This window comes from Pandoraea pneumonica (genome assembly GCF_049918595.1).
In the GTDB taxonomy this organism is placed as follows: Bacteria; Pseudomonadota; Gammaproteobacteria; order Burkholderiales; family Burkholderiaceae; genus Pandoraea; species Pandoraea pneumonica_A.
In genome coordinates this window covers 634,230-691,900 of the sequence record NZ_JBNCRZ010000002.1, presented here as the reverse complement: position 1 = coordinate 691,900, position 57,671 = coordinate 634,230, and the positions used below count along the sequence as shown (strand labels likewise).

The 57,671-nt window shown below is 63.5% G+C and carries 41 protein-coding genes (2 of these 41 cut by a window edge); 15 read left to right on the top strand and 26 right to left on the bottom strand.

Annotated features, from left to right (window positions below):
- Positions 1-537, bottom strand: partial view of an acetoacetyl-CoA reductase gene (gene phbB / locus ACPWR9_RS09610; RefSeq protein ID WP_426297165.1) — the 5' portion only. The gene continues 207 nt to the left of window position 1, outside the view; 537 of the gene's 744 nt are visible here — the first part of the coding sequence; its start codon is at positions 535-537; its stop codon lies beyond the left edge, outside the window.
- 553 nt (positions 538-1,090) lie between these two features.
- Between phbB and ACPWR9_RS09605 the strand changes: the two genes are divergently transcribed.
- The 5 genes from ACPWR9_RS09605 to ACPWR9_RS09585 all read left to right on the top strand — a co-directional run bounded on the left by ACPWR9_RS09605 (position 1,091) and on the right by ACPWR9_RS09585 (position 8,973).
- Entirely contained in the window at positions 1,091-2,377 is a 1,287-nt protein-coding gene (locus ACPWR9_RS09605; protein ID WP_426297166.1) for an efflux RND transporter periplasmic adaptor subunit, read from the top strand.
- A complete protein-coding gene (locus ACPWR9_RS09600; protein ID WP_426297167.1) occupies positions 2,374-5,619 on the top strand; it encodes an efflux RND transporter permease subunit in 3,246 nt (1,081 codons plus the stop codon). The genes ACPWR9_RS09605 and ACPWR9_RS09600 overlap by 4 nt, the downstream gene beginning before the upstream one ends.
- Entirely contained in the window at positions 5,616-7,226 is a 1,611-nt protein-coding gene (locus tag ACPWR9_RS09595; RefSeq protein ID WP_426297168.1) for an efflux transporter outer membrane subunit, read from the top strand. Before ACPWR9_RS09600 ends, ACPWR9_RS09595 begins: the two co-directional genes overlap by 4 nt.
- Positions 7,223-7,870, top strand: coding sequence for a TetR/AcrR family transcriptional regulator (locus tag ACPWR9_RS09590; protein WP_426297169.1), 648 nt, complete (start codon positions 7,223-7,225; stop codon positions 7,868-7,870). Before ACPWR9_RS09595 ends, ACPWR9_RS09590 begins: the two co-directional genes overlap by 4 nt.
- A 179-nt stretch (positions 7,871-8,049) precedes the next feature.
- Complete coding sequence (locus ACPWR9_RS09585; RefSeq protein ID WP_426297170.1) at positions 8,050-8,973, top strand: hypothetical protein; 924 nt, start codon at positions 8,050-8,052, stop codon at positions 8,971-8,973.
- Between the two features lie 102 nt (positions 8,974-9,075).
- Here the strand turns inward: ACPWR9_RS09585 and ACPWR9_RS09580 are convergent, their stop codons facing one another.
- The gene (locus tag ACPWR9_RS09580) at positions 9,076-10,326 is read right to left on the bottom strand and encodes an MFS transporter (RefSeq protein WP_150677865.1); all 1,251 of its coding nucleotides are present in this window, start codon (positions 10,324-10,326) and stop codon (positions 9,076-9,078) included.
- A 193-nt stretch (positions 10,327-10,519) separates the two neighbouring features.
- Positions 10,520-12,046 (bottom strand): MFS transporter, encoded by a 1,527-nt coding sequence (locus ACPWR9_RS09575; RefSeq protein ID WP_426297171.1) that lies wholly within the window; start codon positions 12,044-12,046, stop codon positions 10,520-10,522.
- A 116-nt stretch (positions 12,047-12,162) separates the two neighbouring features.
- On the opposite strand from ACPWR9_RS09575, the gene ACPWR9_RS09570 reads away from it, so the two are divergent.
- Positions 12,163-13,422 (top strand): NAD(P)/FAD-dependent oxidoreductase, encoded by a 1,260-nt coding sequence (locus ACPWR9_RS09570; protein WP_426297172.1) that lies wholly within the window; start codon positions 12,163-12,165, stop codon positions 13,420-13,422.
- Between the two features lie 54 nt (positions 13,423-13,476).
- Here the strand turns inward: ACPWR9_RS09570 and ACPWR9_RS09565 are convergent, their stop codons facing one another.
- From ACPWR9_RS09565 to bcsB, 8 genes are all read right to left on the bottom strand, one after another.
- Positions 13,477-14,415, bottom strand: coding sequence for a universal stress protein (locus tag ACPWR9_RS09565; protein WP_426297173.1), 939 nt, complete (start codon positions 14,413-14,415; stop codon positions 13,477-13,479).
- A gap of 124 nt (positions 14,416-14,539) precedes the next feature.
- A complete protein-coding gene (locus ACPWR9_RS09560) occupies positions 14,540-15,535 on the bottom strand; it encodes an aldo/keto reductase (RefSeq protein ID WP_426297174.1) in 996 nt (331 codons plus the stop codon).
- A gap of 130 nt (positions 15,536-15,665) precedes the next feature.
- The gene (bcsG, locus tag ACPWR9_RS09555; protein ID WP_426297175.1) at positions 15,666-17,312 is read right to left on the bottom strand and encodes a cellulose biosynthesis protein BcsG; all 1,647 of its coding nucleotides are present in this window, start codon (positions 17,310-17,312) and stop codon (positions 15,666-15,668) included.
- A 36-nt stretch (positions 17,313-17,348) separates the two neighbouring features.
- Positions 17,349-20,030, bottom strand: a complete 2,682-nt coding sequence (gene bcsA, locus ACPWR9_RS09550; RefSeq protein WP_426297176.1) for a UDP-forming cellulose synthase catalytic subunit — start codon at positions 20,028-20,030, stop codon at positions 17,349-17,351.
- A complete protein-coding gene (locus tag ACPWR9_RS09545) occupies positions 20,027-20,830 on the bottom strand; it encodes a cellulose synthase operon protein YhjQ/BcsQ (RefSeq protein ID WP_426297177.1) in 804 nt (267 codons plus the stop codon). Before ACPWR9_RS09545 ends, bcsA begins: the two co-directional genes overlap by 4 nt.
- Before the next feature lie 68 nt (positions 20,831-20,898).
- Entirely contained in the window at positions 20,899-24,768 is a 3,870-nt protein-coding gene (locus tag ACPWR9_RS09540) for a cellulose synthase subunit BcsC-related outer membrane protein (protein ID WP_426311979.1), read from the bottom strand.
- Entirely contained in the window at positions 24,741-25,940 is a 1,200-nt protein-coding gene (gene bcsZ / locus ACPWR9_RS09535; RefSeq protein WP_426297179.1) for a cellulose synthase complex periplasmic endoglucanase BcsZ, read from the bottom strand. The genes ACPWR9_RS09540 and bcsZ overlap by 28 nt, the downstream gene beginning before the upstream one ends.
- Positions 25,941-28,241 carry a cellulose biosynthesis cyclic di-GMP-binding regulatory protein BcsB gene (bcsB, locus tag ACPWR9_RS09530; RefSeq protein WP_426297180.1) on the bottom strand — a complete coding sequence of 767 codons (2,301 nt, stop codon included), beginning with the start codon at positions 28,239-28,241 and terminating at the stop codon, positions 25,941-25,943.
- A gap of 374 nt (positions 28,242-28,615) precedes the next feature.
- On the opposite strand from bcsB, the gene ACPWR9_RS09525 reads away from it, so the two are divergent.
- From ACPWR9_RS09525 to ACPWR9_RS09510, 4 genes are all read left to right on the top strand, one after another.
- Complete coding sequence (locus tag ACPWR9_RS09525) at positions 28,616-28,933, top strand: hypothetical protein (RefSeq protein ID WP_426297181.1); 318 nt, start codon at positions 28,616-28,618, stop codon at positions 28,931-28,933.
- A 6-nt stretch (positions 28,934-28,939) separates the two neighbouring features.
- Positions 28,940-29,587: an HAD-IB family hydrolase gene (locus tag ACPWR9_RS09520; protein ID WP_426297182.1), complete on the top strand. Its 648-nt coding sequence runs from the start codon at positions 28,940-28,942 to the stop codon at positions 29,585-29,587.
- Between the two features lie 30 nt (positions 29,588-29,617).
- A complete protein-coding gene (locus ACPWR9_RS09515; RefSeq protein ID WP_426297183.1) occupies positions 29,618-31,576 on the top strand; it encodes an FUSC family protein in 1,959 nt (652 codons plus the stop codon).
- A gap of 194 nt (positions 31,577-31,770) precedes the next feature.
- Entirely contained in the window at positions 31,771-32,931 is a 1,161-nt protein-coding gene (locus ACPWR9_RS09510; RefSeq protein WP_426297184.1) for a methyltransferase, read from the top strand.
- A 45-nt stretch (positions 32,932-32,976) separates the two neighbouring features.
- Here ACPWR9_RS09510 and ACPWR9_RS09505 read toward each other — a convergent pair whose 3' ends face one another.
- Complete coding sequence (locus ACPWR9_RS09505) at positions 32,977-34,332, bottom strand: TIGR03862 family flavoprotein (protein ID WP_426297185.1); 1,356 nt, start codon at positions 34,330-34,332, stop codon at positions 32,977-32,979.
- 107 nt (positions 34,333-34,439) lie between these two features.
- On the opposite strand from ACPWR9_RS09505, the gene ACPWR9_RS09500 reads away from it, so the two are divergent.
- Positions 34,440-35,180 (top strand): class I SAM-dependent methyltransferase, encoded by a 741-nt coding sequence (locus tag ACPWR9_RS09500; RefSeq protein ID WP_426297186.1) that lies wholly within the window; start codon positions 34,440-34,442, stop codon positions 35,178-35,180.
- 8 nt (positions 35,181-35,188) lie between these two features.
- Here the strand turns inward: ACPWR9_RS09500 and ACPWR9_RS09495 are convergent, their stop codons facing one another.
- From ACPWR9_RS09495 to astD, 6 genes are all read right to left on the bottom strand, one after another.
- Positions 35,189-35,392 carry a DUF2964 family protein gene (locus ACPWR9_RS09495; RefSeq protein ID WP_426297187.1) on the bottom strand — a complete coding sequence of 68 codons (204 nt, stop codon included), beginning with the start codon at positions 35,390-35,392 and terminating at the stop codon, positions 35,189-35,191.
- Positions 35,393-35,596: 204 nt separating this feature from the next.
- Positions 35,597-35,800, bottom strand: coding sequence for a DUF2964 family protein (locus ACPWR9_RS09490; RefSeq protein WP_150677849.1), 204 nt, complete (start codon positions 35,798-35,800; stop codon positions 35,597-35,599).
- A 190-nt stretch (positions 35,801-35,990) separates the two neighbouring features.
- The gene (locus tag ACPWR9_RS09485; protein WP_426297188.1) at positions 35,991-36,293 is read right to left on the bottom strand and encodes a DUF1488 domain-containing protein; all 303 of its coding nucleotides are present in this window, start codon (positions 36,291-36,293) and stop codon (positions 35,991-35,993) included.
- 209 nt (positions 36,294-36,502) lie between these two features.
- Positions 36,503-37,069: an NADPH-dependent FMN reductase gene (locus ACPWR9_RS09480; RefSeq protein ID WP_426297189.1), complete on the bottom strand. Its 567-nt coding sequence runs from the start codon at positions 37,067-37,069 to the stop codon at positions 36,503-36,505.
- A 72-nt stretch (positions 37,070-37,141) separates the two neighbouring features.
- Positions 37,142-38,503 (bottom strand): N-succinylarginine dihydrolase, encoded by a 1,362-nt coding sequence (gene astB / locus ACPWR9_RS09475; RefSeq protein WP_426297190.1) that lies wholly within the window; start codon positions 38,501-38,503, stop codon positions 37,142-37,144.
- An 82-nt stretch (positions 38,504-38,585) separates the two neighbouring features.
- A complete protein-coding gene (gene astD, locus ACPWR9_RS09470; protein ID WP_426297191.1) occupies positions 38,586-40,076 on the bottom strand; it encodes a succinylglutamate-semialdehyde dehydrogenase in 1,491 nt (496 codons plus the stop codon).
- Positions 40,077-40,343: 267 nt separating this feature from the next.
- Between astD and astE the strand changes: the two genes are divergently transcribed.
- The 3 genes from astE (at position 40,344) to ydiK (ending at position 44,401) form a co-directional block, all read left to right on the top strand.
- On the top strand, positions 40,344-41,387 hold the full coding sequence (gene astE / locus ACPWR9_RS09465; RefSeq protein ID WP_426297192.1) for a succinylglutamate desuccinylase: 1,044 nt from the start codon (positions 40,344-40,346) through the stop codon (positions 41,385-41,387).
- Between the two features lie 87 nt (positions 41,388-41,474).
- Positions 41,475-43,046: a hypothetical protein gene (locus ACPWR9_RS09460; RefSeq protein WP_426297193.1), complete on the top strand. Its 1,572-nt coding sequence runs from the start codon at positions 41,475-41,477 to the stop codon at positions 43,044-43,046.
- Positions 43,047-43,228: 182 nt separating this feature from the next.
- A complete protein-coding gene (ydiK, locus tag ACPWR9_RS09455; RefSeq protein ID WP_426332393.1) occupies positions 43,229-44,401 on the top strand; it encodes an AI-2E family transporter YdiK in 1,173 nt (390 codons plus the stop codon).
- A 454-nt stretch (positions 44,402-44,855) separates the two neighbouring features.
- On the opposite strand, the gene fahA is transcribed toward ydiK, so the two are convergent.
- On the bottom strand, positions 44,856-46,133 hold the full coding sequence (gene fahA / locus ACPWR9_RS09450) for a fumarylacetoacetase (RefSeq protein ID WP_426297196.1): 1,278 nt from the start codon (positions 46,131-46,133) through the stop codon (positions 44,856-44,858).
- Positions 46,134-46,233: 100 nt separating this feature from the next.
- Positions 46,234-47,571 (bottom strand): homogentisate 1,2-dioxygenase, encoded by a 1,338-nt coding sequence (gene hmgA / locus ACPWR9_RS09445; protein ID WP_426297197.1) that lies wholly within the window; start codon positions 47,569-47,571, stop codon positions 46,234-46,236.
- Positions 47,572-47,684: 113 nt separating this feature from the next.
- Between hmgA and ACPWR9_RS09440 the strand changes: the two genes are divergently transcribed.
- Positions 47,685-48,590 carry a LysR family transcriptional regulator gene (locus ACPWR9_RS09440; RefSeq protein WP_426297198.1) on the top strand — a complete coding sequence of 302 codons (906 nt, stop codon included), beginning with the start codon at positions 47,685-47,687 and terminating at the stop codon, positions 48,588-48,590.
- 24 nt (positions 48,591-48,614) lie between these two features.
- On the opposite strand, the gene ACPWR9_RS09435 is transcribed toward ACPWR9_RS09440, so the two are convergent.
- From ACPWR9_RS09435 to ACPWR9_RS09410, 6 genes are all read right to left on the bottom strand, one after another.
- On the bottom strand, positions 48,615-51,995 hold the full coding sequence (locus tag ACPWR9_RS09435; protein ID WP_426297199.1) for an ATP-binding response regulator: 3,381 nt from the start codon (positions 51,993-51,995) through the stop codon (positions 48,615-48,617).
- Positions 51,996-52,023: 28 nt separating this feature from the next.
- A complete protein-coding gene (locus tag ACPWR9_RS09430; protein ID WP_426297200.1) occupies positions 52,024-52,698 on the bottom strand; it encodes a response regulator in 675 nt (224 codons plus the stop codon).
- 199 nt (positions 52,699-52,897) lie between these two features.
- Positions 52,898-53,461 carry a hypothetical protein gene (locus ACPWR9_RS09425; RefSeq protein WP_426297201.1) on the bottom strand — a complete coding sequence of 188 codons (564 nt, stop codon included), beginning with the start codon at positions 53,459-53,461 and terminating at the stop codon, positions 52,898-52,900.
- Between the two features lie 422 nt (positions 53,462-53,883).
- The gene (locus ACPWR9_RS09420) at positions 53,884-54,708 is read right to left on the bottom strand and encodes a sulfite exporter TauE/SafE family protein (protein ID WP_426297202.1); all 825 of its coding nucleotides are present in this window, start codon (positions 54,706-54,708) and stop codon (positions 53,884-53,886) included.
- 223 nt (positions 54,709-54,931) lie between these two features.
- On the bottom strand, positions 54,932-55,714 hold the full coding sequence (locus tag ACPWR9_RS09415; protein WP_426297203.1) for a tetratricopeptide repeat protein: 783 nt from the start codon (positions 55,712-55,714) through the stop codon (positions 54,932-54,934).
- 3 nt (positions 55,715-55,717) lie between these two features.
- On the bottom strand, positions 55,718-57,671 hold the 3' portion of the coding sequence (locus tag ACPWR9_RS09410; RefSeq protein ID WP_426297204.1) for a TonB-dependent receptor. 293 nt of this gene lie beyond the right edge of the window; the window shows 1,954 of its 2,247 coding nt (coding positions 294-2,247); its start codon lies beyond the right edge, outside the window; it ends in the stop codon at positions 55,718-55,720.

Sequence of the window (57,671 nt, the reverse complement as noted above, 5' to 3'; positions counted from 1 at the left end):
GTTGACTGTCACGCCCGATTTCGCCACTTCGAGCGCCAGCGACTTCGTAAAGCCATGCATGCCCGCTTTGGCCGCCGCGTAGTTCGCCTGACCAAACGCGCCGCGACTGCCATTGACCGATGAAATATTGACGATGCGGCCCCAGCCGCGCGCGACCATGCCGCTAAAGAGCGGTCGCGTCATGTTGAACACGCTGTCCAAATCGGTGCGTAATACCGATTGCCAGTCTTCGGGTGTCATCTTGCGCATCGTGCTGTCGCGCGTGATCCCCGCGTTATTGATAAGAATGTCGACCGGCCCGGTATCGGACTCCACCGCTTTCACACAAGCCTCGCACGACGCGTAATCGGCAACGTCGACGCGATAGGCCTCGAACTCGCGGCCGATCTCTCGCATGCGGGAAACCCAGCCTTCGCAATCGTGATTCTGGGGAGAACAGGTCACTGCCACGCGGTATCCGGCATCTGCCAGACGCAGGCTGATGGCTTCACCCAATCCGCCCATGCCGCCTGTGACCAATGCAATTCGTGTTGTCATAGCTATCCGTCTCTCGTTAACGTCGTAGATCGTTAAACTTCGGATACATTCAGCATAGTCGGAAAGCCCGACCCGCTGGCGCATTCGACGCCTGTGCGTGCCCTGTGCTTGACCTCGCTCAAATTCGCGGACTACCGCGATCGAGCTAAGTTGCCGGCCTCTTGGCGTGCCGGTCTTTCGAATTCGCCGGACCGTCGCTGCTCGTGACGTCACCAGTCGTTGCAACTGGCTCGAGTGCGACTCATCGTGTGTGACAACGTTCCTCGATTGTGACAATTTGTCCCCAACCGAGGGCCCTCTTGGGGGCATGGCGGCGGCTCGCCATCGTGCGAATTTTTGCATACGATGAGTGACCGCGCCCTAGTGATCGTACTCCAAAATAATTCGCCGGTAAGGCATTCAACGACCCCGGTCAACATTCCCAATGGGTACTCCCTATCGATAGTCACAGGGGGTATCGACGCCCGTTGCGGCGCATGCGCAATCCATATATCATCGCCCGTAGATTTAATTCGGATCCTCCCGGATTCCCCATCTTGTGAGTCTCGCGCGCATGTTGCCCTCCTTGCCTGCCAACGCTTCACGTCGCCGCCGGTTATCCCTGGCGCTCACCACCACGGCCATCGCCGTCGCTGCCCTGGCGGCGTGTTCGCGCAAGGCACCGCCTGAGCCGCCGCCCCGTCCGGTGGTTGCCATGGCGGCGAAAACCGCCGAACAGACGCCAATCGCGTCGCTCCCCGCCCAGATCGAAGCGCGCTACGCCACGCCGCTGTCGTTCCGCGTGGCCGGCAAGATCATTGACCGCTCGGTACGGCTGGGCGATGCGGTGAAGGCCGGTCAGGTGGTTGCAAGGCTCGATCCGGCCGATTTGTCGAAGAACGCCGCCAGTGCGCGCGCCCAACTCGACGCCGCCCAGCATCAATTGGATTACGCGACGCAGACCGTCACGCGTGACCGGGCGCAGGCAAAGGAAAACCTCATCGCCCCGGCACAGTTGGAGCAGTCGGAGAACGCCTACGCCAGCGCGCTCGCGCAGCGCAATCAGGCCACGCAACAAGCCGCGTTGGCCGGTGATCAGTTGAGCTACGGCAGTCTGAAGGCCGACCGCGATGGGGTGATTACCGCCGAGCAGGCCGATACCGGTCAGAACGTGAGCGCCGGCCAGCCGGTGTATCAACTGGCGTGGACGGGTGACGTCGACGTGATCGCCGATGTGCCCGAAGTAGCGCTCGGGGCGTTCCGCATCGGCCAGACCGCCACCGTCTCGTTGCCCGCCGTGCCCGGCAAGACGTGGCAGGCGAAGGTGCGCGAAGTCGCCCCGGCTGCCGATCCGCAAAGCCGCACCTATCGCGCGAAACTCTCGCTGCTCTCGCCCGGCCCCGACGTGAAGCTGGGCATGACGGCTAACGTTGCGTTTGCCCAGCCGCTGCCGGGCAGCGTCGCGGCACCCACGGCGGCACCCACGGCGGCACCTACTGCGGCACCTACTGCCGCGTCCGTACCGGTTGCTGCCGCACCAGCCTCGACCAGCGCTGCCGGGGCATCCGCCGCGAACGACGCAGGTAACGCCAACGCCGCGATCGCTGCTGGCCCCGCCATCACCCTGCCCTCGACCGCCCTCTTCCACGATGGCAATCAACCGGCCGTCTGGGTGGTCAAGCAAGACGACACCCTCGTACTGCGCCGCGTGAAGATCGCCCGTTATGGCGAGCGCACGGTGACGGTAGCCGGTGGCATTCAACCGGGCGAGCGTATCGTCTGCCAAGGCGTGCACACGGTGACCGCCGGTGAAAAAGTCCGCGTCATCGCCCCGCTTCACCCTGAGGACTTCGCGTCATGAGCGCGCAGGACGGGAAGCCGCCCGTGCCCCAGACGCCAGACGCCGCACCACCCACCGAGCCACAGGATTACCGCCACGAGGAAGGCAGCTTCAACCTCTCCGCGTGGGCGTTGCGTCACCGCGCGCTGGTAGTGTTCCTCATCGCGATGGCGACGATCTTCGGCATTCTTGCCTACTCGCGCCTCGCCCAGTCCGAAGACCCGCCGTTCACGTTCCGCGTGATGGTGATCCGCACCTTCTGGCCCGGCGCGACCGCCAAGCAGGTGCAGGAGCAAGTGACCGACCGCATCGCGCGCAAATTGCAGGAGATGCCGTCCATCGACTTCCAGCGCAGCTATTCGCGCCCCGGTGAGTCGCTGCTGTTCTTCTCGATGAAGGACTCCGCGCCCGCGAGCGAAGTGCCTGAAGAGTGGTATCAGGTGCGCAAGAAGGTCGGCGACATTGCCTACACGCTGCCTTCCGGCGTGCAAGGGCCGTTCTTCAACGACGAGTTCGGCGACGTCTACACCCACATCTTCACGCTCGAAGGCGACGGCTTCGGCCCTGCCCAATTGCGCGACTACGCCGACGCGCTGCGCACTGTGCTGCTGCGCGTGCCCGGTGTGTCCAAAGTCGATTACTTCGGCGATCAAGACCAGCGCATTTACGTCGAAATCAGCAACACACAGCTCACACGGCTGGGCATTTCACCGAATCAGATCGCTGAAGCCGTCAACGGCCAGAATGCGGTCTCGCCTGCCGGCACCATCGAAGCGCCCAACGACCGCGTGGTCGTGCGCCCGAGTGGTCAGTTCCGCAATGTGAACGAGCTGGCGGACACGCTCATTCGCGTGAACAACCGCACGTTCCGGCTTGGCGACATCGCCACGATCAAACGCGGTTATGTCGACCCGCCCGTCACGGAAATGCGCTTCGCAGGCAAACCCGTGCTGGGTATCGGCATCACCATGCAGAAGGGGCAAGACGTCGTCCACCTTGGCAAAGCGCTGGCGAACACGATGGGCGAGTTGCGCGCGCAACTGCCCGCAGGCCTCAAGCTCACCGAAGTGGCGAGCATGTCGCAGTCGGTATCGCACTCGGTCGACGACTTTCTCGAAGCCGTCGCTGAAGCCGTGGCCATCGTGCTGATCGTGAGTCTGGTGTCGCTGGGATTCCGCACCGGCATGGTGGTGGTGATTTCGATTCCGGTCGTGCTCGCCGTCACGTCGCTGTTCATGTACATCTTCGACATCGGCCTGCACAAGGTGTCGCTCGGTACGCTGATTTTGGCGTTAGGTCTGCTGGTGGACGATGCCATCATCGCCGTCGAAATGATGGCGGTGAAACTCGCGCAAGGCTGGAATCGCAAGCGCGCTGCGGCATTCGCCTACACCAGCACAGCCTTCCCGATGCTGACCGGCACGCTCGTCACGGTCTCCGGCTTCCTGCCGATTGCGCTGGCGAAATCGAGCACCGGCGAATACACGCGCTCGATCTTCGAAGTGTCGGCCATCGCCCTGCTGGCGTCGTGGCTCGCGGCAGTGGTGCTCATTCCGCTGCTCGGTTACAAGATGCTGCCCGAGCGCAAGCGTGAAGCCCACCACGGCGACGATCACGAGCACGAGGTCTACGACACGAAGTTCTACAACCGCCTGCGCGGCTGGCTGACGTGGTGTATCGAGCGCAAGATCGTCGTGCTTGTCATCACCGTCGTGCTGTTCCTGATTGCGATGGCAGGCTTTTCGCTGATTCCGCAGCAATTCTTCCCGAGTTCCGACCGGCCTGAGCTGATGGTCGATCTGCGCTTGCAGGAAGGCGCGTCATATCAGGCCACGCTGCGCGAAACCGAGCGCCTCGAGAAGATTCTCGAAGGCCGCAAGGAGATCGACCATACGGTGAGCTTTGTCGGCACGGGCGCGCCCCGCTTCTATCTGCCGCTCGATCAGCAATTGCCGACGCCGAACTTCGCGCAGCTGGTCGTGACGGCGAAATCGGTGGAAGACCGCGAGGCACTGGCGCAGTGGCTCGAACCGAAGCTGCGTGAAGCCATGCCCGGTGTGCGCACACGCCTGTCGCGTCTGGAAAACGGGCCGCCGGTCGGCTTTCCTGTGCAGTTCCGCGTGAGTGGCGACGATATCGGCACGGTGCGCAAGATCTCAGAGCAAGTCGCCGATGTGATGCGTGCCAACGGCGACACGGTCGATGTGCAGTTCGACTGGGACGAGCCGTCGCAACGCTCGGTTCGCTTCGAAGTCGATCAGCAAAAGGCGCGTGCACTGGGCGTGAGCTCGGCAGACATCGCGAACTTCATCGCGATGACGCTCACCGGCTATGACATGAGCCAGTACCGCGAGCGCGACAAGTTGATTTCGATCACGCTGCGCGCGCCGAAGCACGAACGCGTCGACCCGGCCAAGCTCGCGACGATGGCGATGCCGACACCCAACGGGCCGGTGCCGCTCGCCACCCTCGGCCATGTAGTCGACGATCTGGAATACGGCGTGATCTGGGAGCGCGACCGTCAGCCGACGATCACCGTGCGCTCGGATGTGCGGGCTGGCAAGCAGGGTATCGACGTGACGGAAGCGGTCTACAAGAAGCTGGCCGACATTCGTAAAGCGCTGCCGGTGGGTTACCGCATCGAGATCGGCGGTTCGGTGGAAGAGTCGGGCAAAGGCCAGTCGTCGATCATGGCGCAGATGCCGATCATGATCATCGCCGTGCTCACGCTGCTGATGATTCAGCTTCAGAGCTTTGCACGCACGATGCTGGTGGTGCTCACCGCCCCGCTTGGCATGATCGGCGTGGTGGCGACGCTGCTGCTCTTCGGCAAACCGTTCGGGTTTGTGGCCATGCTGGGCGTGATTGCGATGTTCGGGATCATCATGCGTAACTCGGTGATTCTGGTCGATCAGATCGAGCAGGACGTGGCCTCCGGTCACCCGCGCTTCGACGCGATCGTCAGCGCGACGGTGCGACGATTCCGGCCGATTACGCTCACCGCCGCGGCTGCCGTGCTCGCCCTCATCCCGCTGCTGCGCAGCAACTTCTTCGGCCCGATGGCGACTGCCCTGATGGGCGGCATTACCAGCGCCACCGTGCTGACCGTGTTTTTCCTGCCGGCGTTGTATGCCACGGCGTTCCGCGTGCGACATGACGAGCGTGCCTCGCATGCGCCGAAGGGCACCGATGGATCGAGTGGCCCGTCCGCGCCATCCGACGGTGAGCACGACAACGGCATTCCGCAAGGAGACCGCCCATGACCCCGCGCATTCACTCGCGCCCGCTTGTGCGCCCACCTGCGCGCTCATTGCTGCGCCGCGCACTGCGTCGCCATGCGCCCCTCGCCGCGTTGCTGCCGCTGTGGCTCGGTGCCTGCTCATTCGCGCCGAGCGACAAGCCGCCCGCGATGCCCTCGCCTGCGCATTACGGCACCAACGCGTTGCCGGAGCGCACGGTCGTCGCGCAAGGCGCGTCGCAACAGTTCGACGTGGGTGCCGCGCCGGTCAAAGCTTGGTGGCACGCCTACCGTTCGGACAAGCTCGACGCGCTGGTGGACGAAGGTTTGCGCAACAGCCCGAATCTGTCGGCCGCCGATCATGCGTTGCAAGCGGCCCGCGAGCAGTTGAAGGCCCAGATCGGCTCGTCGCTCTTCCCATCGATCGATATCGGCGGACAAGCAGCGCGCGAGCGCAATCTCGGCATTCCGACATTCGGTCCGCCCACGGCGCTCTACAACATGTTCGTGGGACAGATTCAAGCGCGCTACACGTTCGACTTCTTCGGTGCGTCGCGCTTCGCTAACGCGTCGCTGGCGGCACAAGTCGATCAGCAAGCATTCCAGCTCGAAGCGTCGCGGCAGGCGTTGGCGGCCAACATCGTGGCGGGGGCCATCAGTGCATCGGTCCTCGGCGCACAGGTCAAGGCCACCGAACGTCTGGTCGATCTCGCCCAAGCGGACGCCAATGAAATGGCACGCCGTGAAGCACTTGGCGCCGTATCGCGTTCGGACGCGCTCTCCTCCGCCCAAAATGCGGAGTCGCTCGCGGCGTCGTTGCCGGGTCTGCGGGCGCAGTGGCAATCAACACGTCACGCGCTCGCGGTGCTGCTTGGCCGCACGCCCGATCAAGCACCGGACGATCTGCCGTTAGGCGAGTTGCGCGTACCGCAAACGCTCCCGGTGGCGGTGCCGTCGACGTTGCTGCAAACGCGGCCCGACATTCAGGCCGCCGAGATGGCGCTTAAAGCGGCGTCGGCCGAAGTGGGCGTCGCCACGGCACAGATGTTCCCGAGCCTGTCGCTCACGGCATCGATGGGCAAAGGCGGCTTCAATTGGCCGACAGTGCTGTCCAACGCCGGGTCGCTGTGGAGTATCGCCGGGTCGATCACCCAGCCGCTCTTCCACGGCGGCGCCCTGCTTGCCCAGCGGCGCGCGGCACAAGCCACGTACGAGGCGGCGGTCGATCAGTACAAGCAGACGGTGCTCACGGCGTTCAAGAATGTGGCCGATACGCTTGCGTCGCTCGAAGCGGACAATACGTCGCTGCTGCATGCCGACAATGCGAACGCTGCGGCCGAGCAGGTATACCGCGACACGGCGGCCCGGGTGCGTCTGGGGGCGTTGCCCACGTCCGCCGCACGGGCACGGGAGCAGCAGTACTGGAACGCCTATATGACGACAGTGCGTGCAACCGGCGCGCGTTTGTCGGATACTGCGCTCCTGTTTTATGCGATGGGTGTGCCCCCCGAGCCAACGGCCGACACTGCCAAAGCCCCTGCCTCACCGGCCACGGTGGACGGGGCGAAGGCGGGTACGGTGGACGAAGCCAAGGGTTCGGCACGCACGTCGCAAGACGTTGCGAGACGATGACTGCCACACCCATTACGCGGGGCCGACGCCCCAAACACCTGCCCGATGGCCGCGCGGCGCTGCTTACCGCCGCCATCGAGGCGTTCTCGCAGCTTGGCTACGACGGCGCGAACTTGCGCGGCATCGCGCGGGCCGCGAAGGTCGACGCCAGCCTCGTGCGCGTGCATTTCGGTTCGAAAGAACAGTTATGGCGCGCGTGCGTGGATACGCTCGAAGCCGCCCTCGCGGAACCTGCCGAGCGCATGCGCGCCCTCTCGCTCGATACGTCGCGCCCGGTGACCGACCGGCTGAAGGATGCGATTGCCATCATCGGCGCGCACGCGCTCCATCACCCCGAGCACAAGCAGTTCATTGCGCAGCACGCGGCGGAAACCGGCGACCGGGGTGCCACGCTGCACCGCCACCTGGTGATGCCCGTCTACGACTGCATGGAACCGCTGATCGTGCAAGGGATGGAAGCGGGCGTGGTGCGTGCCGAGCATCCGGCCATGTACTTCTGCCTGCTCGTGCACGCGTTGCATCCGCCGCCCGGCTCGCCCGTCCTGATGCAGTTGATCGCGCCGCAAGTCGGCGGCGACGCTTTTGGTCCGGCGTTGATCAATCAGGTGGAGATGCTGTTTTTTGCGCCACCCGCCAAGCAATAAAAGTACGCACTCGGTGCCAGCGTCCCCTGGACGCGGCAAAAAATACCGTACAGATGATTTTGACGTTGACGTTACACGGTGCATTAGAACAGCCTCTGATCATGCCCCGGCGCATCTTGACGTTAGTTAGCTAGCCCACGTGTCATGTATTCGAAATCAACCAACTACGGAGCTACGGAATGATCGACCTATCGTTCGCAGAATGCTTGTCGCTTGCTGCATTAGTGGCATCGGGAGCGTCTGCGGTCTACGCGAAAAGGCAGAGTGAGTCCGCAAGAGCATCATATGTGAATGATTATCGAAGTAAGCTAGCCGAGCGTCACTCGCGATTTCAAGACGAATTGAGGAAGGTAAAGAAAGAAAACAAAGACTCGCTATCCAAACTCAGCGATGTTGCGGGTGCGGCGCTAGACGCGATTACTAAAAGCGCAGATATATATTGCCTGAAAGACCACGGCGAGCGTCCGCTCCGACACCTGCTGCACGAATCTTCCGAAATGGTGTATTACGCGTTCAAGGGGCAACTTGGCTGGCAAACTGGGTTGAACATTTCGATGCGTTTTCATTACATCTCATACATCCAAGACAAACTCTCTCCCGATTCGGACTGGACCGGCGGAAGCAATTTTCGGCGCACCATTGAGGTTCAGTACTGGAAAGACCCAAACTCCATGCTCGAATCAAAATTGACGAGTGATCGCTACTTCTGCGGACTTATTCGACAGCTTGAATCTCACATGGATATAGAACGGCGCAGTGAATTTATTAACGGAATTCAGGATGCTTTGGCGCCGTTCTACGCAGAACTCGATGTTCAACAGAGTGCATTCAGAAATTACAATACGCGTCTCACCGAATTGATTGAGGAAGGTTGCGCCGAGCACTTCCCTCTGTCTGAGTCCGGCCGACTCTATGGCGAGATGCGCCGCTATCGAGCCACACTAGACACCTTGGCCCATCTTTCAATCCCGAAAATCAAGCGCGAAGACGCTCACCACTACGCCAACTTCGTCTCGTTAGCCATTCAAGCATGTGCGGTACTTCACGCAATACAAGGCGTCGAAATTTGGGGTTGGGAGAGATCGAACTCGCTAAGCATGTAGTACGGGACGGCAAAACACGCCGCCATCCCGCCCTCCCCAAATCTGATGTAGCACTAGGTTCTATCGGGAATGCACCTAGCGCGAAATTTGGATTTCCGTGTATTACCGAACCGCCGCCCCCGGTGGCAACGTATCGGCCGGTGGTGTCGCGGTCGTGGTCAACACCTCGCCGCGTCGCTCTCGACCGAAGGTAATCATCACCGCGATGACCACCGCCACGGTGCCCGCGACGATCGCCATCGCCAGACCGAAATTGCCGTCGTGGGCCTTCGCTATCGTTGTCTGCAAGTTGGCATTGACCGACGCGAACAAGTTACCCAGTTGATAGACCAGCCCCGGGAACGTCGCGCGAATCTCGTCCGGCGAGAGTTCGTTCAAGTGCGCAGGAATTACGCCCCAAGCGCCTTGCACCGAAATCTGCATCAGGAACGCGCCGATCGCGAGCATCACCGCACCGCTGGAGAACGCCCACAACGGCAGCACCGGCAACGCGATGAGCGCCGCGATCACAATGGCACGCCGCCGACCGATCTTCTCCGAAATCGCCCCGAAGAACAGCCCGCCGATAATGGCCCCGATGTTGTACGTGATGGCAATCCAGCTCACGGTGTGCGGCGCGAACTTGTGCTGCACTTGCAAGAAGGTCGGGTAAAGATCCTGCGTGCCGTGCGAGAAGAAGTTGAACGCCGTCATCAGCACGATGGCGTATAGCGCCAGTTTCCAATCGCGCCCCAACACCTGAAGCAAGTTGGCACGCGGCGCCGCGGCTTGTGTGGTGCCCTTCTGCCACGCGGGCGACTCGGGCACATGACGGCGGATGTAGAACACCAGCAACGCCGGCAGCACGCCCACAAAGAACATCCCACGCCAGCCGATGCTCTCGTAGAACAAGCCGTACACGACAGACGCGAGCAGATAACCGCTCGGGTACCCCGCCTGCAACAGCCCCGACACAATACCGCGCGAATGCGTCGGCACGCTCTCCATCGTGAGCGCCGCGCCCACGCCCCATTCACCGCCCATCGCAATACCGAAGAGCGCTCGCAGGATCAGCAGCACCGTGAGACTCGGCGCGAAGCCCGATGCCAGCTCCAGTAAGGCATACAGCAACACGCTCGCCATCATCGCCGGGCGTCGGCCAAACCGGTCACCCAGCCGCCCAAAAATAAGCGCCCCAACGGGGCGCATCGCCAATGTCAGCAGCAGCGCGAACGCCACACTGCCAAGTTCGGTGTTGAACTCCTTCGCGATGTCCTTCAACACGAACACCATCAAAAAGAAATCGAACGCGTCGAGCGTCCACCCCAGGTAGCTTGCCGTTACCACATGCTTCTGTTGACTTGTCCAGGCCATGGTGTCTCCTTCGTCGGCGGCAATGTGTGCGACGAGGTCACTCTACTCCTCAATTTGCGGACGTGCGGAAGGGGCCCGGCATCGCTTCGAAACCCGCATAAATGCTGATTTCCGCCTTCGTTGACGGGGGTTTCATCTGTTGTAACGTTGGATGAACCGACTTAGTGTGCGGCGCAGCAATTCGTCTCGCTTTTTATCGCAACGCACGCTGCACGACGGCGATGATCGCCACCGCTGCACAGACAAACGAAAGCAGCGCGAACAAGTTGCTCGCAGCAAGCAGAAGTGCCTGCTGATCGATGACTTGAGAGAGTCTTGCGAGGGATGCCGCATCGGTGTCGGGCGGCACGGAAAACGGCGTGACGTTAGCGACGAGTTGCGTACGTGCCATCGCCTCGCCGTATTGCAGCCAGAGACTCGCCACGCCGGTGCCGCCAGCGGTCACGATCTGCCGCACGATGTTCTTGAACTGATAGGCGTGGGCGAAATCGTCGACGGTGAATTCGCGATACGTCAGACCGGCGACGAGGGCCAGAATGAATGGCGTGGTCATCTGCTGCAACACCATCGCTTCGAGCACGAGCGGTAGCGATACGCCCGGCATCAATCGCTGCGACACCAGCCATGCGGCCAGCGCGAACATCACATAGCCCAGCGCGATCCACCGCCGTTGCCCAACCAGATGCTGATTGCCGTACGTGAACGCCGTCATGGCGGCGAAGCCGATCAGCCCCGCCACGGTGGTGGCAGTGCCGGTCGCCTGAAAGGTGAATCCGAGGCCAGTCTGCAACGTGGTCGGCATCACGTAGCTCCATAGCCCGTTCAAAAAGTAGTAGAGCGCGTAGAACCCCAGCCCGACCAGATAGCGCTGCCCGATAAGCCGCTTGGGATCGAGCCACGGATCGGGATGGCGATGTTGGTGCAAAAACACACACCCGATGAGCGCCACGCCGATGATCGGCGTGAGTGCCACCGAAGGCGAACTGCGAATCTCGTAGAAACGCAGATCGCCAAGGCCGTGCAACAGCACGAGCGCACCCGCACCGAGGAAGACGACCGTCACCCAGTCCATGCCGCCCACGTCGAGTTGCCACGGCGCGAGCGACGCTTCCAGACGTCTCGGATAGGTGAGCGCCACGAGTACCAGCGTGGCGAGCGCCAGCACCACCTGCACCACGAAGATCACGCGCCAGCTGACGTCCTGCATCAGCATCGACGTGACCCAAGGCGCGAGCGCCGATAACCCGATGCCGCCCGTGTTGAACCCCATGAAGAGCGGTTTGCGTTCTTCGCGTTCGGCCGCCAGTTGGATGATGATGCGCGACGCAGAAAACAAGCCGCCAGCGCCGAGGCCCTGCACGGCCTTGGCAAGCGCGAGTTCAGTGGGGGTATTGCTGACGGCGCACAGGCCCGCGCCGATGGCGGCGATGACCAGCCCGAGCAGCGTAAAGCCGCGATAACTCAGGTCGCGCGAGATACGTCCGAGCACCAGATTGGCGACCGTAGCCGCCGCCGCGTAGGAGGTCAGGCTCCAGAGAAAGTCTTCCGGCGACGCGTGGACGCCACCGCGAATATGCGTGCCGCCGATGCCCATCATCGACGAGGCGACGAAGTCGACACCGGTCGAACACCCCAGCGCAAACGCGAACAGGTACACCTGCGGCGCAGTGAGCTCGGGGTGCTTCGACAACAGCGGGCGGCCGGCACGGTCACTTGTCATCGCGGCTCCTGAGGCCTGTTCCGAAAAGTGATGCAACGCCATCTTACCGGCTTCGCGCGGCCCGGCGGCGATGCAATGCATTACACTGGCGGCCGAACTCCAAACGCTACTTCTACATGTCCGAAGCAATGACTCCCACCACTGTCATCCTCGGCGCCGGTCAGGCCGGCGGCGAAACCGCGCTCGCGCTGCGTGCGCTTGGCTACACCGGCCGCATCGTGCTCGCCGGCAGCGAGACGCATCTGCCCTACCGCCGCCCGCCGCTCTCGAAAGCCTTTCTGGCCGGTCAGGCCGACGAAGCCAGCCTGCTCATTCGCCCGGCCGACGCCTACGAGAAGGCCGAGATCGACGTGCGCCTCGGCGTGACCGCCACCGCCATCGACCGCGCCGCACGCACCGTGAGCTTCGACGACGGTCAGTCGCTTGGCTACGATCACCTCGTGCTGGCACTGGGCGGGCGCGTGCGTCGTCTGCCGATGCCGGGTGGCGACGCCCCGAACGTCTTCTATCTGCGCAATATTGCCGATGCCCAGCGTCTGCGCGAAGCCCTCACCCCGGGCAAGCGCGTAGTCGTGGTCGGCGGCGGTTACATCGGGCTGGAAGTGGCGGCAAGCGCCGTCAAGGCCGGTACGACGGTCACGGTGCTCGAAGCCGCCCCGCGCTTGCTCGCCCGTGTCGCCGAAGCCGATCTGGCCGACTTCTTCGCCACGCTCCATCGCGAGAATGGTGTGAACGTGCAAGTCGGTGTCGGTGTCAGCGCGCTCGAACTCGATGCGAACGGTCAGGTCGTGGCGGTCGTGGCCGGTGAGCAGCGCTTGCCTGCCGACGTCGTGGTGGTCGGCATCGGCCTGCTGCCGAACGCCGAACTGGCACAAGCCGCCGGTCTCGCCGTGGACAACGGCATTGTGGTCGACGAATTCGCCCGCACGAGCGACCCGGCCATTCTGGCCATCGGTGATTGCGCGCATCACGAGCATCCGGCGCTAGGCCGTCGTATTCGTCTGGAATCGGTGCCCAGCGCGAGCGAGATGGCCAAAGTGGCCGCAAGCGTCGTGCATGGCGACGCCCCGAAGGCAGTCGCGACCGCCCCGTGGTTCTGGTCGGATCAGTTCAACGCGAAGTTGCAGATGGTCGGGATGACGGAAGGTCACGACGCCGTTGTCGAGCGTCGCCTGCCCGATGCACAAGGTGCCGCCGTGTTCATGCTGTTCTACCTGCGCGACGGCGCCGTGGTCGCGGCAGCGAGCATCAACCGTGCACAGGAATTCCTCGCGGCACGCGAGTTGGTCGGCCGCCGCGCGGTGATCGACCCGGCTCGCCTGGCCGATGCCGCCACGCCGCTGAAGACGCTGGTGGCGGAATTGGGTAACGCGTAACAGCGAGTCGATGAACGAGCCTGCGACAAGCCACGCCGCCAGTTAAGCCCGCGCCTAGCTGACGTGCGGCGCTTGCGCTGGCAACAGTAAAACCGGCCTGCCCGCGTGGCGGGCCGTGTCTTCTGCGACGCTGCCCAACGTAAAGCGCCGGAATCCGCGACGCCCATGCGTGCCCAGCACGATGACGTCGGCGTCGGCGTCTTTACCCGCCGCGATGATTTGATCGGCCACACCCTCACCCACCGGCGCGATCTCCCGCATCTCCACTTCCCCCGGCACTTCCGCTTCGCGCATGCGTTGCATGGCCCAAGCGCGCATCTGCTCGCCGACGGCACGCACCGCCTCAATGAGTGGCGTGGGATCGAAGCCAGCTAAAAACGGCCCGGGAAGATCCAGCACGTGCACCACGCGCAACGACGCGCCATGCGTGCGTGCCAGCGCCAATGCGTAGTCAAAGGCACGGCGCGACGTTGCGCTGTCGTCGAGCGCCACGAGCACCCGCTCGTAATGTCCGCCTGCACGTAGCGGCTGATGCGCTCTCGCCTCTCCGGCCACCAACATCACCGGCACCAGCGCATTGCGCAGAATCTGTTCCGCCACACTCCCGAGCATCGCGCGGCGCACACCGCTGCGCCCGTGCGTGCCGACGATGATGATGTCGGCAGTCCACTCGAGCGCTTCGCGCGACATCGCTTCAGGCACCGTCTCGCCTGTCGCGCGCAGGTCAATCAAGTGCGCCTGCGCGTCGAACCCTTCTTCGCGCAGATAAAGCACCGCGCGGGCAAGATGCTCCTCGCCTTCGCGCTGCATGTCGCGACGCACTTGTTCCAGATCGATGAGTTTGCCGAAGGCCGACGTCAGCAAATTGACGGGATCTTCCACGGTGTGAATCACGCGGATGGCATCGCCGCTACGGGCAAAGGCCGCCGCCTCGCGCAGTGCACGCCGTGACGACTCGCTGCCATCGGTGGCGAGCAGAATGCGTTTCGTCATGATCAGCCTCGCATGGGAAGTGAGGGAAACGCCGCGCGGCCGCCGTTGTTTCAATAGACGAACCGCACAACGTTGCCTCCACTATACCGCCCGATAGGTGCCAAAGACCACCCGGGCGGGTGCGTCACCGTGCCGCATCACCCCAGCGGTAGGCGTGCGAGGCGTCGTCGAGCTTCGCCTTGAGGTCGCCATCGAGCGTGTAGTCGATGGTGCCGAGGGTTTCCGTCAGTTGGTCCACGCGACTCGCACCGATGATGGCCGACGTGACGACGGGATTGGCTAGCACCCAAGCGAGCGAAAGACGCGTGAGCGATTCGCCCGATTCCTTGGCGATGCCCTTCAGCGCTTCGATAGTCGCGAACTCACGCTCGTGCCAATAGCGCTGCTGGTACATCGCACCGGCTTTGCCCACTTGTGCGGTGAAGCGCCCTTCGCTCGGCGTCGCGCTGTGTTGGTACTTGCCGGTGAGCAGCCCGCCTGCGAGCGGGTTGTACGGGATCACGGCCAAGCCTTCTTCGCCGGCGAGCGGCAGCAACTCGCGCTCGATCTGGCGGAACAGCAGGTTGTAGCGCGGTTGCACCGAGACGAAACGCGCCACACGCAGCACGTCGGCACGGCCCAGGGCGCGCGCCAAACGATACGCCAGATAGTTCGAGACGCCGATGTAGCGCGCCTTGCCCGACTTCACGATGGTGTCGAGTGCTTCGAGCGTTTCGTCGATGGGGGTCTCGGTGTCGTCCGAGTGCAGTTGGTAGAGGTCGACGTAATCGGTGCCCAGACGGCGCAGCGACGCGTCGATGGCGTCGAGCAAATGTTTGCGCGACGCGCCCTTGTCCCACGGCGACGGGCCCATTTGGCCGCATGCCTTGGTCGCGACGATGTAGCGGCTACGACGGCCCTTGAGCCAGCGCCCGACGATCTCTTCGGTGCGCCCGCCTAGCGACTCGTCGCTACCCAGCGGATAGACGTCGGCGATGTCGATGAAATTGACGCCCGCCTCGGTCGCGCGATCGAGAATCGCGTGGCTGGCTGCCTCGTCGGTTTGCAACCCGAAGGTCATGGTGCCCAGACAAAGGCGGGAAACGTTCAGGCCGGTGCGGCCAAATTTGGTGTATTGCACGGTAACTCCCGGAAGCATCGGTTCGATGGGTGACGCGAGACTGCGCTGCCCGCCAGGGGTCGAATCCCCTGAAGCGGGCACGTCGCACAGTATGCGCGATTCCTTCGAAACTTGTCCGGGTCGCCGTCGACTATTCCAATGACTTCAGATCGAGCCACACGCCATCCGCACCGCGAATCAGCATCTTGCTGTCGTACTTCATCACGGTCGTCTGCTCGTTGGCCGAAACGAAGGCGGTTTGCGGCAGATCGTTCGCGTATTGCGCGAGGTCGGGCGTCCCGGCAAACGGGTTGGTCGCGACCAGTTTCGAGACCAGCGTCATCAGCGCGAGATAGCTCGTCGGCGTAGAAATCGTCACCGGCGTGTGCGCTCCGCCAGCGCCTGCTGCCGTCGCGCTGTCGCCGAAGCCCACCAACTTCACTGCCACCGGCACGTGCGTGATCTCGGGCAGCGGAATTTCGCGCATGCCCGAAATTTGCAGCTTGCTGCCGCGCAGCGCTGCGCCGTGTTCAGGCACGAACACCACCACCGCCTTGCGGCCCGACTTCGCGATCGTGTCGATGAACTGGCCGAAATCGTCAAACATCGTCTTCGCGCGAATCGGATAGCTCTGCACGCTGGTGAGCTTTGACCCTTCGAGACGATTGCCGTCGTGCAACGAGATGGTGTTGTAGTACAGCGCCACACGCTTGTCCGGCATCGCGGTGCGTTGCTTCCACCACCCTTGCAGCACGTCGCCGTCCGAGTGGATCGGCGTTTCGTCGAAGGCACGCATCGACACGCGCGTACGGGTGTTGTCGTACGGCGTGATGCCCTGCACGTTGAAGTTGTCTTTGACTTCCTGCATGAAGTTATCGAAGTGCCCGTCGTGATTCATCGCTAGTGTCGGCGTGAAGCCAAGGCTCTTGAGATCGCTCATCACGTAGCACTGCGGGCCAGCCGGGTCGTACAGCGCCTTGTGCGTCGGCTGACCGCAGCCTGCGCGCAGCACGCGAATGGCCGCCGGGCCGCTATAGCTCGCCGCCGAGTTGAAGTTCTTGAACACGAAATCGAAGCGCGAGAGCAGCGGCTGGTTGTCCAGGTTGTCGACGTCGAGATCGTCCTGCGCGAGCGAGCAGATGTGCAGGAAGATGATGTCGAAGTCGGGCCCTGCCCCGGCCTGCGCGGGCAACGACACCGAGCGCGTCAGTTCGCGCGCGTAAAACGAGTTGAGCGCGGCATTCGGGTTGGCGCCCGGCGGGACGTCCCCGTCGCCCACGACGCCATCGCTACCCGCTGCCGCCGGCGCGCCACCGCTTGCGGCACCGCCTGCTGCCGCCGCTGTGCTATCACCCTGCGCCGCCACCACCTGTGCCACCGGCACCAGCGTGCCCACATGCAGCGCGACCGGCACGACCAATAGCGCGAGCAACACGAACGTGGTCACGCGCACCCAGCGGTTCACGATCCAATACGCCAGCACCAGAATCGCGAGCAACAGCCAATCGCGCACGGAGACGAAGCGGCCGAGCAATTCGATGATGTACGAGAAGCGGAATTGCAATAGCGCCGGCAGTTGCTCGATAAAGCGCGCGAACGGTGGCAGGTTCGAGTCGTAGTAGAGCAGCCCTGCCCCCACCGGAACAGCAATCACCTGGCGCAGGATGCGCGCCCAGCGCGGGCGCAAGCGGATCGCCAGCAGCACCGCGAAGAGGAAGTTCGGCAGCACGTGAAAGCCGATGATCCCGGCCCACAGCAGCACCAGTTTCAAAATGAAATAGAGATTCCAGATGCCCATTGTCAGGTTCCGTCCCTTGGTTCTTGCTTCATCCGGCTACGCCTGCGGCGTGCTCTGGTGCGAACGCGTTCGCGCGCCGCGCAGCCGGTTCTGCCAACGAGTCACGAGCTTGCTCAACAGATAGTTCGCCAGCACCTGATAACCGCGCAGGCCCATCGCCAGCATTTCGAACAGCGCCTTGATCGGTTCGTCGCGCGTGCGCTCGGCGTCCCAGTCGCGCCACGCGTCGGCACGACCGAACGTGAACTGCACGAGATGCTTGTCCTGCTCCGCCGTGAGCGGCAGGAACGACAAGAACAGATCGTTCGCCCGCGAATTGACCACGCTCACCGGGAAGCCGTATTCGTTCTCGCCGCGCGAGAGCGCCACCTGTGCCTCGGTGCCCACGGGCAAATCGAGCGTGGCGGGCAGTTGCAGCGCCAGCCCGCCACCCGAGAAGTCGCGGGTGTGGCACGCAATCGTTCGCCCGTCCGGCAGATACAGCACCGCGGGAATGCTCATCGTCACGCGGTGCGTGCGACGCACTTGGCGAACTTCGGTCGCCACCGCCACCGCAGCCCCCAGCACTGCCAGGTTGAACGACACCCACGCGAGATTGAAGACCAATGCACCGGTCTCATGCGCTGGTCCGTAGAACCAACGCACCATGCCTGCGAGAAAGCCGAGCACGTTGAACCCGAGCAGCACCATATACGGCTTCGAAATGCTCCAGTCGAAGAAGCTCTGCTCGATCAGCCCGCCCTTGGCCGTCACGTTGAACTTGCCATAGCGCGGGTTGATAAACGCGACCGTCGTCGGCAACGCCACGTACCACGCGAGCACGGCTTCATAAACATCCGACCAGAACGAATGGCGATACTTGCCCTGAATGCGCGAGTTGGCGATGTTGGCATGCGCAATGTGCGGCAACACGTACGCACAGATGCTCAATGCTGCCGCCTGCACGATGTGCAAACCGAAGAACAGATAGCAGATCGGTGCGAGCAGGAAGATGATGCGCGGTATGCCGTAGAAGAAGTGGAGCATCGCACTTGCATAGCAAATGCGCTGGCCCATTTTCAGCCCGCGTCCAAATAGCGGGTTATCGACACGGAAGATCTGCGCCATGCCGCGCGCCCAGCGAATGCGCTGGCCTACGTGGCCCGAGAGCGATTCCGTGGCCAGCCCCGCCGCCTGCACGACTTTGATGTACACCGTGTTCCAGCCGCGACGGTGCATCTTGAGCGCCGTGTGGGCATCTTCGGTCACCGTCTCGACCGCCACGCCGCCCACTTCATCCAGCGCCGTGCGCCGCAGTACCGCGCACGAACCGCAGAAGAACGCCGCGTTCCAGAAGTCGTTGCCGTCCTGCACCACACCGTAAAAGAGGCGCCCTTCGTTGGGCACCGCACCGCGTGTTGCGAGATTGCGCTCGAACGGGTCGTCGGAGAAGAAATGGTGAGGCGTCTGCACCAGCGAGCAACGCGGGTCCTTGAGAAACGAGCCCATCGTCGTCTGCAAGAACGAGCGCACGGGGATGTGATCGCAGTCGAAGATCGCGATGAAGTCGCCCGACGTCTTCTTCAAGGCGTGATTGATGTTGCCCGCTTTGGCGTGAAAGTTGTCGGGGCGTGTGACGTAATGCACGCCCGCCTGTTCGGCGAACTCGCGCATTTCCTCTCGGCGACCGTCGTCGAGCAGATAGATGTTGATCTTCTCGGGCGGCCAGTCGATGCCACACGCGGCGTAGACCGTCGGGCGCACCACGTCGAGCCCTTCGTTGTAGGTCGGGATATACACATCGACCGTAGGCCACAGACGAACGTCGGCTGGCAGCGGCGTAATGCGCCGTTGCAGCGGCCAGACCGTCTGAAGGTAGCCGAACAGCAGAATCAGCCACGTGTACATTTCTGCCGCGACGAGGATGTAGCCGACCACGGCTTCTTCCGTCGTATCGAAGGCTAACGATTGGGTGAGCCGCCACCACACGTAACGCACCGTAGAGATCAACGACAAGCCGATCAGCACGAGCACCGAGTACTGACTGTCGAGCCTGCGAAACACAAGCGCCAGCGTCAGCGTGCAGATCGAGAACAGCAGCTGCTCGAAGGGATCGAACGGCGTCGTCACGATCCAGAACACCCCGAACAGACCCAGCAGCGCCACCACGGCCGACGTCACGCGCCACTGCATCACACGTTCGAGCCGCTCGTCGAACTTGTGCGCCAACTGGGCGGGCGTGTCTGGCGGAATGCCGAAGAGTGTCTGCACGAGCCACAACCGCACGCGCTCGTTGTTATTACGGAACGCTATCCATGCGACATAGGGTGGGAACGCCGGGCGCTGGTCGGCGCGCCGCCACAGGGACGCGCGAACCATTTGCCAGAAGCCCGCATCTGCCGGTACACCGACCCGCTGGGTGAACCGTTCGTTGGCCCAAGAAAAGGCCTGGCCGAGATAGTCGGCACGCCCTTGGCGAGCCGGTTGAAAGAGGATGCGCAGCCACCAGTCGCGCCATTGATCGAGCTGGCGAACGTCGAGTCGCATCGCCCACCGGGCGACGACATGATCGGCCATCTGCGACAACCACAACCGTTGACGCGGTGAGCGGAGCGTGGCGGCGAGCAACCATTGCAAGGCGCCCGGTGCACGGCCATCAGCGCGGCGCGGCAGCCGCAGACGAACCGCGAGCGTCTCGCGTCCCAACCGGTAAAGGGTTTGCAGCGACTCGCCGATCATGGTCTGCCCTCCTGCCCATCAACGGCGTCGGGCGCCTCCGCAATGATCTCGCCCGGGCGCGCCGTCGCGCGAAGCACCCACGCGGCCAAATGCACGATGTCGAGTGCGGCTTGCGACCCTTCGGCATGTTCGAGCAACGCCGTGCCGCTGGCGGCGGCGGCGCCCACCGCATCGTCACGATGAATGCGCACCGGCACAATGGCATCGCCGCCACGTGCCTGAATCATCTGCATCAAATCGTTGCCGAGCGCGGAGTTCGCTGCCGCGAAATTCGCCACCATCTGACACCGAGTGCCGCCTGCGGCCACCAAATCGGGTTGAGTGACGTAGCCCGTTGTCGTGACGGGCACGATGCCCAACACCAAGTCGGCCGCCGCCATCGCCGCTTGCGTCGTAACGTTGGGCAAGCGCGCGGTATCGATGAGCACGCGCGTGCCGTCAGGCAATCCGAGCGTGTCGAGCTGACGGCGCAGCGCGGCAGGGTCGCGTTGCAACCATGCGCCAAACGCCGCCGCCTTTGCCGCGCTCGCAGCGCCTGCGGGCAGCAACGGCACATTGGCAGGGGTATGGCAAACGAGCGGCTGCCAGCCGCCCGGCGCATCCGTTGCGTCACCTTGCGCGAGCACGCCCGTCCCGCTCGCGGCCGTGAGCCCGAGCAATGCACCGACACTGTTCTGGGCATCGAGTTCGAGCACTGCCACTGGGTGATCCCCGCGCGCCAACTGCGTGGCGAGATGTGCCGTCACCGTGCTGCGGCCCGCGCCGCCTGCGCTGGAGACAAGGGCGATGAGTGTCAGCATGCCGCCTCCTTCGCCGTGAGGTCAGCCAATGCGTACGAAGCAACATCGGTCGTGAAATTGGCCATGGCTCAATAGCTCCAGATCGGGCGCACCGGCGACGGCGGCATCGGCACATCGCCGCGCCGCGCATCGAAGTGGTAACGCATGTAGACGAGGAAGCGGTTTGGCGCGTAGTAATCCGAGCGCTCGAACTGCACCTGTCCGCCAATCACCCAATGGCGGTTAACCCAATATTCGGCGCGCCCGAGAATCGAAAAGCCAACGCCGAAACCGCCGCCCGAGCCGTAAGTGAGATTGCCGCTGGCAGCCTGTAACCCGCCGTCGGTCGGGAAGTACGGCATCGACTTTTCCTGACTCTGCGAGAACGAGACCGAGCCGCGCAGGTAGTACGACCAGCGCTGCGTGCGGCCATACCATTCGAGCGGCAGCGTGAGCGAGACGTAAGTTTGCGGGCTGTAGTAGCCGCCCATGCCATACGTGTAGAAGCGCTCGTTCTGCGCATAGCTGTCGAAGAACAACGTCACGCCAGTATTCATGCGCATGTCGCGCTTGTAGATCAGCGGTAGATCGATACCCGCGCGTGCCGACACTTCCGAGTTGTTCAGCACGTTCTCGCCCGTGAGACGCGCCACGCTCGCTTCACCGAATACGCCCCACTTCGCGAAGTCGCGCGAGGCGTGGAAGGTGATGGCGTCGCGCCGCACACCGCCCCATTTGCCGTCGCCGAAAATCTCCGGCAACGGCAGGTACGACCCGGCGTAAGACACCATGCTGCCCGTCACCGGACGGCGGGACACGTCGACCCAGTAGTTGTAACGGCCGAGATTGCCGAACAAACGCACGCCACCGGTCACATAAGACACTGGGAAGCCGATCGGCGTATGGCCGATATCCGCACGAATCCAGTCGTTCTCGTAGCCCACCATGAGGGCTTGCCCATGCGCCTTTTGCCGCTTGCTGCCGTAATCGGTCGCTAACCCCGGGTTGGCGGTGCGGAACGGTGTGTTGCCAAGCAGCGGCAGCGTGCCGAACTCCGAGGTGCTGTTCAACGGCAAGTCGCCGGAATCGGCACTGACGTAATCCGTCTGCGCGAAGACGTGGCCGTCGTAACCGACCGCGTACTGACCGTACAACGGCACAGCGCGCGCGTTGAACATCGAAATGCCGCCGTCGCCCTTCTTCGTGTCGATTTCGTAACCCGCTGCCACGTAGCTGTTGCGGCGCGATTCAAGCGAATCGATACCCGACTCTGCGGAGGTCATGCCGTCGTAGCCGGGCAACGCGCCCTGCACGATCTCTTCCTTGCGCGCTTCGTCGTACCAGCCCTTCGCCTCGTTGTAATGGCGCTGCGACTGCGCGATACGCCCACGCTGCACCGTCACCGACGGGTTATCGGGGAATTGCACGCGCAGTTTGTCGTTGAGCGCAATCGCTTCGTCATAGCGCTCCATCGACGTCAGACGGCGCACGACGGCAAGTTGTGTCCAGACGTCGTCGGGCGGGGCTTCCGCCAGTGCACGGTCGAGCTCGCGATTCGCTGCGTCGTCATCCTGCATTTCGTAAAGCACGCGCACCAGCGAGAGCCGTGCATCTTGATTGGACGGATCTTGCCGGATCTGGTCTTCCGCGATCTTGCGCGCGTCGTCGAAGCGCCGTTCGTCGAAATAGATATCGCCCAGCGTCGACAAGGCGCGCTTGTCGGGCGGGTTGCGATCTAGCAGCGGCTTGAGTGTTGTCTGTGCCGTGTCGAAGTCGCCCAGTGCACGCGCACGATCCGCCGTTCGCAAGGCGAGGCGATCCTGCAAATCCTGCCACTCGTCGCGCTGGTCCGCCCCCAGTGTCGCGGGATCGATGCTGGCGAGGAACGTGCCGAGTTCGGTGTCGCGCTCGGCAGTGTTGAGCAACTCGGCATAGCGCAATTGCGCATCGGGTTGCGGCTTGTCGGCGTGCGCGGCCAGCCACTCGCGCATGAGCGCCAGCCCTTGCTCGGGTTGGCCTGCCGACACCCGTGCACGGGCGACTTCACCGATCAGTTCGGGATCGTCGCCTGCCATGGCCAGGGCCTCGCGATACTGGCGCTCGCTTTCCTCGTCGTTGCCAGCAGCGTGCGCTTCACGCGCGAGACGGGCGGCGTCGCGAATGGCGAGCGTCGTCTGTAGCCGGCGAATCGAGGGCGAGGCGTCGGCAGCGGGAATCTGCGCCAGCGCGGCGCGAGCACCGGCTTCGTCGTCGATCACGTTCAGGTAAATCGCCTGCGCATAGTGCATCTGTGCGCTGTCGTCGGCAGAGAGCTGTTGCCGCAAGCCTTCGGCCATCACCTCACGGCCAATTTGCGGTAAGCGCAGCTTGCGATACAGGCTGGCAAGCGAATAACGCGTCCATGCGTTGGTTGGGTCGAGGGCAACCGCCCGCTCCAACGCTGCCAGCGCGGGGCCATTTTTGCCTTCGCTAATGAGCCGATCGGCATCGTCGGACAGCGCCGCCGCTTCCGCCTTATCGAAGCGCGCCTTGTCTTGCGGAAACCGTCGACGCAAATCGCCCAGCAAATTCGCAAGCTCGGTACGGCGTTGCTGATGCGAGTACAGCGTGATCATCCCGCGCAGCGCGGTATCGTTGTCCGGCTCGATCTTCAGCGCTTGTTGGAACAGGCGCTCGGCATCGTCGTCGCGCTTGGCATCGAGCGCAATATCGCCCAGCAAAGCGATACCGTCCGGATTGCCCGGATCGGCGGCGAGGGCACTGCGTACGAGCCGGTCGGCTTCGTCAAGACGCCCAGCGTCGCGGGCATCGCGCGCCTCGGACATCGTGCCCCAGAATTGCGACGTCTTGAGCAAACTGCGCCATTTGCCCGCGTTCTCGGGATCTTTGCGCAGCGCTTGCGTGAACAGTTCCTGTGCGCCCTTGTGGTCGCCCTGCCGCATCTTCACGAGCCCAAGCGAACCTAGCAACTCGCCGTCGTTTGGGCGCTTGACACGTGCGGCATCAAGCGACTTCTGCGCATCGGCCAACCGCCCCTGATCGAGCGCTTTGATGCCTGCCTGACGCGCCTTGTACGACGGGTCGTTAAGCATGCGCTGACGCGCCGCCTGCTGGGCATTCAGTTTGTCGTAGTCCGCGCGAATGTCCGCGTCGTTCGGCAAAAGTGCGAGGTAGCGTTGATACAACGGCAGCCACGCGAGATTGCCATCGGCTTTCGACAACCCTTGCTTCCAGAGCGGCAGTAAAGCGTTGAGATCGGCGTCGGGGCGCGCGGCCAGTTCGGCCACCATTCGCGTGCCGACCAAGCGGCTCGACGGCCGGTCGATCATCAGTTCAGCCTGCGATTGCGCCGCACGGGTGTCGTTGGGCGAGGTCTTGGCGAGCCCAGCGAGGCCCTGCTGCGCTGCTGGCCAGCCGTTGGTGGCGTTGGCCTGTGCGCGGTAGTACTCCACGCCGAGATCGCCTGTGGGTGGACCGTCGGGAAACAGCGCTTTGTACTCCGCAAATGCCGCGTCGGCCTGACCGCTTCGTTGCAGCAACCGCGCGCGGGCAATGCGCGACTTGTCGGTCGTGTTGATACGGATGACGTCGGCCAGCGCTTTGGTCGCTGGCGAATTCGGGTAGCGTGCCCGCAAGCGCTGCAAAGCTTTGTTCGCCTCTGCCGGATGGTTCTCTTCAATCTCGATCTGGCCGAGCAGCGAAAGCGCGTCGGGCTGATCCGGTTGCACCAGCAGCGCTTTCTCGAGCGCGGCGCGCGCCAGATCGTTACGGTGACGCGAATGCCAGAGCGTAGCGCTCGCGAGCTGATTGCTCACGTCGCGATTGGCCGCCACGGGCGGGGCTTTGCCCGCATTGTTCGGGGCGGTGGCAGGCGCGGCGCGCACACTGGCATCCGCTGCCATGAGCAGACATGCCAGACAGGCGGAACGAATCAGCGTGTCGCGCAAGCGGCCTCCCATGGCAATTGGAGTGTGCCGTCAGCGGCAAAACGATAGTGCCCGGCCTGCCAGCCAAGGCCGAACAGGGCCAGCACCGAGCTGTAATAGCCTGGGGGCGACTGCGCATCGAGCGTGTGCACGCGCGCGATCTGGGCTTGTGCGCCCGCGGTGTCGCCAAGCGATTGAAGCAACGGCACTAGCGCCGCCGAGAAACCGCTCGGGCCGTCCTGCTTCGCGGTGCCGTCGCGCGTGTTGACGCGCTCCGGCGGCGCCCCATGACTGGCGACATACTTCAACATGCCGCCGAACGTGTGCTGCAACGCGTGGAAGTCGTCGCTGCCCGGCGCGAGCATGCCCGCCCACAGGTAGACACGAATCGCGTTGTAGCTGCCCTCGCCCTGCGTTTCCGGATCGATCTGGAAGCCGTGACCCGCGCGATACATCGCCCATTCCGGTGCGAAACCCAACGGCGGCGCGGTCAACGTGATCTGCTTGAGCGACGACGCGATCAGTTGCGGCCAACCGCTATCCGGGAAGAGCCCCGCCAAACGTCGCACGACCTGCATCGGCACGTAACTCGGATTCAGCCGCCACAAGTCCTTTTCCGGATGAAAACCCACCGGCGCGGGTAGCAACGTGCGCCCAAGGCCCGGGACGAAGTCGGTTTCCTCGGCGGCAATACGTCGGGCCACGAGCGCGCCGAGAGCCGTGTAGCGGCGCACGTTCCACAAGCGCCCGGCTTCCCCCAATGCGTACGCAATCCACATGTCGGCATCGCTCGCGGGGTTGCTATCGAGCACGCCCCATTGGCCATCGTCCTTCTTGCCCCATAACCACGCGGGCAAGTGAGCCGTGAGGTCGCCCTGCGCCAGATTGTTGATGGTCCAGTCGACGATTTTGTCGAACGCAGCGCGGTCGTTGGCAATGAGTGCAAACGTCATCGCATACGCCTGCCCTTCCGAAACGGTGCGCAGATCGGCTTCGCTATGGTCGATCACGCGACCGTCGTCGGACATGAACGACGCTTTGAATCGTGTCCATTCGGGCCACTCGACCGGCGGGCATGTGCGCGACGCGGCACTGGCCGCGCCCTGCAAGCCCGCGACGAGCGGCAGTATGGGCGCAACCCCACCGGCCGCGAGCGCGCGCAGCACGGCGCGTCGGCGCCGGCCGTGAGCTTCGGGGCGTTTCATTTACTTCTCCAGCCGGCGCGCGGCGCGACGCTGCAACCACCCGAAGCATTTGAGCGCAATCGCGAACGCTGCCAGCAACGCCACGATACCCACGAGAATCGGATGACTCGAGAGGTGGTAGCGAATACGCGTCCACCAGCTCACATCGCCAACGAAATACGTCTGCCCCAGCCGGAACGACTCCACGCGCGCGCCATTCACCACAGCGAGGTCGCCATGAATTGCCGCGCGTTGCACGTCGTCGTCCACAGCATCGACCACGTTGAGCAGCGTCTTGTTGCTGGTGGCGTTGATCGCGACCACCGAGCGCTCGCTGCTCACGGGCGACTCGAAACCGACCAGCGCCGCGAGCGGGCCATCCGACTGTGCGTCCATACGCGCCGGGCCGACACGGCTCGCGGCAAGCGCAGAGCCGGTGGCGCCATCGCCGCGATAGCCTTGCGTCTGACTCGTCATCAGGCGGCGCGACTGATCGATAAGCAGCGGGAAGCTCTTGCCCCATTTCGCCAGCAGATCACCCGCGTCTTTGCCGCCCACGATCAACAGATCGCGATCCTTGAAACGGTCCGTCTGCGTGGTGTCGAGCACTTCGAACCGGTCGGCATAAACGCCCGTCGATCGGCCGAACTGGCCGAGCGTCGAGAAAACTGTCTCGAGTTCCGAGGCATCGGGCGTCTTCGACGTGATGATGGCCGTCTGCGCCAAGTCGGCATATTTGGTGAACGGGAAGCCGCTGCCGACGAAGAAGCTCAGATTCGGCATCTCGGCGTAATGCGGCAGGCCGCTGAAGTCGATGGTCGAATCGGCGTCGATGGCCGAGCGCGCCGCGTTGGTGATCGTCTGCGCGCAGATGCCTTCCTTGTGCGGTTCCATCGCAAACTGGAACGACAGCGAATTGCGCGACGCCACCTGGAACGCCGGGATACGCACGTCCTTGCGATCGGCCATCGTGCCGTCGGAGAGCAATTCGACGAGCATGTGGCTCTTGTCGGTACTCGCGCCCGCCGAGCGCAGACGATACGCGCGCACGAACTGGTCGTTGATCGCCACGCTCATCGACGAGTCGTCGGGTTTCACCGGCGGCGTATAGCGATACTTCAGGTCGAGCGGCACGCCCGTGTTCTGCCACGTGAGCAGGTCGGCGGGCAAGTTGAGCTGAATGCGGATCGGCCACGGCATGTAGCCGCTGCCTTGCAAGTCCGACGGATTGTCGACCAGTTCGCCCAGCTTGACCGGACGATCGGTGCGCACCCAGCGCGGTGCGTCGTATGCCTTGCGCGGCGGCAATTGTTCAAGCGCGGTAATGCGCGCCGATTCCCCCGAGAGTGCAGCGCGGCCGGAGACCAGCGCCAATGCGGCCGTCTCCAAATCCTTCGCATCGCGCCCTTGCAGCACGAGCAACTTGAGCGACGGATTGTTCGGGTTCGACATCATGCGCAACGTCGGCGCGTCGACCTCGGGCAGGTTCAATGCCGCCGGGCGCGTGTCGTTGGTCGCGAAGACAATCGCATGCTTGGTCGGCAACTCGTTCACATCGACCGGGAAGCGCGTGCGGCGATAGTCGCCCAACGCCCCTGCCCATGTGGCGACCACACCGGCGGCGTGCACGACCGCGAGCGAGGGCGGCGCGCCGAAGACGAACGGAATCGAGAGATCGCGGTTGTCGTGCCGGTCGAAGAACGGCGTGGGCAGCGTCGAGAGATCGTTGCGAATCGTGAGCGGCTGGGTGCTCGTGACGATCTCGCTTTGCGGGCTGATGTCGGTCCACAAGCTGGAGTGCGTCGGGTCTTCGCAATCCATCGTGTAGTGACCGATGAGCACCAAACGAACACGATTGAAGCCGGAGAGCAGACGTGGGTCTAGCGGGATCTCGCGCACGAGGTTCTTACCACCGTCCTCTTTGTTGAACGGTAGCGTCGCGATCAACTCCTCGTTGAGATAAACCTTGAGTTGCGAGAGATCGGGAAGCAGTGCGGGCGAATAGGTGTAACGCAGCCGGAGCAGTGCCGACGCGACCGTCTGATCGAGTCGGATTCCGAAGTTTACGTCACCCGAGCCTTCGGTCCCACGCAGGCGCAAACCTGCCGTTTGCCCAAGCTGGGCAAACGTGACCGTGCGCTCGCTGGTGCCCGGCGCAGGCGGCGTGAGGACGACCGGCGACGCCGTGCCGTCACCCGCCGTGACGCCGGATGCGGCGGCGGGCGGGGATGCTGCCGTAGCGGGCGATGCGGTGCTTTTGCCCTTTGCTGCGGTGGGCGCCGCTCCCGCGAGCGTGAGACCACCGGGGTCCATGGCTGCCATGACGAGCAAACCGATGGCTGAGACTTTCCAACGACGCGACCAAGACCTTCGAAGCTGCATGTTAGATGCCTCATCTGTTTCTTGTCTTGTGATCGCCACTTCACAACGAGCCTCGCCCTGACGACCCGACGTCTCCCTATACGTCGCGTTCGAACTCTCCGCATCACAACTACGGATTGCCGGGGTCTTGGCGGGACAGCGCAGCCCGTCTTTCTGGAAATGGCACGTTGCGTCATGCTAGCCTGCCTCGCAGCCGGTATCAAGCGAGCGTTAGCTTTCCGGTGTCGTGTTGCGGGTACAACGGATGGTCATCGCGGCAGACCGGTTGCCATGGTAATTGCGGTTCTGCGCGAGCACCGTATAGAATGCCCGGCATGAGCCAGAACGATATTTCGCCCTCCACCGTAATGCCGGACGCGGCCGACGCCCTCATCGAGCGGCGCAACCCGTCCGACATCGATCGACTGCGCGAGACCATCGGTTTCGACGTGCTACCGGTCTATCGCGACGAGCAAGCGGTGGTCGGGGCGCAGCAGGCACGTGCCCGCTGGCCGCATCTGGTGGCCTTCGCCGATTCGCGCGTTTTGGCGGAAACGTCGACGCCAACGTCGTCGGCATCGTCGTCTGCGCCGCTCTCCCCGCTTTCCCCGCTTTCCTCTACCGCTACACCTTCACCGCTCAGCGCGCGCTGATCCGACATGCCAGACGCCTCCGTCGTTGCCGCGTTCGATTTCGACGGCACGATTTCCACGACCGATAGCCTGCGCGTGTTCGTGCGTCGAACCGTAGGAACGCCGCGCTTCGTGATCGGTGCCCTGCTCGCCTCGCCCTGGCTGATCGGTGCAGCATTGAAGTTGTTGGATCGCGGCACGGCCAAGGCGCATTTTCTGCGCACCACGCTCGGCGCACGTCCCCAGACGCAGCTCGAAGCCGAAGCCAAGCGCTTCGTCGCCGATGACCTGCCGACGCTCGTCCGGCCCGAAATGCTCGCCCGTGTACGCCAGCATCGCGCCATGGGGCATCGCATCGTGCTCGTCAGCGCTTCGCCGGGCCTGTATTTGCGTCCGTGGGCAGCGTCGATCGGATTCGATGCCGTGTTGAGTACCGAACTCGCGTTCGATGCCAATGGCCGGTTCGCAGGCGAGTTCGCCAAGCCGAACTGCTGGGGACCGGAAAAGGTACGGCGCCTGGAAGCGTGGTGGGGCAACACGCCGCCTCGTGTGCTCTTTGCCTATGGCGACAGCCGCGGGGACAAGGAAATGGCCGAGCGTGCCGACCACGCGTGGATTCGCGGGCAAGGCAAGCTCATGCCGCTCATGGACGACGACGCACCGCGCGCGTCCTGAACGTCTCCCAGTGTTACGACGTGCCCGCCCATGCCGATGACACCTGAACCCAGCCGTCGCGTCGCGTGGATTTCACGGCTCGCCCGACTAGAACCTGTCGCCTTCTCCCGCTGGGATGCCTTACATGCCGCTTTGTCCGTGGCGATTCCGACCGTTGTCGGCGTCGCGATCGGTCAGGGGGCCAATGCCTCCCTCTTTGCGCTGGGCGCCCTGCCCGCCATCACCGGTGACCGCACCGGCCCCTACCGTGCGCGTGCACGCTCGATTCTGCTAACCGTGGCGACAGGCGTCGCAGGCTTCTATGCGGGCATGCTCATCCACACGGTCGGTTTAGAAAGCCATTGGCTCGCCCATGTCTTGCTCCAACTCGCGATCCTGCTGCTGAGCTTTATCGGTACGTTCGGCAATGTGGCGTCTGCGGCGACGCTTCAGGGCGCCGTCTATCTCATCGTCGGTTGGGGCCTCGCCTTGCCGCCGCCGGAATGGCGCGCACCGCTACTGTTGGCCGCCGGGGGCATTTTCAGCGTGATGCTCATGGCGATTCACTGGCTGCGGCACCCCGGCGCTGCCGAGCGCGACGCCGTGGCGGCCATCTATCAGCAGTTGGCGAACGTGCTGGATGCCAGCGGCACGCCTCGGGTCCGGCTCGCACGCCGCTCGCTCGAGAATGCCATTGCGGCGGCGTACGACACCTTGCTCACCGCACGGGCCAGCACGGCCAGCGGCTGGGACGTCCTGGAACGGCGCGCGGCCCAGATACTGGCAGCCGAACCGGTCACAGCAGCCGTCATCGGGCTGGCGCAAGTGGGACAACCGTTGCCCGCACCGCTTGGCCGGGCCCTCTACGCGATGGCCCGCAGCATCGCTGGCGACCGACCGGTCAATGTGAGTGCCGCCGCCGACGCCGCCACGGAAAACCACGCGCCTGCGCTCGCGGCGGCGTTGCATCGTGCCGAACCTTTGCTGACGGGCACGGTGCATGCCGCTGAACCGCCGCTGGTCGCCCTCGCCCGCCATCAAGCGCGCGCCCCCGCACATCCGCGCTGGATGCCGAAGTGGCCGTGGCCCGACGTGTGGCGATATCTGGTGCGCATCGGGCTGTGCGTGCTCGTCGCGCAAATCTTCATTGCCATCACGGCATTGCCACGCTCTTACTGGGTGCCGCTGATCGTTGTGGTCATCTTCAAGCCGAATTACGGCTCCGTGTTCGCCCGAGCCTTGCAAAGTGGCGTGGGCAGCATTATCGGCGTGGCACTGTCGGCGGCCGTGGTCGCCGTCGACCGCAATGGTCTCGTCAGTTTCGTTGCGTTGATCCCGCTGGCGGCGTGCTTGCCGTGGGCGTTGCGCCGTAACTATGGCTTGTTCAGCGCGCTGCTGTTGCCGATTCTCATGCTTGTGATGGGGGCGTTGCAGCCCGGCAGTCAGGATATTGCGCTCGCGCGTTTCATCGACGCGGTTGCAGCATGCGCCATCGTGCTGCTCGTGGGGTATTTGCCGTGGGCGAAGTGGGAGCGACGACAACTCGATGAGCGTGTCGCCATCGCGCTCGATGCCCTTGGCCGTTATGCCGCGCTGGCCGACACGCATGACGGCGATGCGGCGTTTGCCGCGCGGCGCGCTAGCTATAAAGCGCTCGACGATGCGCGCATCGCGCTGCAACGTGCGTTGTCCGAGCCGCCGCTGGTCAGCCGTCGTGCCGCGCGCTGGTGGCCCGCGCTGATTTCGCTCGAACGCGTGGCCAACGCGATTACCGATACCGTGCCGCATGGCGACGATCACGACGCGGCGGTACATCCGGCAGCGGCGGTGCTCACTCATATGGCAGCGGCACTTCGCCACGGCGGCCCGGCGCCAGACCTGCCGGCGCCGCCGGTGCCCGGCATCGACCGCATGCTCGACGAGGCACTGCGCGAGGCCATTGGGCTGCTGTTCGGGGTGGCTGGCGACGCGCGCGACGCGTCTGATCCCTCGCCTCGCGCGACCCCTTGAGCCACGGTCGCCCGCACGCCGCTTTGCCCTGGGCGTCGACAACGCAGGCATAATGCGCACTTCCGGCGCGCACCTGCGTGAGAAACCCGACGCACACGAACACCGTTCCACCGCGCCTGTCCGCTCAGTTGGACACCCTCGGATACCCCCAGCGCGACCTTTCGCGCGCCGCCACGCTTTTCAGAAGACTACGCATGAACACTACCCCGACGCTCGCCTGGACCGAAGACGGTCGCCCCGTCACCGCCCGCTGGCGCTCCGAAGCCGGCGTGATGCCGCCGCGCCGCGTCGAAGTCGTCGATGACACGATTACCGCCGACGACGCCTATCACCTCGCCTGCGGCGGTACCGCCCTGCTGTATCGCGGCGATTACCAGAACGCCCGTCAGTTGATGCTGGCCATGGCGCGTCGCGTGGACCGTCCGCAGCGCGTGCGCCGCAAACCGTCGAAAGATGCCGCACCTGTGGTCGCCAGCCCCGCCGATGCCTTCCATAAACACCGCATGGCGCAAGCCCAGCGCGCCCGCATTCTGGGCATGGTGCTCGTGCCGCTCGACGCCGACTACGGCATTCCGCTGCGCCGCGCGCCGGACGTGCGCGAAGCCTGCGCCGAAGCCTGGGGTGCACCGGACGACCAGACGAGCGTCGCGTCGCTGCGTGAAGTTCTCGGTTTGATCGGTGCGCACGAGTGGCGCAAGAAAGGCGTGTCGATTCCGGCGCTAGGTTCGACCATTCACCCGTGGTACGGCGTGTTCTCCCCGGTGCGGGGCGAATATCTCCAGTTGATCGAGCAAGCGCCGCTGCCCAACACCACGCTGGCCTTCGACGTCGGCACGGGAACTGGCGTGATCGCCGCATTGCTGGCCCGCCGCGGCGTGCAGCAGGTGATCGGCACCGACCGCGATCCGCGTGCGCTGGGTTGCGCCCGCGAGAACATTGCGCGACTGGGGCTGGAGCGTTCGGTGAAGATCGTCGACGCCGATCTGTTCCCGGAAGGCCGCGCGCCGCTGGTCGTCTGCAACCCGCCGTGGCTGCCCGCCAAGGCCAATGCGCCGATCGAACATGCCATTTACGATCCGGACAGCCAAATGCTCAAAGGCTTCCTGAACGGGCTGGCCGCGCACTTGAGCCCGGGTGGCGAGGGCTGGCTGGTGCTGTCCGATCTGGCGGAACATCTGGGCTTGCGCACGCGCGAGACACTGCTCGCGTGGATCCATGCCGCCGGTCTGGTGGTGCTCGCGCGTCACGACGTTCGCCCGCACCATCAGAAAGCTGCCGATGCTAACGACCCGTTGCATGCGGCGCGCCGAGTGGAAGTGACGTCGTTGTGGCGTCTTGGTGCGCGTCCCGCCTAAGCTCGATTGAGATCGATTCGTTCTGATCCGGCTAGCGTGCCGCGATCAGGACGAAGGAAGCGACTTCAGAAAGGCTGCTGCGCCATCGCCCGCCACGCAGGCGCTGGCAAAGCACGCCGTCAACAGATAGCCCCCTGTAGGGGCTTCCCAGTCCAGCATTTCCCCCGCACAGAACACGCCCGGTAGCGAGTGAACCATCAGGTGCTCGTCGAGCGCTTCAAGCCTGACCCCGCCTGCGCTACTGATCACCTCGGCAATCGGCCGCGGGCGCAATAACGTCAGCGGCAACCGCTTGATGCCAGCGGCGAGCGCCGCCGGGTCGTTGAACGTCTCGCGCGGCAGACATTCCCGCAACAACCCCGCTTTGACGCCCGCGATGCCCAGCCGACTCTGGAGATGACTCGCCATCGAGCGCGAGCCGCGCGGATGTGCCACTTCGTCGGCCACGCGCTGCGCTGACCAATCGGGCAGCAGGTCGAGAAACACCTGGGTCCCGTGGTCGTTGCCGGTTGCCAGAATGGCGTCTCGAATGGGGGCCGACAATGCGTACACCAGACTGCCCTCCACACCGTGTTCCGAGATCACGAATTCGCCTTGACGCGTCCTGCCGTCCGGCAACGTCATCGTCACAGACTTGACTGGCTCGCCCGCGAATTTGCTGCGCATATGTGGCGTCCAGTCAGCCTCGAAGCCAGTATTCGCGGGCAGCAACGGCGCCACATCGACACCGCGCTCGCGCAGCCAGGGCACCCATGCAGCATCGGAACCCAATTGCGGCCAACTGGCGCCGCCGAGCGTCAGCACTACGGTGCGAGCGTCGATATGGCGCTCACCCTCGGGCGTGGCAAAACGCAGGCGCTGCACGGCGGCTGCGGTGGTCGTGGTGGTCGCTTCCGCCCCGCTTTGCCAGCCCAGCCATCGATGACGGACGTGCAAACGAACACCGGAGGCTCGCAGGCGCGCCAGCCAAGCGCGCAACAACGGCGCGGCCTTCATATCGACAGGGAACACACGGCCCGACGTGCCGACGAAAGTATCGATGCCCAGCCTGTGAGCCCAGCTGCGCACGTCGTCTGCACTGAAACGACGCAACCATTGGCCGACGGTATCGGCCCGCGCGCCATAGCGTTCGACGAATTGCGGGGCAGGCTCGCCGTGGGTGAGATTCATGCCGCCCTTGCCTGCCATCAGAAACTTGCGGCCGACCGAGGGCATCGCATCGAACACGTCGACACGCCAGCCTGCGGCGGACAGCACTTCGGCAGCCATCAACCCGGCCGGACCCGCACCGATCACAGCAACGTCCACGGCGTGGACCGGCGCCGACGTGGCGTCAGTCGGGTGCGGGCCTGCGGCGGAAGGTGTCGGAGAAGCGGTCGTCGGATCGGCGGGTACGGTCATGCGGAATCGGTCAGGTAGCGAGTGGGAGGGTGGCACGCGCAGTGCGGCGAAGGTCGGCATTGTCCCATAATCACGTCTTTCAACCACCTTCCCCAGGAGCATCCCGAATGTCGTCTGACGATCAAACGTCGGTGGGACGTACCGCTTACGCGAGCTTTGCGCGCCGTTATGCGGAAATTGCCGTCTCCAAGCCGCATAACGCGCTGTATGAGCGCCCGGCCACGCGTGCGTTGCTCGGTCCGGTAGCGGGCATGCAAGTGCTCGATGCGGGGTGTGGGCCCGGCATCAACAGTGCATGGCTGGTGGCCCAAGGGGCCTCGGTGCATGGCATCGATGTCACCCCGGAGATGATCGAACTGGCACGCGAGCGGTGCGCGGGTTTGCCGGCAGCGTTCGATGTGCAGGATCTGGGCACGCCGTTTATCACGCTTGGCGAGAACCGGTTCGATGCCATTGTCAGCGCTCTGGCGTTGGACTATGTCGAGGATTTGGGGCCGACCTTCCGGGAGTTCGCGCGGGTGGCGAAACCCGGTGCGACGCTGGTGTGGTCGATGGGACACCCGATGCGCGATTGGATCGACGAGCGGACGCGACGCAACCGGCCGTACTTCGACATCACCAAATTCGGCATGTATTGGAGTGGTTTTGGCGAGCCGAAGCCGTTCGTTGAATCGTATCGGCGTCCGCTGGCGGGCATTCTCAATGCGGCGGCGGATGCGGGCTGGCAGCTTGAGCGCATGGTGGAACCGTTGCCGCTGCCTGAGATGGCCGCGGTGGACAAACGCCTTTACGACGAGCTCTCGCAAGCGCCTGCGTTTATGTGTCTGCGTGCGCGCCTGAGCAAGTAGCCCTTCGATCAGCGTGACTTGGGCTGTTCTTCGTTGGCGCCCCATGGGATGAGCATGGTGGCCATGAGCGTCGCGCCGACGATCACGGCGGCTACCCCGTAGTGCGCGATATTGGGCAAATCGAAGAGCAGTCCGTGAATGGTCGCGAACATGCCGCCTAGCATGACGAAAGCCGAGATAGCGGCAATGACGACGCGGGTATCGGAGCACATACGTCACCTCACAGCGAGTCCACGACCGTTGCGAAGCGGGGTAAGCAGGATAAGCGGGCTTCGTCGGCGTCCCTCAGTTTCAGTGTAGGACGCGCGACGCCAAAGGTTAACCGCACTTTAGGGGGCAGCGATGGCCGCGGGTACCACCGATTACCGGCGGTTTCGGTGGCTGGACCGCCGACGGATGCGAGGCCAGAACCACCACTACCCTTGCTTCTCGCGTTCCTCGTCGCGGGGCCATGGCGTGAGCATGACGACGATGAAGAGGATGCCGAACAGCACGGTGATGACGCCGCCATGCATGACGTGCGAGCGATCGTAGAGCAGACCGTGAATGGTGGCGAATGCCCCGCCAAGCGTCATGAAGGCCGCGATAGAAGCGATGACGACACGGAATTCGGAACCCATGGCGACTCCTTATAGTTATCGGCGATGGTGCCGCGAATGTCACTTATCAAGCGGCAACACCAGTGTACGCCGAAGCCGAAGCCAAGCCTATTGAGTCGTACGCCTACACAAATCCGAATTTGACGGAGATCAAGCGAGGTGGCCGCCGGTGACCATGGATGGCACCGACGGCACGTAGGTGCGGCGAGCGTTAGCGGCGAGCCTCTTGCCGCTTGGCTTCCCTCACCCAGCGGAAATGGCCGCTGCGCAGCAGCACCGGGCCGGCGAGGCCCATCGAGAGATAGCGCCGGGCGAGCGCTTCGATGTCGTTGCGCCCGTGTTCGAACGCGTGCAACAAGTCATCCGCCCGGGCCGAGTAAGCGCCGAAGTGGTCTTCGAGCGCCTCAGCCGACACCGCGCAATCGATATGTCGACCGTTCACCCGTACGGCGAACTCGATCGTCAGATCTTCGCAATTGAACACGGGGCCGTATTCCGGAAAATTGATTGGCATGGCGGCACCCCTACTTAGCGAAATGACGCGATTGACGTGTCGGCCGACACGTTGCATCCAGCATAGTGCATCGCTGGCCAATGCGCGAAACGTCTCGCTTATCGGTTCGTCAATTCCGATTTAGGAAGGTTCAGCCCCCAGCCGAATTGCAGCAGTTACATTAAATCATCGACTTAATTCTCTGATTTAACGTAACTATCCAACGCGAGTTACTTGCTGGGTTTCGTCTCGTTCAGAAAGGCAACAAAGCCTGCGAGGAACTCCGTGAGCTGTTTGCGCACGGCGTCGTCCTTCAAATTGCCATCGGCATCGATCGCCTGATTCGCGTGCGACACCATCATCCGGCCTTGCCACCATGGCGTGGTTTGCAGCGTACGCAGTACCGGCAGCCACGCGTTCTGACTGAGGATCGTGCCAAACCCGCCGGGCGACGCGCCCATGAGTGCGACCGGCTTGTTGCGAAACACACGCGCGCTATCGGCAGGCGGACGCGATAGCCAATCGACGGCATTCTTGAACACCCCGGGCATACCGTTGTTGTACTCCGGCGTCACCAGCAGCAGGCCGTCCGCTTGCGCGATCGCGTCTTTGAGCGTCGTCACGGCTGCGGGAATACCGTCGCTAGCCTCAAGATCTCCGTCGTACAGCGGAATGCCGTGCAGTGTGTGAACTTCGAGTGTTACGCCTGCCGGGGCGGCCGCTTTCGCAGCGCGCAGTAACGCGGTGTTGTAAGAACCCTTGCGCAGGCTTCCGGACACGCCAACGATGGTGGTCATGAGCACGACTCCTTGAGAGGGGTGAGAACGGCGAATCGAAAGCAACGGCTGACGCGGCAGTGAAGCCACACCTCAGCCGTTACGTTGGAACGGATACAGACTGCCAAGCCCCAGCAGCCGGGTGAGTTCGTCGAGCGCCGTGCGGCACTCGTCAAGCAAGGCCGGGTCGGCCAGATCAGCCACCGCCAGCCGATCGCGGTAGTGACGCTTGACCCACTCCGTCAGCACGCCATAGCGCGCATCGTCAATCCACAGCCCCGGCAGCGTCGCGGCGCGCTCGGCTTGCGTAAGCACCACTCTGAGGCGCAAACATGCCGGGCCGCCGCCATTGCGCATGCTTTCGCGCAGATCGAACACATGTAACTCACGAATCGGACCGCCCCCCGCCACCAGCGATTCGAGATATCGCCAGACGGCCGGACGTTCCCGGCACTCCATCGGCACCACCAGCAGCATGCCTCCGCCCGCCTCAGGCGCACGTGCGAGCAATTGGCTGTTGAAAAGATAGCTGCCGACCGTGTCTTCCATCGACACGTCGGCGCTCGACACTTCCACCACCTGAAGCTCGCTACCTTGCACGGCCAGGCGCTCACGCAACGTCGCCAGCACCGCTTTCTGATCGACAAAAGCCTGTTCGTGGCAGAACAACACGTTACCGTTGCCGACGGCAATCACGTCGTTGTGAAAAACACCCGCATCGATGGCGTCGGGATTTTGTTGTGCGAACACCACCGCATCGGCCGCCAGCCCATGCCGCCGGGCAATGGCCTGACTCGCCTGCAACGTTTGACGTGCCGGAAAGCGCTGCGGCGCGGGGGCACTGGCGAGATCGTCGCGGCCGTAGACGAAGAATTCGACACCACGCTCGCCGTAGGCCCCGCACAAACGCGTGTGGTTCGCTGCGCCCTCGTCACCCAACGACGGCCAGCCGGGCAACGCGTCGTGATGCGCAAAACGGCTCGCATCGGGAAACGCCGCACGCAAGACGCGCGAGGTCGTTTCATGCTCGATTGCACGGTGCAACTTGCTGCACAGATTGGCGGCCGTGAAATGCACGCGGCCATCGGCCGTATCTGCCGAAGGGCTGACTGTCGCGGCGTTGGCGGTCCACATACTGGCTGCCGAGCAGGCAGCACCTAACAGACCCGGTGCCGTGCCCGCCACATCACGGATCACCGCATGATCGTCGCCCGAAAACCCCAACGTGCGCAGCAATGCCACCGACGGGCGCTCCTGCGGCGGCAACACCCCCTGCGCATAGCCGAGATCGGCCAGCGCTTTCATCTTGGCCAGCCCTTGCAACGCCGCCTCGCGCGGGTTCGACACCCGATTGGCGTTGTTGGCCGACGCCACGTTACCGAACGACAAACCTGCATAGTTGTGCGTGGGACCGACCAGTCCGTCGAAGTTGGCTTCGATGGCATTACGCGTCATGAGCGAATCCTGAAATTGCAAACAATGAAGTGGAAATAGCGAGTCGTTTGTGCTTGTGCGTTGCCGCGGTGCCGTAACACCGTCATGCCGCCGCGAAGTCCAGCCCGGGGTTCAGACGCTCGGGAAGTGCAGCGCTTTGAGACTCCATCGAGGCAATCGGATACGCGCAATAGTCAGCGGCGTACCACGCGCTTGGCCGATGATTCCCCGACGCGCCGATGCCACCGAATGGCGCAGCCCCCGCCGCCCCTGTGGTCGGCCGATTCCAGTTGACGATGCCTGCCCGTATTTCGGCAAGAAACTGCGCGTAATGCGCAGGATCTTCGGAAACGAGCCCCGCAGCCAGTCCGTAACGCGTGCGATTGGCAAGTGCGATGGCCTCGTCGAAGGTGTCGTATCGCAGCACCTGCAACAGCGGGCCGAAGTATTCCTCGTCGGGCAACGCGTCGCGGGACGCAAGCGCCGTCACGTCGATCAGGCCCGGGGTCAAGCGCGCGGTACGGCTGTCCGGTTGCGCCAGCGGCAAGATCGCCGTCGCGCCCAAAGCCATCAATTCAGCTTGCGCAGCGGTCATCCGGCGCGCGGCTTGCAACGAGACCACCGCCCCCATGAACGGCTGCGGTTCCGCGTCGTAACGGCCGACGCTGATACGTCGTGTGATAAACGCGAGACGCTCGATGAATGCGTCGCCCGCCGCACCGCGTGGCACGAGCAGACGCCGTGCGCACGTGCACCGTTGCCCGGCAGAGAGGAAGGCCGATTGAATTGCGATATGAATGGCGGCGTCCTGCTTTTGCGCGTCGGCGGGTACCTCGACAATCAACGGATTGTTCCCGCCCATCTCCAGTGCCAGCATTCTCTCCGGCCGCCCCGCAAACTGCCGATGCAAAGCACGCCCCGTGGCTGAACTACCGGTGAAGCACAGGCCGTCGATACCGTCGTGGGCGGCCAGTGCGGCGCCGGTGTCCCGCCCGCCCTGCACCAGATTGAGGACGCCCGCAGGCAGCCCCGCGTCGATCCAGCATTGCAACGTGCGCTGGGCCACGCCCGGGGCCAGTTCGCTCGGTTTGAATACCACCGTGTTGCCCGCTAGCAGCGCGGGCACGATGTGGCCGTTGGGTAAGTGACCGGGAAAGTTGTACGGACCGAAGACGGCCATCACACCGTGTGCGCGATGACGCACCAAATTCTCGCCGTCAGCCACTGCACTGCGCCGCTCGCCCGTGCGCTCGTGATACGCCTTGGCCGAATGGCCCACTTTCGCGGCCATCGTGGCAACTTCCGTACGCGCCTCCCACAACGGCTTGCCCGTCTCGCGGCCAATGGCGTCGGCTAGGGTTTCCGTATTGGCCGTGACGTTGGCGGCGAATCGTTGCAACACCGTCAAGCGATCCTCGACGCTGCGTCTGGCCCAGTCGCGTTGCGCGCGGCGGGCGGCCTGCAAGGCGGCGTCGACGTCGTTGGCATCGGCCGCGTTGCCATGCCAGACGACATCGCCCGACATCGGATCGAGTGAACGAAACTCAGCGCCGTTACCCGCACGCCAGACACCCTCGAGATACAAATCGGTCATGAGCGACAATCCCCGATGCGACGCCCCATCGTGCGGCGTTCGATGCGGATCATGATGACACGGATTCATCAGCCGGAACAATGCGCACAGCGCGCGACACCGCGTAAAGCCACACCCCGTGGGACTCTGCAATGTCACACAGCGGACACGCAAGCGACACGCATAAAATACGAAGCTGTTGTCGGCCTGGAATGGCCGATGGAAGTTGAATGACGCCGATCGCGCATTTTTCAGCCGCTTTCGGTGGTTTCTGAGGAGATTTTCAATATGACCGATGCCAACCGCTCCGCCCTGCGTCACTGGCTCAGCGATGTTCGCAACGCCAACGACAGCGAGGGTCCTTCGAACGACGCTGGCGACGGTATCGATGCTTGCGGCGTGCGCTGGAAACGTCACGCCGAAGGGGTGCTTGAGCTGATCCCCGCCGACACGAGCGCTGGGCGCTTCGATGCGGTGCTCTCGTGCGGGATTCACGGCGATGAGACGGCCCCCATCGAAATCGTCGATGGCATTTTGCGTGATATCGCCGACGGCAAACTCACGCTGCGCGAGCGTGTTCTCGTCATTCTCGGCAACCCCGACGCCGTGCGCGCCGGTAAGCGCTATCTCGAATACGATCTGAACCGGCTGTTTCAAGGGGCACACGCCAAACGTGCGGAATCGCCCGCCGTGCAACGTGCGCGTGAGTTGGAAGTGATCGTCGCGCAGTATTTCGATGTCGATATCGAAGGTAATCCAGCGCGTCGCTTGCGGCGGCACGTCGACATGCATACGGCGATTCGCCCCTCGCTGTTCCAGCGCTTTGCGGTAGTGCCGGGCACGGCGGAAAAAGCGCCGTCGGATGCGTGGATCGATACGCTGGCCGCAGCCGATATTGAGGCCGTGATGCTCACCGATCAACCGTCGGTGACGTTCTCCTATTTCACTTGCGCACGTTTCGGCGCTGAGAGTTGCACGCTGGAACTGGGTAAGGTCGAGCCGTTTGGGAAAAACCAGTTGGCGGATTTCGCAGGGATCGATGCCGCACTGCGCCGCTGGCTTTCGGGTGACGAGATGAGCGCGCGCGACGATGGCCAAGTCAAGCGCGCGCAACGCTTTCGGGTGGCCGCAGAGATCGTTCGCCGCACGAACGCCTTCGTTCTCGACGTGCCTGCCGATACGCCAAATTTCACGCCCTACCCGGCGGGAACCGTGCTGGCGCGCGACGGCGAGAACACCTACACGGTGTCGCATCCCGTGGAGCGCATCGTCTTCCCGAATCCGAACGTGGCGAATGGGTTGCGCGCGGGCGTGATGGTGGTACCTGCGTGACAGTGTCGGGCGGCGCAATGCCGCCGCTACGCACACACGCGAAGTAACGGTTTCAAACACCTGTCCGGCTGTCGTCGCGAGAAGCGGTTGCTTGTAGCATCGCCCGCTTCTCGTCTCTTACAGGGCCTGACGGCCGGTTCGGCCAAGGAGGTCGCGCTGGCCGTGTCGGCCGCCGATTTCATGCCCTACATACCGCCGTTTCCGACGCAACCGTTCCGCGCCACGAACACGCCGTCCACCGAATGTCGAATTACCATCCCAGCCGAATACCCCGCCGCCCCGCCGTTCGCCCATGATCTGCACGAAACGCTGAACGTCTCCCTCGCGCAATCTCACACCGTAATCAACATGTACGGCGCGTCGGCGCCCACGCTCGAACGGGCAAGATCCAGCAAGGCCGATCAGATTTTTCGATTCTTGTGGCACTACGTAGAGCAATTCTCGAGCGACACGACGCCCGCGCCCGCCACCGCGTCGCCACCACCGCCCTGGGAGGACGCTCTACGCAGCCATCTGCAACAAACCGCGTATGCCCTTGCAGAGCATGGTGTCGATCGAATGGACGTGGAACGCAATTTCAAGGCACTTCTGGCCGACGTACGTTCCGACAGTTGGTGGCTCTGCCTGACCCGAGGCATTGGTCGCGACGCCATTCCCTTCGCCGTGGGTTCGGTCGCCGCGTCGCTGCTCTCAACGTTCGTAGGCGCAGGCCCATGCGCCCCGCTTCTCGCGAAATTAGCGACGCACCTCGCGAGCGGCGCCATCATCATGTTCACTAACACCGCTGGTGCGGCCCTCTTCGACACGGTATTTCCGTCATTACGCGACAAGTTGCCACAAACGATGCCGGCACCCGGACTGGAACATCTGAACGCATCGATTCACTCCCCACTGCGCGAATTTGTAGTGTCCTGCCTCTCGTTTGCGGGCTGCTATGGTGCCGTACGCAATCCTCTTCGATTGTTCATAGAGAAGCGCTTACCCGCTCACGTCCTGGACGGACGATGGAAAGATATCGTGCATGCGTCCCTCGAAGTCCCGCTGACGTTCGTGGGCGCCCCGCTTCGCTACTGCCTTGACCACCTGCGAACGCCGGAAAGCCACGCGGCCATAGAGATTCTGTTGCAGGACAATCTCGCGGATCTGTTGTCGGAAGGCGCTGCCGCCGACGCGCAAGGCGGGTCGTGGTTCAGCGCGTTCTACGAGCGCTTCTCAAAGAATTTTTGTTCGATGCCGACAGCCATTCTGTGCACCCTGCTTGTTGGTGCCTTTGCTGGGATCGAGTGGCGCGATGCTGTCGTGGCCAACGCCCGTACCGTCGACTGGCAACGAACACTATTGAATCTTGTGGACTATTCCTGCCTCTACGCGGCCATTGGCGGACTACTTCAGATCGCACAGAGCGATTCGCGAGTCCGCGACATTCTGACGGCCTACCTGCGGCGCGGCACCGATCGGCTTCGACAAATGTTCGGCGTCGAGCAGGGCGAAGTCTCCGTCACCCAAGACTCGAGCAAATCCAACCGCACACGCATCGAATCGGGAGACTCTGGATATCAATGCTTCCAGTCCGAACTGCAAAACGCGGCGCGGCAGGACGGTCTTTCGTCAGTCTTCGTGGTCGAGTCGTCGCCGAGCGCCAGACAACGTTACCGATAGCGGGATAGGACGCATCACGGTGCGGCGGTCCTAGGCACGGTAGACTGGCGTCGATTCACAACGAAGCAACGCACTTGCCGTACCGTTGAGCGCGTGGCATCTTGCTTCCCAGACGTACGTTCTGCGTTTGACCGCCGTGCCCGATTCGCCGCACGGCCCGCTTTCCCCCATCCGGAGTGCTTATGCTATCCATGACGCCGAGCGAACTCGCCCGAAATCTGCTGATCATCCTGGTACTCAGCCTGCTGATGATCGGCACGTTGTGGGTACTGCTTCCCTTCTTGCCCGCCTTTATCTGGGCGGTGACCATCGTCGCATCCACCTGGCCGCTGCTCATCGGGCTGCAACGCCGACTCTGGCGGCGCCGCTGGCTGGCGACCACGGTGATGATCATCGGCATGTTGATCATCGTCGTCGCCCCGCTGACTGCCGCGGTGGGCACGCTCATCGGGCATGCCTCCGATATCAGCCAACAAGTGCAATCCATCGGCGAGCGCGGCCTGCCGATGCCACCGGACTGGCTGTCCCATATCCCGGTCATCGGTGAGCGCGCCAGCGAGGAATGGCAAGCGTTGGCCGCGGCCGGCCCCGGCGGGCTCGTTGCGAAGATCCAGCCCTATGCCGTGAAAGGGGCGACGTGGGCGTTCTCGAAACTTGGTTCGGTCGGTCTGCTGTTCGTTCACCTTGGCTTAACGCTCATCATCTCGGCCATCCTCTTCATGCAGGGGGAGCGCGCGGGGCGCGCATTGATCCGTATCGCCCGTCGGCTCGGCGGCGATCGTGGAGAAGAAGCCGTGAGGCTCGCCGGGATGTCGATTCGCGCCGTCGCGCTGGGTATTGTGGTCACGGCGGTGACGCAATCGTTGCTGGGTGGCATCGGTCTTTGGGTGACGGGCGTGCCGCTGCCGGGCTTCCTGACCGCGCTGATGTTCGTGCTCTGTATCGCGCAAATTGGCCCCTTCCCCGTGCTGCTGTCGAGCGTGGCGTGGCTCTACTGGCAAGACAGTCCGACGCTCGCGACGTTGCTGCTCGTGCTCTCGGTGATTATCGGCATGCTCGATAACGTCATGCGCCCAATGCTCATCAAACGAGGCGCCGACCTGCCGATGACGTTGATTCTCGCAGGCGTGCTGGGCGGTATGCTCAGCTTCGGTATCGTCGGGCTCTTTGTCGGCCCTGTGATACTCGCGGTGACCTATACGCTGCTGATGGCGTGGATCAACGAAGGGCTGAACCGACCAGCCACGGCCCCGAGCGGTGCGCCGCTGACAACACCGGCAAGCGCTTCGCCAGCCGCCAATCCTGCGGGCAAATCGGCCAGCGTGCCTGCCGCAGACACCGACAAGGGCGCTTGAGAAACTAGCAACGAGAAACGCAAAAGGTGCCGTCGACATGCGTCGAACGGCACCTTTTCCATTCTGCTAGTCCGCTTTGAGTAATGGTGCTCGAGTGGCTGGTTTTTCGGACGGCTTCACCTGTCGCAACGCGCGCCTACGTGGCTAAATGGCTCCCATCATCCTTTCTCGGGAAACGCCAAATGTCCCACGCCACGCCTGCCACGTCGGTCAATCCTGTTTCACAACCCTCGAAACAACGCGCTAAGCCAGCCGCTAAACCAGCGGCAAAACGCTCATTGCGTGTACCAAAGCGTGCACGGCTGGGCGATATGCCGCTGTTGCGGCGTGTCGGCAATGAACTTGCGTACACGCCGACGCGCTGCCGCGTGATGGCCAGCGCCATCCCGATGCGCCGCGACCCGTGGTGGGAGCGTCTGCCATCGGCCGAGGCGCTCGCCGCAGCCGCGCGTGCTCAGCGCGCTTTTGCCGGCAAGATCTTGCCCGAGACTTCGCCAAACCCGACGCGATAACCGTCGCCCTGGCACCAGCCCGCCATCACGACGGTATCGCCGTCTTCGATGAAGGTGCGCTTGGCGCCGCTGGCCAGCGTGAGCGGGTTCTTACCGTTCCACGTGAGCTCCAGCAGGCTGCCGAACGAATCGGGCGTCGGGCCGCTGATCGTGCCGGAGCCCATCAGATCGCCCACGCGCACGTTGCAACCGGACACCGTGTGATGCGCGAACTGCTGCGCCATGCTCCAGTACATATGACGGAAGTTGGTGCGGCAGATGGTTGTCGCTTGCGTATCGGCTTCGGCTTGCAGCAGCACTTCGAGTTCGATGTCGAAGGCGTGCTTGCCTTGCTGTTGCAGGTACGACACCGGTTGCGGGTCTTGCGCGGGGCCAGCGACACGGAACGGCTCGAGCGCTTCCATCGTCACGATCCACGGCGAAATCGACGTGCCAAACGTCTTCGCGTTGAACGGGCCCAGCGGCACGTATTCCCACTGTTGCAGATCGCGTGCCGACCAGTCGTTGAGCAGCACCATGCCGAAAATGGCGGCCTCGGCGGATTCGACGTCGAGCGTGTCGCCCAGCGCCGTGTCGCGGCCGACGATGAAGCCGGTTTCGAGTTCGAAGTCGAGCTTACGGCATGCATCGAAGATCGGGCGCGGTTGATCCGGCAACTTGATCTGGCCGTTAGGACGATGAAGGTCGGTGCCGCTCACGACCACCGAGCTTGCGCGGCCGTTGTAGCCGATCGGAATCTCGAGCCAGTTCGGCAGCAGCGCGTTGGCCGGATCGCGGAACATGCTGCCCACGTTGGTGGCATGTTCTTTCGACGAGTAGAAGTCGGTGTAGCCCGGCACTTGCACCGGCAGATGCAGCGTCGCGTCGGCGAGCGGCACCAGTGCCTGCGCACGCAGCGCGGCGTTATCGCGCAAGGCAGCGTCGCCGTCAGCCGACAGAAGCGCCGTGAGGCGCGCACGCGTGGCTTGCCACACCGGACGGCCAAGCGCCACGAAGGCGTTGATCGACGGCTGGGAGAACACAGCGGTGCCATTGCCCGGCGTCAACAGACCGGCGGCTTCGAGCGCAGCGAGATCGAGCACCTGATCACCAATGGCGACACCGACGCGCAAGGCAGGTTGTGCCTGCGTGTTGAACACGCCATACGGCAGGTTTTGCAACGGGAAGTCCGTCGTGCCGGTGTTGGCAGACGCGACCCAGCTTTGCTGGAGTTGAGACATGAGGAAATCCTTGTTCGGGGTAATGCGTCGGCCCACAGCCGCACAACGGTGCGCGGCGTGGGCCGTCTCGAGGTTGCGTGAAGTCGCGACGCGCGTCCGCTTACTTCTGGTTCGGGTTGAAATGCTTTTTCAGGCCTTGCCAGCAGGTGTAGTAGTTGTCCTGCAACTGCTTGGTCTGCAATGCAAAGCGCGTCGGGCGAATGACGGCCGGGGTCTCGAACATGAATGCCATCGTGGCATCGACCTTGTGCGGCTTGCTCGTGTCGGCCACCGACGCCTTCTCGAACGTGTCGGCATCCGGACCGTGGCCCGACATGCAGTTGTGCAGGCTCGCGCCGCCCGGCACGAAGCCTTCCGCCTTCGCGTCGTATACGCCGTGGATCAGGCCCATGAATTCGCTCGCGATATTGCGGTGGAACCAAGGCGGGCGGAACGAGTTTTCCATCGCCAGCCAGCGCGGCGGGAAAATCACGAAGTCGATGTCATCCACGCCCGGCGTGTTGCTTTGCGATTGCAACACCAGGAAGATCGACGGGTCCGGGTGGTCGTAGCTGATCGAGCCAATCGTATTGAAGCGGCGCAGATCGTATTTGTACGGGACATAGTTGCCGTGCCATGCCACCACGTCGAGCGGCGAGTGGCCGATATCGGCACGCCAGAGTTCGCCACCGAACTTGGCCACCAGTTCGAAGTCGCCTTCGACATCCTCGTAAGCCGCCACGGGCGTGAGGAAATCACGCGGATTGGCCAGACCGTTCGAGCCGATCGGACCGAGATCGGGCAAGCGCAGCAGCGCACCGTAGTTTTCGCACACGTAACCGCGCGCTGTACCGTCGAGCAGCGTCACGCGAAAACGTACGCCGCGCGGCACGACAGCAATCTCATACGGCTCGACGTCCATGACACCGAATTCCGTCGCCAGACGCAGACGGCCTTCCTGCGGCACGATCAGCAATTCGCCATCGGCGTTATAGAAGAAGCGGCCGTCCATCGACTGGTTGGCGGCGTACAGGTGAATGCCGCAGCCGCGTTGACCGTCGGGGCTGCCATTGCCGCCCATCGTGACCATACCGTCGACGAAGTCCGTCGGTGCCGTCGGCATCGGCAGCGGGTCCCAACGCATCTGATTGGGCGGTGCGGGCACTTCGTCGAACCGGCTCAACCAGCGCGACTGCTCGATTTGCGTGAACGGCTTGTGCATTGCCGCCGGGCGAATTCGATACACCCACGAGCGGCGGTTGTGGCCACGCGGGGCGGTGAATGCGGTACCGGAGAGCTGTTCTGCGTAAAGGCCGTAAGGGGCACGTTGGGGCGAATTCTGTCCAACGGGCAGCGCACCGGGCAACGCCTCGGTCGCGAATTCATTGAGAAAGCCGGACAGATAGCCCAACTCCCCCTGAATCTGGTTGGCTTTCGGGAGGGAATGGATGGAATCCATGGATTGCCTCGTCTCCTGTTATCGAATGCCGCCATTTTCCGACATGCAGGTATATTTTGCGATATAAATAGGCGAATCCACTATATTCATAACGCGAATACTAGCCACGCACCATGATTTCCTTACGCGATGTCGATCTGAACCTGTTGGTTGTGTTTCATGCGGTACTCACGCATCGGAGCATTTCTCAGGCGGCCCGTGAATTGGGCTTGTCGCAACCCGCCGTGAGCAACGGGCTGGCGCGCCTGCGTCAAACGTTCGATGACGAACTGTTCACCCGCACCGGCAACGGCATGCAACCCACGCCGTTTGCCGAGGCACTTGCCGAACCGGTGTCGGCAGCGCTCGCCGGTATCTCGCGGGCCATCAATCACCGTGAAGCCTTCGATCCGGCAACCAGCCAGCGCGAGTTCACGCTAGCCATGACCGATGTCGGCGAAGTGTATTTCATGCCGACGCTGATCGATCTGTGTACGCAGTTGGCACCTGGCGTGCGCCTGAGCACAGTACGCGCCGCCCTGCCCGATCTGAAGGAAGCGATGGCCGCCGGGCGCATCGATCTCGCGATCGGTGCATTCGACGACCTGACCGGCCCTTTTTACCAGCGGCGGCTGTTTCGTCAGCAGTATGTGAGTATGTTCCGCATCGGCCACGCGCTCGACCGTCCCGATGCGGGTTTAGCGGACTTCCAGGCAGCGCGCCACCTCTTCGTGACCACGGGTGACAATCCGTACGCGCGCGTGAATCAGCTTCTGGCGCAAGCCGGGTTCGGCGCCGACGCCAACTTCTGGGTGCCGCACTTCATTGCCGTGCCGTACGTCGTGAGCGTCAACGACCTCGTCGTCACCGTGCCCCAGAAATTTGCCGAGCGCGCCGCTGCCCCGTTCGGACTGCACTTCGTCAAACCGCCCGTGCGCTTGCCTGCGCTCCAGACGAACGTGTTCTGGCATCGCCGCTACCATCAAGACGCTGGCAATCAGTGGCTGCGGCAACTCGTATCGGAGCATTTCGTGGAATAGTGCGTGGCTCGCGACAGTCAACGCTCAAGCATCGTCGGCAATCGCATGGCCTTGGGCGCGCAGCCAGTCATTCCAGGCGGTTTCCAACACATCGAACGATGCGCCGATCTGCCCGGCGGAAGCTTGTGGCGCGAGGTGTTCGAGTTGCGCCGCGTGCGACGCCAGCGACGCGAGCCCAAACGACATGAAGCCACCCCGCAGTCGATGCGCCGAGTGCCGCAATGCGTCACGCGACAAGCTGGCCAGCGCCATACGGCAGTCCTCGATGTCCTGATCCGTGATGCGAACGAAGGTATCGATCATATCGCCGAGCGATACGCCGGCATCTTTTGAAAACCCGGTGGCGACCGATTCATCCGACGTCACCGATGAATCAACCACCGCAGGTAGCGGCTCGATCTCGCCGCATAGCGACGGATAACGGGCGCGGATGATCTCGATGACACGCAGCAGCGAACCTGCATCGACGGGCTTGTAGACGACGGCATCGAACGGCGACTTCGGCTCGCGGTCGATGCGAAGTGTCACGTCGGCCGTCGCCACAATGACCGGCACTTGGGGTGCGCGCGCCTTGATCTCGGAGGCCAACGCGTGCCCGGAGATATGCGGCATGTTCGCGTCGGTAATCACCAGCATGTGCGATTCACTGTCGAACGCGTCGAGCGCCTCGCGTGGGTCGTGATAGCAATCGACCATCGCCCCTAGCCCTTCCAACTGGCGCGAAAGCAGCATGCCGCTGATCGGATGATCGTCCGTGACCAGCACGTACCAGCCGGCGAGCGGACGTGCCCCCGGTTTCGCGCTGGTACTTCTTGGCAGATCGGCCGACGATGCCAGACCGGGTGCTGGCGAGATGCCGAGCGCGTCCCAGAGCGCGGCCTGATGCAGCAACGCAATATCGCGCGGCCACGCACTTGCCTTTGTCGTTGGATTGTCGTGCGGCGTCGGGCGCAAGAGGTACACGTCGGCGCCCGCCATGCCACGTACAGGCCACTCGTCGGCGAACATCAGCAACCCGGCATCCCGCGCACGTCCATCGCCTGTCGACCACGCCACCGCGTCGTCGTAGTGTGCCGGCGTGTAACCGGCGAATCGAATCAGCGATTCGAGGTACGCATGTCGACGCCCAAGGGCACTGACATAGGCAAAGGTGTGACCCGTCGCCGTCACGACGGGCGATTCGGTATTCGGCGCCCACGGCAAATGCAGCGTGAAGTGCATCGTCGTGCCACGGCCTTGCACACTGTCGACTTGCAGCGTTCCGCCCAGCATGGCAACGAACTGATGCGAGATGGCGAGCCCAAGCCCCGTGCCATGCTGCATGCCGGGTTCGTTAGTGCTCTTGCCGAACGGACGGAAGAGATCCGGCAGGTCGCCTGCGGCAATGCCCGCGCCGCTATCGCTGACCGAGAACACCACGTCGCACCCTTGGGCGTCGGCTCGCGCGACTTGTGCACTGAAAGCGACGAAACCTTGTGTCGTGAACTTGATCGCGTTACCCACCAGATTCGTGACCACTTGCCCGAGCCGGAGGGCATCGGTATGCACAGCGCGCGTCAATTGCGGATCGATCATCCAGTCGAGCGTGAGGCCCTGCAAGCGTGCCCGGCCAGTGAAGGACAGACCGACCGCCTCCAACTCCTTAAGCAGCGAGACGTCGCGCGAATTCAATTCGAAACGGCCCACCTGCATGCGCGAATAGTCGAGCAAGTCGTTGATCAGATCGAGTAGATTGCGCGTGGAACTCTCCATCACATCGACGTAATACCGATGCTCATCGCCAAGCTTCTGCGCGCTGAGCAATTCCAGCGACGCGAGCGTGCCGTACAACGGCGTGCGCATCTCGTGGCTGACCGTCGTGAGGAATACGTCCTTGGCCTTGTTCGCACTCTCCGCAGCGAGCCGCGCCTTGCGCTGCTCCAGCTCAAAACGGCGTTGTTCGGTCACGTCCGAGAGTGTGCCGATCAGTACCGATTGCTCACGAAATACCGTGTCGACAAAACTCACGGCATAGTGACGCTCGCCCGCATCGTCCGACACACTTAGCAACCGCCGCACCGGACGCGCCACCACGCCGCTGTGCAACTGCCGATACATGCGCGTCAGCTCCCCGTCGCCGAGCTGCCTCAGCAGATCGACGGTGCCGGCGTAAGCGGGGTTGCTCATCACGACAGCCGGCTCGAAGGGGTCGATGATCGCCATCCCAACGGGGGCGGTTTCAATCAGTGTTTGTGTGAATGCGTCGCGCTCGAGTAGCGCCGTGGTGCGTTTGCGCGCCGGGTCGATGACGCGCTTGCGGATGTAGCGCATGGCGGCGCACACACCGCCTGTGTAGAGCAGCAGTAGCAGCGTTGCGACAACCAGCAGCGTGGCGTTGCCCAGCAGCAACTCTGCGGGCGACACGGCATAGCGCACAAACCACGGATTGAAAGGAAGATGGCGTTCGAAAACGATGCGCTGACCGTCAGTGCGCAGCGTCATTTGCGAGCCGCCGAACAATGGCATCGTCGCGAGTGTTTTCATGTGACGAGGCGTCGGCAACGGCGTGCCGACACTCGCGACGATGATGCCTTCGACGGAGACGAGTTGAAGCGTCTCGCGCGTCTGATCGAGATGGCGCATGCGCGGCGGCACAATCAGTTCCGGCGACATGCTGGTGCCCACGTACAGAATCACGTGCCCGTCCAGATCGCGGATCGGCACGAAGCTCGATACCGTCTTCACGTGGGTCACGGGGTGTTCGTAGTTATAGGTCCAGAACGGACCATCCTCCTGCCCGAGCGCCCTCGCCTGATACCGCTCCACCTTGTTCATTTCGGCGAGCATCGTGCGGGTGTCGCGCTCCAGATCGGCGGCACTGAACGATTCACGCCCGAGCGAGGGCCGATAGGCGGCGAAGGCCCCGTCGGGCGAGATCAGGAAGGTTTCGTCTTGCGAGTCGAACGGACTCCAGAAGTCGGCGTCCAGCACCATCAGGCGCGCGGTCAGGCGGGTCAGCACCTGCGCACGCTCCGGCGTAATTTCAGCCAGTTTGACGATTTCGAAGTCGCCATCCCACGCCACGCCGCCGATGCGCACAGCCGTGCCCGGCTTCAAGGCGTTCAAGGGATGCAACACGCGCTCGCCGAGCAAGCGCGTGGTACCGCCGGGAGGTGCAGCACTGGCCTGCACGGTGCGCGACATCGAGCGCGCCTGCTCGTTGAAGACTTCGAGATCGCGAATTTCGCGCGAGACCGCTGCGAAGAACGACTCGGTCTTCTGACCGCCCTGCCACAGCGCGCCGAACATGGCATAGGAAATCGCCGCCGCCCACACCGATAACCCGAAGAGCAACGCGAGCACGCCCCCGATGCGCAGCAGGCGCCCCGCAACGGCAATGTCGCGAGTCATCGTTTGGGCGGGCATGGTCGCGAACGCTCGACGTCGCACGCCGTTAGACCGCAGTTGGCGTATCGGCTTCGCCTTCGCGCGTGAGTTGCAGCGGGCTCGATGCATGCAACTGGAACAATTCCATGTCGTTGCGACATCCCAGCTTGCACATGGCCATCCGCTTCTGGTTGTTAATCGTCTTGGCCGAACGCTTGAGGGCCTCGGCGATTTCGGAAACGTTATTGCCACTCAGATACATACGCAGCACTTCCATTTCCTTCGGAGAGAGCGGTCGACGCGTGGTCGGCTTGCGGCGCGACTGTTCTTCGAGAATCTGCTCCGCGCGCCCGCCGAGATAGCGCATGCCACGGCGGCAGCGTTCTACACACACGGTGATCTCGCGAAGATCGTCCGACTTCGTCATCACCCCGAGTACGCCGCAATCGTTCAGTGCGTGAATGATGGCCGGCTGTTCGATCGACGTGAAGACGATGACCTTGATATCGGGATATTTGCGGCGAACGCGCTTGATCATGCCTAGGCCATCGCCGAACACGCCACCGGGCATGCAGTAGTCGGTGATCAGCACGTCGACGGAATTCGTCTCGAGGGCCTCGAACAGTTGCGTCGAATTGGCGACTGGCGGGAGCACGTGAAAGCCGGGGTCCGGGGCGAGCATCTCGCGCAGCGTCGAAGAGACGATCGGGTGATCGTCGGCAATCAAAATTTTAACCATCATGAGCGCAATCCTTTTAAAAGAAGTCAGCCGTGGGCGCGCGCGATCGAACGCCGCGTGTCAACGCGTCATGGCTTCCCAAAAGAGGAATGTGTGACGAAGCGGCACACAAACAGATCACAGAAGCGTCACCGCGATACTGTTGACGGGGGTGAAGCGTGCCGTCAGACGCCGTGGCACCTATCCGACGGTTATCCGGCCGCTATCCAGCCGTGATTGCCGCGGGCGCCGACGCCGGAGATGCGCCATCGACGGTCGTCCACGACGAACATGTCTTGTGACCCGTTAGTCGCATCTCGCCCTCGCCGATGACAGGCTTGACGCAGTACCGGATGCGCACGCCCCGCAAACCGGCGGAAGGCATCATGTCTCGCGCTCGTCCGACCACGCGAATGCGTGTCGGCCCGGCCGCGGCTTCCCACAGATGCACACTCTCGGTCTCGGGCCAGTCCGCCATCCAGCGGTAAGTCCCTCTGACAACGCGCCCGACTTGCGGCGTGCCGCTCATACCGACCGCCGCGGCGACCGGCCGCATACGGGCCGTGACCTCGCGCGGTGCCGTCTCAGCGCGAGATAGCGTGGCCCCATCGAGCGCATCCGTGTCCGCATAGGTCTGCGTGACACCCGGCGATTGATACTCGCTACAGCCCGTGAGCGCCGCCACCAAAAGCGTGCCGGTCACCCACGTCAGCCTGCGCCGAATCGGCCCACTGAAAACGCGACGATCTGTCGAAAAAACCAGATCGCCGCGTTGCGTCGTCGTCATCGATTCAATCCCCCGTCGTGCCGTCATCAGGTTGCTCACCTTTTGCACCGTCCGACGACCGGGAGAAATATAGGATAAGTCCACATTGTTCGGACGTATTAGCATTAGTTATAGGAAACATCCCAAGGCCAAATAGGCGGACAACCCCGCGACGTCCAAATAAAGCCCGCACAGTACGTCAGACCTGATGCGGCGATGACGCACCCCACGTTGCGCCAATGCTTACCGGACGCTGTGATTGACACACGTGCGCCACAAAGATTCACTTTGCCGCACTAGACGAGACAGAATCGCCATTGGCGTACGCTGATGAAGCGTCGCTTTGCGGCCACAGGAAAGTCACTCGAAAAGCGTTGCGATTTTCGAGAGATCCATAAGCAATGGGATGTCGGACCGCTGGCCCGCGACATCTGCCTAGCGATTCAACCGCCGAACGCCTTGAAGAACATGCCGGCGGCGACGAGCGCCATGAGCACGGAGAACAGTTGTTGCAACCGTGCGGCGGCGAGGCGCGGCGCGAGCATGCGGCCGATCACCATGCCGGCGACGGCGCCGGCGACGAATAGCCATCCTTGCGTACCCGGATGCATGCCGTGCCACCAAGCGTTCGCGACGGTCCCCGCGGAAATCAGGGCGATGACGAACAGCGATGTGGCGACGATCCCGTGCACCGTGATATCGGAAAAACGGCGCAATGCGGGCACGATGACGAAGCCGCCACCGACGCCGAGCAAACCCGAGGCGAAGCCCGAGACGGCCCCGATGGCACCGAGTGTGCTGGCCACGCGCCGCGTCCAGTGCAGGCGTCCGGTGGCCGGATCGAGGCGGCACGGCGGCTGAACGACAAGGCTGCCCGCTACGCCACCTTGCCCTCGCGACGCCCGGTACATCCGAGTTGCGACGATCAGCATGGCAAACGCGAACAGGCCGACGAGCCAGTGTTCAGGAAGCCGGTGAGCTACCCACGTACCCAGCGGCGCTACGCAGATACCGATACCGGCCATGAGGAGTGCCGCACGGTATCTGACCAGACCTGCACGAAGCCCTTGTGCGCTGCCGACTGCGGCGCTGGCCCCAACGGCGAGGAGCGCGACGGGCCCGGCTTGCGGTACACCCCAGCCGAGACCGAAGACCAGCGCCGGAACCGCGAAAATGCCGCCACCGGCGCCGGTCAGTCCGAGAACGAGTCCCACGGCGGCGCCCAGAACGGCAGCCGTTGGCGACGAACTTAGTGTGGCGAGCAGCATTGGGGTAGGTTTTCCGGCGTCACGCGACTTGGATGAAATCCAAATCACTATTGGTCATATGCTTATGACCAATGATTATATAGAAGTGACGACGGTGCGCAAAGTGTGGCGACGCGAAACGGTCAAGGGTTCTCGCAGGAAGGACCGATATCGGTGGAAGGACCTATCGGGGCCCTCACCGAGACGAGTTGCACACTGTCTGAGCCGCGGGAAGGGTCCCCGGTCAGTCCTGGAGGGCGGCGGAGGGGGCGGTGTGAGCCGATTGCGACATTGCAACCCACTGGGCGGCGAGTGCACGAATGCGCATATCAGGGGCATTGGCGAGAAATTCCGCTGCCTTGGCAAGAAACGCGGGGGTGGCCGCGTTCGGCACGCGCACGAGCCACGTTAGCGCCTGATCGCAGGCGCCCTGCCCGATCAGCAAACGAGCGACGTTGAACTGTCCGCGAAAATCGCCGCCTTCGGCCGCTTTGCGATACCAATCGAAAGCGCATGCAACATCGCGCTGCACTTCCCATCCGTCCTCGTAAAAACCGCCGAGCAGATTCTGCGATTTCGCGTGCCCGAGCGTGGCGGCCTTCACCAGCCACGCAAGCGCAGCAGGCCGGTCTTGCGGCGCGCCACGCCCAAGTGTGAGCAGCGTGGCGAGGTTATACATGCCCCACGGCTCATCGCGGCGCGCTGACTGGCGATACCAATAGAGCGCGACTTCATCGCTCGCAGGCACGCCCCAACCGTTCTCGTAGCAACGCCCGGCCATGTTCGCCGCCATACCGTGGCCCGCGTGTGCCGCGCGCTTGAACAGATCGAGCGCGGCCTCGGCATCGCGTGCCACGCCGCGCCCATCGAGCAGCCATTGCGCGTAGACCACTTGCGCTTCGACATGCCCCGCCTGCGAAGCCGCGGCCAGCCACGCGGCCGCCGTTTCCGGCGGCCCCGCCAGGATGTCGCGAACCTGCGCAGGCGTGAGCGACGCAATCTGCGCCGGATCAATTCGCATCGCCAACCATCAATAACGTGCGGTGAGCGAGACAATCGCGCTGCGGCCCGGCGCCATCGACGCATAGTGCGCCGGATAGGCCTGATCGAAGTAGCGGCGATTGAACAGGTTCTGCACGTTGAGCTGTGCCGACAGATGCTTATTCACACGCCACGACGCCATGGCATCGAAACGCCAGTACGACGGAATCTCGCGCAGATTCGCCGGATCGCCAAACACGCTCGACGTGTAGAACGCGCCACCTCCCACCGTCACGGACGGGATGATGTCGTAGGTCGTCCACAGGCTGAAGCTGTTACGCGGCGTGTTCGGGAACTGGTTGCCGTTGTTCGACGCCGCCGTGCCCGTGCCGTTGTCCGTCAACTCGCTCTTCATGTACGTGTAGCCGCCGAAGACCTGCCACTTGTCGGTCAGCTTGCCCGCGAAGCCCAATTCCAGGCCCTTCACGTTCTTGCCGCCGACCATGGCGTAGGTGTTGTCGGCCATCGTCACGCGCGCATTGCTCGTTTCGATGTAGAACAGCGCGGCCGTGAGCAAGAGGCGCTCGCCCAGCACATTCCACTTCGTACCGATTTCATACGAACGGTTCTTCTCGGGTGCGAGATCCGCCGCGTTAGGGCCGACACCGCCACGGCCCGGGGTGAGGCCTTGCGTCTCGCTGCCTTCGCCCAGCAACGCGCCAGCAGGCGTCGACGACGTCGCATACGACGCATAGATGCTGCCGTACGGCAGCGGCTTGTACACCACGCCTGCCTGCCAGTTAAACAGCGTGTCGTCACGCGAGACCGACTTGCCGCCGTTGGCGCGCGTATCGGTGAAGTCCGTCGAATAGCGGTCCACGCGCGCGCCGAGGTTGATCTGCCATTCCTTGGACAGATCGATCGTGTCAAAACCGTAAATCGCCGCCGTCAGCGTGCGCTGGAATGCCGGATCGTCGTTCAGACGAATACTGCCGGTCCACGGATCGTACGGGTTCGGGTTATAGAGGCTCGTGCAGTTGTAGCCTGACGCCGCGCCCACGCCACGCAGGCACGAGTTGCCCGTGCCCGAGCCGCTGCCTGCGGCCACCGTATAAGCGTCCTTACGGCTCGACTCACGCGAGAACTCGGCCCCCACGTTGAAGCTGTGCTTGAACTGCCCCGTATGGCCTTCGCCGAACAACTCGGTTTGGTTGGCAATGCTCCACACGTTGCTGTCACGCGTATTCGCGCGACGCCAAACCTTGCCGTTAGCCACGTTGCCCTGACTGTCGTCCGGCTGCGTCCAGATGTAGCTTTGCGACGACTTCGTGTAGCGCGTCATGTTGCGCAGCGTGAGCGTCGGCGTGATGTCGTGCTCGATCTTGATCGTGCCGATGTCCGACGACGTGCGGCGGAAGTCGCGATCGTCGAGCCCGTAGAAGTTGCTCGGATCGACCGAAGCCGGCCCCGTGCGGCGTCCCGGTGCGTAGTTGTACGGAATGCCCGAGTCCGGCAGGCCGTCCGATTGCATGTGATAGAAGCTCGCCACCACACGCGTCGGCGTGCCCAACCCGAACGCCACGGACGGCGCGATACCCCAGCGCGAGTCGTAAATCGCGTCGCGCCCGGCCACACCCGCGTCGTGGCCCATCAGGTTCATACGGAACGCGGCGTGATCGCCGATCTGCCAGTTGCCGTCCGCCGTCAGGCGCTTGTACTTGGCATTGCCCAGGCCCACCGTGCCCTCGGCAAACGTGCCGAGCTTGGCTTCCTTGCTGACGATGTTGACGCTGCCACCCGCACCGCCACGCCCGCCGTAGGCGCCGCTTGCGCCCTTCACGACTTCCACCGCTTCGGTGTTGAACATTTCGTGCGTGGTGGCGCCCACGTCGCGCATGCCGTCGACGAACAAGCTGCCTTGCGTGTCGTAACCGCGCAGGAACGGACGATCGCCGAGCGGGTTACCGCCCTCGCCTGCGCCGAACGTGATGCCAGGCACCGTG

What these genes read in the sequence shown, in the direction of transcription:
- ACPWR9_RS09605 (WP_426297166.1), top strand. Translation starts at nt 1,091, where the DNA reads ATGTTGCCCTCCTTGCCTGCCAACGCTTCACGTCGCCGCCGGTTATCC.
- ACPWR9_RS09600 (WP_426297167.1), top strand. Translation starts at nt 2,374, where the DNA reads ATGAGCGCGCAGGACGGGAAGCCGCCCGTGCCCCAGACGCCAGACGCC.
- ACPWR9_RS09595 (WP_426297168.1), top strand. Translation starts at nt 5,616, where the DNA reads ATGACCCCGCGCATTCACTCGCGCCCGCTTGTGCGCCCACCTGCGCGC.
- ACPWR9_RS09590 (WP_426297169.1), top strand. Translation starts at nt 7,223, where the DNA reads ATGACTGCCACACCCATTACGCGGGGCCGACGCCCCAAACACCTGCCC.
- ACPWR9_RS09585 (WP_426297170.1), top strand. Translation starts at nt 8,050, where the DNA reads ATGATCGACCTATCGTTCGCAGAATGCTTGTCGCTTGCTGCATTAGTG.
- ACPWR9_RS09580 (WP_150677865.1), bottom strand. Translation starts at nt 10,326, where the DNA reads ATGGCCTGGACAAGTCAACAGAAGCATGTGGTAACGGCAAGCTACCTG.
- ACPWR9_RS09575 (WP_426297171.1), bottom strand. Translation starts at nt 12,046, where the DNA reads ATGACAAGTGACCGTGCCGGCCGCCCGCTGTTGTCGAAGCACCCCGAG.
- ACPWR9_RS09570 (WP_426297172.1), top strand. Translation starts at nt 12,163, where the DNA reads ATGTCCGAAGCAATGACTCCCACCACTGTCATCCTCGGCGCCGGTCAG.
- ACPWR9_RS09565 (WP_426297173.1), bottom strand. Translation starts at nt 14,415, where the DNA reads ATGACGAAACGCATTCTGCTCGCCACCGATGGCAGCGAGTCGTCACGG.
- bcsG (WP_426297175.1), bottom strand. Translation starts at nt 17,312, where the DNA reads ATGGGCATCTGGAATCTCTATTTCATTTTGAAACTGGTGCTGCTGTGG.
- bcsA (WP_426297176.1), bottom strand. Translation starts at nt 20,030, where the DNA reads ATGATCGGCGAGTCGCTGCAAACCCTTTACCGGTTGGGACGCGAGACG.
- ACPWR9_RS09545 (WP_426297177.1), bottom strand. Translation starts at nt 20,830, where the DNA reads ATGCTGACACTCATCGCCCTTGTCTCCAGCGCAGGCGGCGCGGGCCGC.
- ACPWR9_RS09540 (WP_426311979.1), bottom strand. Translation starts at nt 24,768, where the DNA reads ATGGGAGGCCGCTTGCGCGACACGCTGATTCGTTCCGCCTGTCTGGCA.
- bcsZ (WP_426297179.1), bottom strand. Translation starts at nt 25,940, where the DNA reads ATGAAACGCCCCGAAGCTCACGGCCGGCGCCGACGCGCCGTGCTGCGC.
- bcsB (WP_426297180.1), bottom strand. Translation starts at nt 28,241, where the DNA reads ATGGCAGCCATGGACCCCGGTGGTCTCACGCTCGCGGGAGCGGCGCCC.
- ACPWR9_RS09525 (WP_426297181.1), top strand. Translation starts at nt 28,616, where the DNA reads ATGAGCCAGAACGATATTTCGCCCTCCACCGTAATGCCGGACGCGGCC.
- ACPWR9_RS09520 (WP_426297182.1), top strand. Translation starts at nt 28,940, where the DNA reads ATGCCAGACGCCTCCGTCGTTGCCGCGTTCGATTTCGACGGCACGATT.
- ACPWR9_RS09515 (WP_426297183.1), top strand. Translation starts at nt 29,618, where the DNA reads ATGCCGATGACACCTGAACCCAGCCGTCGCGTCGCGTGGATTTCACGG.
- ACPWR9_RS09510 (WP_426297184.1), top strand. Translation starts at nt 31,771, where the DNA reads ATGAACACTACCCCGACGCTCGCCTGGACCGAAGACGGTCGCCCCGTC.
- ACPWR9_RS09505 (WP_426297185.1), bottom strand. Translation starts at nt 34,332, where the DNA reads ATGACCGTACCCGCCGATCCGACGACCGCTTCTCCGACACCTTCCGCC.
- ACPWR9_RS09500 (WP_426297186.1), top strand. Translation starts at nt 34,440, where the DNA reads ATGTCGTCTGACGATCAAACGTCGGTGGGACGTACCGCTTACGCGAGC.
- ACPWR9_RS09495 (WP_426297187.1), bottom strand. Translation starts at nt 35,392, where the DNA reads ATGTGCTCCGATACCCGCGTCGTCATTGCCGCTATCTCGGCTTTCGTC.
- ACPWR9_RS09490 (WP_150677849.1), bottom strand. Translation starts at nt 35,800, where the DNA reads ATGGGTTCCGAATTCCGTGTCGTCATCGCTTCTATCGCGGCCTTCATG.
- ACPWR9_RS09485 (WP_426297188.1), bottom strand. Translation starts at nt 36,293, where the DNA reads ATGCCAATCAATTTTCCGGAATACGGCCCCGTGTTCAATTGCGAAGAT.
- ACPWR9_RS09480 (WP_426297189.1), bottom strand. Translation starts at nt 37,069, where the DNA reads ATGACCACCATCGTTGGCGTGTCCGGAAGCCTGCGCAAGGGTTCTTAC.
- astB (WP_426297190.1), bottom strand. Translation starts at nt 38,503, where the DNA reads ATGACGCGTAATGCCATCGAAGCCAACTTCGACGGACTGGTCGGTCCC.
- astD (WP_426297191.1), bottom strand. Translation starts at nt 40,076, where the DNA reads ATGACCGATTTGTATCTCGAGGGTGTCTGGCGTGCGGGTAACGGCGCT.
- astE (WP_426297192.1), top strand. Translation starts at nt 40,344, where the DNA reads ATGACCGATGCCAACCGCTCCGCCCTGCGTCACTGGCTCAGCGATGTT.
- ydiK (WP_426332393.1), top strand. Translation starts at nt 43,229, where the DNA reads ATGCTATCCATGACGCCGAGCGAACTCGCCCGAAATCTGCTGATCATC.
- fahA (WP_426297196.1), bottom strand. Translation starts at nt 46,133, where the DNA reads ATGTCTCAACTCCAGCAAAGCTGGGTCGCGTCTGCCAACACCGGCACG.
- hmgA (WP_426297197.1), bottom strand. Translation starts at nt 47,571, where the DNA reads ATGGATTCCATCCATTCCCTCCCGAAAGCCAACCAGATTCAGGGGGAG.
- ACPWR9_RS09440 (WP_426297198.1), top strand. Translation starts at nt 47,685, where the DNA reads ATGATTTCCTTACGCGATGTCGATCTGAACCTGTTGGTTGTGTTTCAT.
- ACPWR9_RS09435 (WP_426297199.1), bottom strand. Translation starts at nt 51,995, where the DNA reads ATGCCCGCCCAAACGATGACTCGCGACATTGCCGTTGCGGGGCGCCTG.
- ACPWR9_RS09430 (WP_426297200.1), bottom strand. Translation starts at nt 52,698, where the DNA reads ATGATGGTTAAAATTTTGATTGCCGACGATCACCCGATCGTCTCTTCG.
- ACPWR9_RS09425 (WP_426297201.1), bottom strand. Translation starts at nt 53,461, where the DNA reads ATGACGACGACGCAACGCGGCGATCTGGTTTTTTCGACAGATCGTCGC.
- ACPWR9_RS09420 (WP_426297202.1), bottom strand. Translation starts at nt 54,708, where the DNA reads ATGCTGCTCGCCACACTAAGTTCGTCGCCAACGGCTGCCGTTCTGGGC.